Raw genomic sequence first — 57,671 nt, 5'->3', positions numbered from 1 at the left:
CCGGATGTATTAAACCATAATGTGGAAATGGCTGCCCGTCTGTATCCGAAGATCAGGCCACAGGCTAAGTACCAGAGATCTCTTCAGATCCTGGCTGACAGCAAAGCCATCGCACCTCATATTCTGACGAAAACCGGTTTTATGATTGGTCTGGGTGAAACCGATCTGGAAATCAGCGAACTGATGAAGGATGTCCGTTCAACCGGCTGTGATATTCTGACAATCAGTCAATACCTTCAGCCTTCCGCGGAGCACTGGCCGCTGGATCGCTTTGTCGAACCCGCCGGATTTGACCGGTTGAAAGCGGAAGCGACGGCGATGGGCTTCCGGTATGTCGCTTCCAGCCCGCTGGTTCGATCCTCCTATCGGGCTCAGGAAGCCCTGGTTTGCGCAAAGCAGGAAAGCAGGATCAGCGAATGATATATGTGGAAACCGGCTCGACCGATGTATACTTTAATTTTGCGACAGAATATTACTTTGCCAGTGAAAAAAAACTGGAGGATACTGTCTTTCTGTTCTGGCGGACGGAGCCAACCCTGATGATCGGGAAATACCAGAATACTTTCGAAGAGATCGATCTGGAGTATGCCAGAGAGAAGGAGATCCAGGTAGTGAGACGCCTGAGCGGCGGCGGAACCATCTATACCGATCTGGGGGGATGGCAGTTCAGCTTTATTGATTATAGCCAGGGGAATGACATCCAGTTTCAGGATTATATCAAACCGGTAATTGAAGCGCTGCACGAACTGAATGTTCCTTGTGAATTCAACGGGCGCAATGACCTTGTAATCAAAGGACGTAAATTTTCAGGCAATGCCCAGTTCAAGTTGAATGGATGTACCGTTCACCATGGTTCCACGCTGTTTTCGACAAATATTGAGGAAATGGTTCGGAGTACGCAGGTTGACCCTCACAAGATTCTGTCAAAGAGCATCAAATCGGTTCGTGACCGGGTCACCAACATTCAGGATCACCTGGACTTTGCTATGGAACCGGAAGCGTTTAAACAGCATATGGTGAAGTACATGATGAACGGGAGTACCAGTACCTACGAACTTTCCGGGGAGGAACGCCGGCAGATCCAGCAGCTGGCTGATGAGAAATTTCGCTCGGACGTTTTTCGTTTCGGAGCCAATCCCAAGTTTACTTTGACCAGGACAGGGCGGTTCGCCGGCGGTAAAATTACCATTCAGTTGGAATTTGAAAAAAGCCGGATCAGGCATGCAAAGCTCTGCGGTGATTTTTTTGGAAATGAACAAGTGGAACGGCTGGAACAGGTAATGACAGGGATGCCGCTGGAGCGAGAAGCTCTGCTGGATGCCATGCGAACTAATGCACTGGAAGGATCAATATACGGCATTACGGTGGAGGAAATTGTCGAGACAATATTGTCATAGTCAAGGACTGAGGGCGATCGGCGAAAGTCAGTACAGGCCACGATCTCTCCATGATGGATTGTACGATGAAAGATTTAATAGTCATTGGATCATTTAATGAGAGTATATGAATAAAGAAGATCCGGCATCGCCGAATCTTCTTTATTTTTACCTGAATCCTGAAAGATCGACTATAATGAAGAAAAGATCGTATCAAATACAAGGAGTGGACACGATGGATCGTAAAATCACTGTCAAAGGAACAGGCCAGGTTAGCAGAAAACCGGATCAGGTGATTCTTGATCTCATGCTCGAATCTTTGGATCTAAGTTATCAGGAAGCCATGAACCAGGCAGCTGTTTCTGTGGATCAACTGAAAAATACACTGAAAAATGCGGGGTTCGAACCGGATCAGCTAAAGACTACTACGTTCGATGTCACCACCCAATACCGGTCCGAACGGGACAGCAGGGATAATTATATTCAGATTTTTGAAGGTTACCGGATCTCACATGGCTTGCAGCTTGAATTTGACTGGGAACAGGAACGCCTTACCACTGTTTTGAGCGCAGTGGCACAAAGCAGAACAAATCCCCATCTGGATATCCGGTTTTCCATCAAAGACCGCAATGCCGTCATTGATGAAGTTTTAATCCAGGCAGCCCAGAATGCCAGATCCAAGGCTCTGGTACTGGCTCGAGCGTCCGGTGTGGAATTGGGAGAACTGATAGAAATTGACTATACCTGGAGTGATATCCACTTCTATTCCAATACAACCTACATGGCCAAGCAAGAAATGCTTATGGACCGGGCTATGGCTCCTTCCATCGAACCTCAGGACATCTCGGTTTCGGATTCTGCCGAGTTTATCTGGGAAATCAAAGGGTAGGCTCAGGACCCCATCCAGGACTCAAGCAGGGTTCAACCAGTAGTTCAATCAAACGTGAAGTCAGGAATCAGTATGATTAGGGACTGAGACTGACTACTCGTATTCCCGCTGAAAAGGCAGAAGCATCCGGGTTCAAGAATGTAACATGGTGTCCATCCGGACAGTTCCAGGCACATTTGGAACGAAACATCTATTTAACAGGGAATTTTCAATAGGGAATCTTCAATAAGAAAGTTTAAATAGTGAAGTTGAATTAGAAAATCATCAATAGTTACTCTAGGAGGACGTATGGAAATCACCTACTATGTGGCAGATCCTGCAGGGAATATGACAGGGTTGGTTCAGACCGTTCTGCCCAGGTCAATGTATCGCGACATCTCAACATTTCTACTGGAAAACAATGATCATCAGCTGGAACAGATCGGTTTCATGGAAGAGTGTGCCGATTGCGCCGGTCATTTGGAAATGATGGGGGGCGAATTTTGTGGGAATGCCGCTCGAAGCTTTGGCTTGTTTACAGTCTCCCGGACAGACTCCGGAGCGGAAAAGAATGGCGCGAAGAAAGTCGGGATCCGAATCTCGGGAGCAGCCGATGTGCTGGAGGTAATGGCTGATCCGACTGAGCAGACTGCACAGATTCAGATGCCGGCCATTCGATCCATGGACTTGGTGGAGACCAGCAGCTACGGTCGGATTCCTCTGGTAATGATGGAGGGAATCTCTCATGCACTGGTCATTGACAAAGCCATCGATAAACCGGCGGCCGAAGCTCTGATTCGGGAACTGGCACAGCACTGCGACAGTGATGCCATTGGCATCATGTACTATGATTCCGCGGAAAACTTCATGACCCCACTGGTATGGGTAAAATCCACAGATACCTATATCTGGGAGTCATCCTGCGGCTCAGGCAGCTGTGCATTGGCTTCCTGGCTGAAACAAGCTGATCCTGGGGAGTGGAGGATCCAATTCAACGAACCCGGTGGAATTCTGGCTGTTTCAGGGACGGCGGATAATAAACTGTTTCTGGGCGGACCGGTAAAGCTGACAGGACCATTCCGGGCGGAGCTGCCAAAGGAGTTTGAAGTTTAAAGAAGGAATCACATCATTGGGAGCCTGCTTCAGGAAATTCGTGAAACCAAACAGTTTTGTAAATAGTTGAGCAAACATCTGCTCTCACGGAACAGGAGTCAGGCTCATTCCATACACATCGGCCATCTGACCAAGGCACGCGGGGATTCGGAAGTGTCTTCTGATCCAGCGAATGAAAGGAGTATAAAAAATGAAAATGCCAGTTTTGTTTGTCGGACACGGATCTCCGATGAACGCGGTCAATGATAATCCCTTCAAGGAGGAATGGATTCGCCTGGGAAGCCAACTGAAGCCGAAAGCGATCCTGTGTGTGTCTGCCCACTGGTATACCAAAGGCACAAGAATCAATCCAAAAGAAACTCCGGAGCAAATCTATGATATGTACGGCTTTCCACCCGAACTGTATCAAGTCAGATATCCAGCACCGGGATCTCCGGTGCTGGCTGAGCGGGTGAAAGAACTGTTGGGCGACACGGTCAGTTTCAACGAGGACTGGGGAATCGATCATGGAACCTGGTCGGTGCTGAAATGGATGTTCCCCCATGCGGATATCCCCATTGTGCAGTTATCCATTGACGGAACGCAGACGGGATCATTCCATCTTGGCCTTGGTCATGAACTGGCACCGCTGAGAGATGAAGGGATACTCATCATCGGCAGCGGAAACATCGTTCACAATCTGCGCCGCATTGACTGGAACTCCACAGGCGGGTACGATTGGGCGTACGAATTTGACGGCACAATCAAGGCAATGATCCAGGCAGGGCAGTTTGAACAGATCGCTGATTATAAAGCACTGGGTCCCTCCGCGGTGCTGGCCGTTCCGACGCCGGATCATTTTTATCCCCTGCTCTATGTTTTGGGGGCTGCCGATCACTCCGACGCAGTCCAATGCTTCAACGAGTCCTGTGAACTGGGCTCGATCTCAATGACTGGATATCTGATCGGATAACAGGGAGCCGCTCAAGACAACGGCTTCCCTTGAATTGAACCAGACCGGAGAGACAATCTTTACGGGGACAATAAAAAAAGTCATCCTGATCTCACCGTCCGCCGGACGGGAAGCATTCACTGCTTGGTTCAGGATGACTTTTTATTTTGACTCATGACCTATAATCCGATGGGGATCTTTTTGGATTTTTCGAATCTACTCGGCCGCTGGGAGAACCGTCAGGTCCTTGCTGATTTCGTTGAGCACCTCGCAGCCGTGCTCCGTGATCAGTACGAGATCCTCAATTCGTACACCGAATTTTCCAGGAATATAGATTCCGGGTTCAATGGAGAAAATCATCCCAGGTTTGAGAAGATGATCGTTGATCCCGGAGACATCCTCCGGCTCATGAACATCAATACCGATGCCGTGACCGGTGCGGTGCGTGAAGTAGGGGCCGTAGCCTTGAGCTGTAATAAAATCTCGGGCTGCCCGATCCACATCGGAAAATCGATTGCCGGGTCTGGCCTGGGCAATGGCACGTTCATTCGCCTGCCGGACAATTTCATAAACTCGGCTGGCTTCTTCGGGAACTTCCCGGAAGAAATAGGTTCTGGTCATATCAGAGCTGTAGGAATCTTTTTTACAGCCAATATCGAAAATGACAGTATCTCCGGGCTGAATCACCGAGTCATCCGTTTCGTGGTGAGGATCTGCTCCGTTTGCCCCGAAGGCGACAATCGGAGTGAAAGAGGGGCCGTCGCACCCAAGCTCCGCATAAATCTCCATGAGTCTTCTGGCAAGCTGCTTTTCCGTTACGCCATCTGTGACTTCCTCGGCCAGCAGATGCATGGCACTGTCGTTCAGATTGGAGGCGGCGTGCATGGCTACCTGCTCGGAAGGGTCTTTTAACAGCCGGGCACCATCGGCGATGGGCGAGGCAACAATGTATCGGGCAGCCGGATATAGTGACATCAGAGGAAGCAGGAAACGAGCCGGCCAGGTTTTGTCCACGGCAATGACTTCTCCGTCCAGTGCGCCAGCCAGGCGGGACAGATAATCATCCGTATCCTTATACCATACAACCGGAAGGCCAACATCTTCGGGCAAAGGGAACAGTTCGTTGTTGAACAGCATAGTATCGCCCCTGCGCGAGATCAGCAGAACCAGCAGACGTTCGCCGGGTGAGAACCATCTGCCCGTAAGATAAAAGATCGTGGATGGATCCGATATGATCAGCTGATCGGCACCATACTCTTCCATTAAATGACAAATGGCATCAAATCTAGTTGGATGATTCATAGAAGTCTCCTTTATGTGAATGAATGAAAATCATATTCATTATAACAGGAACTTGGATTCCCAAGCACCTCCTTCCATTGGTGATAGGCAAAATCGAAGCATTGGTGTAAGATAAAAATGAAAAATGACGATAGGGGGAGACATATGCAAGTAGATGTCAATTTCCTCGGTGAGCCCAGGCTTTGGGTGGAACAGAAGGAAAAAACATTGGGAAAGAACAAGTTGGAGGCACTACTGTTCTATCTTCTGTTTCAGGAGGAGGTCGACCGCGATGAAGTAGCGTCAGTTTTTTGGCCGATGCATGATTCGAATAAAGGGAAATCTTCTCTTCGAAACAGTCTCTATGAAATTCGTCAGATTCTGGGATTCGATCTGTTCAGCGCTTCAACACGGGATAAGATCCTGCTGGACAGGAATATTCTGCTGTTCAAGGACGTGGATGAACTGGTGGAAGCCCATGCGAAAGGTGAATATAGAGATTATCCATCCCAAATCTTCATGCAGAACAAAGACCTGAAAAACAACCCGGTGTATGAATCCTGGTTGCTTTCCATCCGGAACGCTTATCAGAATATTTTGCTGAACAATCTCCGGGCTCAGCTGCTGCGGGTCCAGCAGTCGGGACGCGGTCCGGAGATTGTAGCCATCGCCCGCCAGATTTTGGAAACGGAACCGTATGATGAGGACACGCTGCGGATCTTAATGCAGTACTATGCGGATAATCAGCAGTATAATGACGCAATGGCTGTGTTTAAGCGGATGAAGGATCTCCTGAAGGATGAACTGGTGGTCGAGCCCGAGCCTGAAACTTTGAAGCTGGCGGATTTCATTCAATTCCGCAAGGTTCAGACAGAAGTGAATCCGGTGACCGGCTTTCAGAGCTCCCGTCTTTTAATGAATTTAACTCAGGAATACCAAAGCTTTCTGAATGGATCCAGTCTGAGACATGTCGTCATCTTCGGCGAGCCAGGCTCCGGACGGACCGATTTGATTCAGTCCTTCCTGGGCCCGTTAAATCTAAAGACTGTTTCGATCCGACTGGACAGCCCGAATCAGAAAATCCCAGAGGGGTTTCTGCTTAAATGGGCGAGAGAATTCCAAGGGAAAGCGCAGGAAGACTTTCGCAAGCTTCTGCTCCATCTGCCGGAGAAACCACTGATCTGCGTGATTGAGAATCTAGAATATATCGATAATAAGAGCCTGATCTATCTGACGGATTTTTTATCATCCAGTCAGAATCGGGTCTTTTTCATTCTGGAAGCCACTCGCGAATTTCTCCGACGAAATGACAGCATAGCCCTGCTGGTTCAAAACGACAATTTGAGTCAGATCGAAGTTCCGTTATTGTCACGGGCGGAACTGCATCATTATCTTCAAAGCTGCGTGGAGAAGGATAATCGCGTCTGGAGTGAAGATCGCTTTGAAGAGGTTTATGAACACAGTCAGGGAAACCTGCTGCTGGCCAGAGAATATTTGAACCCCACCGGCCAGGCGGAGCGACTGTTTCTGCGGCTTACTGCCGGACTTTCCGAAGAGGAGAAGAGCCTGTTGGAGGCTTGCTCCATTTACACCACAGGTTTTACTCCGCAGATGCTAAGAATCCATACCCAGGAACCGGGCTCCCTGATGAAAATATTGCGCAGTCTTTTAATGCGAGGCTTGCTGTCAGAAGAAAACGAACTGCTTCGAATTAAGTACCCCCCACTGCAAAAGTGGCTGTATGATCAGCTTCCAGGCTTTTATCGAACACATCTTCATGAACTGGCTGCGGGAAATACGGCCGGACTGAATCTGTCGCGCCGACAGGAATCGCAGTATCAGGCTATGCATTGGAAAATGGCCCGGCATACGGGAAAATTTCTGTATCACCATCTGCGCGAAGTCGAGCAAACCTTGAACCTGTTCGATCAGATGTACCCCACCGACATTGAACCGGATGATCTGCCGGAACATTTCCACCAAAACAGCCGTCAGTATGATGATCAGCTGAAAACGCTGGTGCAGCAGGTGAATGAATATTGCGAGTCTTCCAGCGGGCCCGATGCCGTTAAAATGGAATTGATTTCCAATTACCTGATGGGCCGGCACTTAATCGCCGGTGGAAAAAGGGAAGACGGAATTAAACTGATCCATGAGGTGATTCGCCGCTCCAAGTTTGCCAATGATCCGGAATACCTGTTGAAAGGGTACATCGAAGTGGTTCATTATGGCATTCAAAAAGATGATATGGACCTGATGGGGCGCTATATCAAACTGGCGGAAGAACTGAACGAGCGGATGGAATGGGGGACGGATCAGAGGAAGCGTGCAGAAGTTCTTCGCTTGTCCGGGCTGTATGAATACAATATCGGCAATCTGGAAGCGGGTCTGGAAAAATTGATCCAGGCAGATGATATTCTGAAACAGTCCTGGTATCGGAAAACCGGTTTCCTTGCCAGAGCCGGTACACTGAATTACATCGGACATATCCGCAAGACCCTGGGGGATCTGTCGGGAGCGGATGCCGCTTATCAGGAATCCATTGGTCTGGTGAACGGGAAACTCCATAAGTGTCTGGATATTCTCTACGCGGATTATGGACGATTCCTGTGGGAGAACGACCGAATTGATGAAGCCGCCGGGATTCTCGAAAAAGCACTGACTGAATACCAGATCCTGGGAACTCATTGGAAACGGCCGGCAACGGAAGCAATTCTCGGATTAATTGCCGTCTCATGCAAAGACAGCCGAAAGGCCAGAACCCATCTCGTCAACGCTCAGATTTATCACAGAGCAGATCATCGGAAGGGAGAAGAGGAACTGATTCGCCAATTGTCCCAGGCCGTGCGCGTTCGTCAGAAAAACTGACGATGTTAAGGAAATAACAATAAACTTGTTAAAAAATTATGGATTTTACGGTGTAAATGTTTAAGAAGCATCCTGAAAAATGACGCAAAAATGATGATAATCCTTTACAATGATGGTGAATGAACAAAATTCTCCCGGAACCGGGCAAAAAATGAAGGAGGAACCCATGAATCTGAGCAACGATCAAATCAAGAATGCGATGACCATTCGTCTGGATGATGCGTTACCGGAATATCCCGTATTCAAAGAAGGGATCCGGCGTGCACCCAAGCGGACTGTCAACCTGTCAAAAGCGGACAAGCTGCTGGCGGTGAAGAATGCGCTGCGCTACATTCCTGAACAGCATCATGAGGCAATGGCCAAGGAATTTTATCAGGAACTGGAAGAAAAGGGGAAAATCTACGGCTATCGCTACATGCCAAAGGAGGCTTTGTACGGAAAGTCCATCGATGAGTACAAATCCAACTGTATTGAAGGAAAAGCCTTCCAGGTCATGATTGACAATAACCTTGACTTTGAAGTGGCACTCTACCCGTATGAACTGGTAACCTACGGAGAAACAGGTTCTGTTTGCCAGAACTGGATGCAGTATCAGCTGATCAAGAAATATCTGGAACAGCTCGATGAAAATAAAACCCTGGTTCTCTACTCGGGACACCCGGTCGGACTGTTCCATAGCCGCCCGGAAGCACCCAGAGTCATTATTACCAACGGTCTCATGATCGGAATGTACGATGATCTGGAAAACTACAACCGGGCACAGGCGCTTGGCGTAGCGAACTATGGACAGATGACTGCCGGAGGCTGGATGTATATCGGACCTCAGGGAATCGTCCATGGAACCTACAACACGCTGCTTAACGCCGGACGTCTGGTGCTTGGCATTCCCAATGAAGGCAACCTTGCTGGCAAGCTGTTCATCACCTCCGGTCTGGGAGGAATGAGTGGTGCTCAGGGAAAAGCCGTCGAGATCGCCGGTGGAGTAGGTATTATTGCAGAAGTTGATGCTTCCCGGATCACAACCCGTCATAGTCAGGGTTGGGTCGGACAGGTTGTGGAGACACCCGAAGAAGCCTTCCGGGTCGCCTATGCCGCGATGGAAGCCAAAGAACCCAAATCCATCGCTTTCCATGGAAACATTGTAGATCTGCTGTATTATGCCATTGATAAGAACATCGGCATTGACCTGCTCAGTGACCAGACTTCCTGCCATGAACCCTACACCGGAGGTTACTGCCCGTCAGGAATAACTTTTGAAGAACGCACCAGACTGTTGGCTGAGGATCCTGAGAAATTCCATGGGCTGGTAGATGAGACGCTGAAGAAACATTATGAGGCAATCAAAACTCTGACTGCCCGCGGAACGTATTTCTTCGACTATGGCAACTCCTTCATGAAAGCAATCTACGATGCAGGCGTCATGGAAATTTCAAAGAATGGAATTGACGACAAAGACGGCTTTATCTGGCCATCCTATGTGGAAGATATTCTTGGACCTCGACTGTTTGACTTTGGATATGGCCCCTTCCGCTGGGTGTGTCTCTCCGGCAAGCCGGAAGATCTCAGAAAAACGGATATGGCCGCCATGGAAGTCATTGATCCGGATCGCCGCTATCAGGATCGTGACAACTGGGTCTGGATCCGCGATGCGGAGAAGAACAAGCTGGTTGTCGGCACCCAGGCTCGGATTCTCTACTCCGATGCTCTTGGCCGCCGGGATATCGCCTTGAAGTTCAACGAAATGGTACGCAATGGTGAAATCGGACCGGTTATGCTCGGCCGCGACCACCACGATACCGGCGGAACGGATTCGCCATTCCGCGAAACATCCAATATCAAGGATGGATCGAACATCATGGCTGACCAGGCAACACAGATCTTTGCCGGAAACGCTGCGCGCGGCATGAGCCTGATCGCATTGCATAACGGGGGAGGAGTCGGAATCGGAAAATCAATCAACGGCGGCTTTGGCTGCGTACTGGATGGTTCAGCCCGAATCGACGAAGTATTGAAATCGGCTATGCCATGGGACGTAATGGGTGGTGTGGCAAGACGTGCATGGGCACGCAATGAAAACGCCATGACCACGTCCATGGAATACAATGAGATCATGGCAGGCCACGACCACATCACGCTGCCTTACCTTGTCAATGAAAAGGTTGAGCAGCAGATTCAGGACCTGATCCAGGAATAAGCAGACCTCCGAATGAAGAGCGCCGGCCCGTTACACCCGGTGCTCTCCATCCGGCTATCAGAACCTGCATTGCAGCAAGATCCAAATGACATCCGGTTTTACATCAAAAGAAAAAAACGACCACAGACCTTATTGTTCAAGCATCACCAAAATATTTATTTATGGGGGAAACTCACATGCTAACAAATCCTGTGCTCATATCAGTTATAGTCATGATTGTATTGTGTCTGGTCAAAGTCAACGTTCTTATCGCAATTCTGCTTTCCGCACTCGTTGCCGGTCTTCTTGCCGGCATGCCGATTCCAGATATCATGAAAAATCTGATCGGCGGAATGGGCGGATCTTCTGAAACTGCTCTATCCTATATTCTGCTGGGAGCCATGGCCATGGCCATTGCCCACACCGGCGTTGCGGATCTTTTAGTACGAAAACTGTCTAAAATTGAGTTTAAGCGCAAGTGGATTTTCCTGCTTCTGCTGGCCGGTGTTTCCTCGCTGTCCCAGAACCTGATTCCGGTGCACATTGCCTTTATTCCGATCCTGATTCCACCGCTGCTGCTGTTCTTCAATAAAATGAAGCTGGACCGTCGCGCCGCTGCCTGCGCCCTGACGTTTGGTCTGAAAGCCCCTTATGTTATGCTGCCGGTTGGGTTCGGCCTGATCTTCCATGGCATCGTCTCCAAGGCGATGACAGAAGCCGGAGTACCTTTCAACCAGATGGATGTCTGGAAGGCGACTCTGGTTCCTGGACTGGGTATGGTATTGGGTCTTCTGATTGCCGTTTTCTTCAGCTACCGCGGAGATCGCAATTATGCCGATGTCCAAATCACAGAAGTTAAGGAAGAGGATCTTTCCAAGAGTGGACTGACCATGGGACAGTGGGGTGCCATTGTCGGCGCTGTCGCGGCCTTCGCGATTCAGCTGCTGGGCGGCGGACTTCCGCTGGGTGCTCTGGCTGCTCTGTTTGTCATGATGCTGTTCGGTTCCTTCAAGCTCAGCGAACTGGATAAGATCATGAACTCCGGTATCGGACTCATGGGCTTCATTGCTTTCGTTATGCTGGTAGCTGCCGGATATGCCAATGTCCTGCGTGAGACAGGCGGCATACCCTCACTGGTTAACGCTTCTGTTGCGATCATGGGCGGCAGCAAAGTCATCTCGGCATTCATCATCCTGCTCATTGGACTTGTCGTCACTATGGGAATTGGAACTTCCTTCGGAACGATTCCGATCGTCGCTGCCATCTTCGTTCCCCTGGCCGCTCAGCTCGGTTTCTCCCCCCTCGCCATTGCCAGCCTGATTGCTGTTGCCGGCGCGCTGGGTGATGCCGGATCACCGGCTTCTGACTCGACGCTGGGACCCACATCAGGACTCAATGCCGATGGACAGCACGACCACATTTGGGATACCTGCGTTCCGACTTTCCTTCACTACAATATCCCGCTGATCGTATTTGGAACCTTTGCGGCAGCCTTCCTTCTGTAACAGAACAAAATATCTTGGCCACTGGCCTTTCGAATTTGAAAAGAGGTAAATTACAATGGAAAAATTACTCCTGGATGGCAGCTCGCTGACCATCGAAGATTTCATCAGTGTGACCAGAGGCATGCGGAAAGTTGGTCTGACCGACGCATCCAAGCAGGCCGTACTGAAAGCAAGAGAACTGGTGGACCGGTTTGTCAGTGAACACCGCGTTGTATACGGACTCACTACCGGATTTGGTAAATTCAGTGATGTCAGCATTGATCAGGATGAAACCGAAGCACTCCAGAGAAATCTGATTACCAGCCATTGCTGTGGCGTGGGTGAACCATTCCCGGCGGACATTGTCCGCGGCATCATCCTGCTGCGCGTCAATGCACTGTCCAAGGGCTTCTCCGGAATCCGTCTGGAAACTCTGGAATCTCTCATTGGCATGCTGAATGAAAATGTGGTTCCGTATGTACCGGAAAAAGGCTCCCTGGGAGCATCCGGTGACCTGGCTCCCTTGTCTCATGTCGCGCTGACCCTGATCGGTCAGGGACAGGCTTACTATCAGGGAGAACTGATGGATGGCGCTGAGGCGATGAAAAAAGCCGGAGTGCCCATCATTACACTTTCTTCCAAAGAAGGCCTCGCACTGAATAACGGAACTCAGGTTATGACCAGCGTCGGTACCCACACGATCTGGGATGCGTTCAACCTGATTCGTCAGGCCAACGGAATTGCCATGCTGAGCTTTGAAGCTCTTACCGGTATTACCGATGCATACTTTGAAGGAACCCACAAAATCCGTAATCAGGCCGGACAGGTCAGCTGCGCCAAGAACTTCCTGGAACTGGTTGAAGGCTCTGCCAACACCACCAAGCAGGGGGAACTGAGAGTGCAGGATGCTTACTCCCTGCGCTGCCTGCCCCAGATCCACGGTGCATCACTGGACTGCTTCAACTACGTTCGGTCCAAGGTAGAAAATGAAATTAACGCTGTTACCGACAACCCGATCATCTTTGTGGATGAAGAGCGCGTTGTTTCCGGAGGAAACTTCCATGGACAGCCGATGGCTCTCCCATTTGATTTCCTGAAGATTGGTCTGGCAGAACTGGCCAACGTTTCAGAACGCAGAGTGGAACGTCTGGTTAACCCGACTTTATCCAATGGATTGCCGGCATTCCTGACCGAGCGCGGCGGAGTCAACTCCGGTTTCATGATCGTTCAGTATTCGGCGGCTTCCCTGGTTTCTGAAAACAAAGTCCTGGCGCATCCGGCTTCTGTGGATTCCATTCCGTCTTCCGCCAATCAGGAAGACCATGTATCCATGGGTACCATCGCTGCCAGACAGGCCAGAGAAATCCTGGGCAATACCCGGAAAGTTCTCGCCATGGAACTGCTGACCGCGTGCCAGGCACTGGATCTGCGCGGCAACAAGGGACTTGGCAAGGGAACCCAGGCATTCTATGACAAGGCACGTTCTGTGGTGGACACACTTGGTGAAGACCGCGTAATGTACTATGACATTGATAAAATGGAAAAACTCATTGAATCCAATGAGCTGGTCAAGGCGCTGGACGAACTCCAGATCACACTGAATTAATTAGCTCCGGCTCTTTACCCAAAGTGCTGGTAAGCGATACTGTAAAATAAGTGGAAATCGGTCGTAATTCTAATGGGTTGCGACTGATTTCTTTTTCAGAGGAATATCATTCCCCCGATAGCCTTTCGGCTATCAGACGAAGAATTAGCCGTGAACGCAGATGATCGGGTTGAACTCCTTGATGGATAATATTCAAAATAAAGGGGTATTTGATCGAGCAGCTTAGGATGTCTTGTTCTTGAAGTAATTTTGGTTGGGGATCATTTCGACTCCAATGGGATTCAATACAAAAACGGCTTATGGAAGACCATAAGCCGTTTTTGTATGTGGATCATCGTTCAGTGGCCTGCAGCCATCTTTTCGTTCATATTCTGGTTCGGATTCGAGCAGATTCAAGGATCGGATCAGTGGTTGAATCCGTTCATCATCGAGATTATCCCGGGCAACTATTCATTTCCTGCCGGCTGGTAGGGGACAGCTTCTTTCTGAATCTTATCAGGAAGTTCGATCTCGGGAGCGCTGTTGTATTTGCTGTAATCATAGGTTGTTACCGTATGGGTGCTTACTCCCGCTGTGGTGGTGACCTGTTCATAGGACACTTTTTTATAACGATATTCCTGATCCAGTATAAACTCGACCATCGTCTCCATGGTCTGTCCCTGAGCTTCCATCTGGGCCAGGGTATCCTTTTCCTTGATCTCTATACCGGTCAGGGAGTAGAATTCCAATGCGCTCAAGGGATGGGTTGACACAAGGATTATATCATCACCGCTGCGAGTCACATCGATGTAGTCGTTGACCCGGGCATGGATTCGGATGGTGGAGGTTTTATCCACGGGCATATCCAGATAGACCCAGGAACCGGTAGAAGGATCTTCCATGTACATCCGGTGATTCAACAGGTAGGTGGTATCGAGTATATCCGCCTGCTTGGTCATAATTTTACCGTTCCCAAGCAGTGGATGAATGGTGGCCTTAGTGGTTGTAACAACTTCCGTATCACCAAATTCGGCTACACTGGAAGAAGTATAGTCATAGCTTTGTACTCGCATCATTGCATCGGCTGACTTTTGCAGGATAAATCGTGCCGTTGGTTCGGCCGGCCTGGTATCGGGAACTGAAGTCTGCGTTGACGTCGCGACGGGGACTGTCCCGGGTGAAGGGATGGACGCCGGCGTCTTTGTTGCCACTGATCCGGCGGGCCTGGATTGGGTTGTTGGTGATGCGACTTCCAGCTGGCAGCCGGTCAGTGGAAATGACAGGGCCAGGCAGGCAGCTATAATAACTTTTGCTTTCATGGAGTCCTCCCAAGGAATAATGAAAATAAAAAACTCAGTCCGTGGTATCAGCTACACGCGGACTGATGTGAGATGAATAAAGCTTTCCATTGAAAGCCGGTTCATGTTAATTGATACTGAAAATGTCTGGGATATCTTTTTTTGCGTTTATGGTATATCCAGAACCTGACTCTTCAGCGTTAGCAGTTACTCCACTTTGCAGGGTAATTGCAAAAGCCGCAGAAAGTGCGAGCAGCAGTGCTATGATTCGTCTTTTCAACAAAACATCACTCCCTTGTAGTTAATTTTTGATTCTGAGAATCCTGAGAATGGCTGATTTTGTGGTACATTTTCATTCTTATCCTTATTATAACAATGATTTAAAGAAAATTACTTTAAAATTGTGAAATATTTGTAAAATATGTATATGACAATACAAGAACCTGTAAATGAAAAACTCATGGATTGGTAAGAAAAATTGGCTCAATCATAAATTCTGTGGGATGGTGGATTCCTTACGTACGTTTTACGACTCATATCGAATAACTTGAGGAAGAAGTATTCATCATCTGGATAGCCATACCCTTGTCGACGTAATGTCTTAATCTTGTTGTTGATCCCCTCGATTTGACCATTCGAAATACGGTAGGTCGCATAAGCTATAATCCCTTCAAAATGTCTGTCCATCAGGCGCCCAAACCACTGCAGGTGCTCATTCTCCGAGGCATAGCATACTTCCATGACCTCCGTGATCAGACTAGCCATTTCCGGCTCACTGGCGGCCTTGTACGCCTCCGAGAGCATCTCTTTGACGAGGTCAACTGTGAACAGAAGCTGGTTCTCCTGGATGAGCTGGTCGTACTTCTCCTCACTGCCAGGACGACGCGTGATCTCTGCCCTTTGGAAGAGCGTACCGCCCTTGGACAAGGGTTTGCCCTCCGCGGCCTCCCGGTCTTTGCGCTGCAGCGTCTCCCGAGAAGACATCAGGATATAGCGGGTCCTCTTGAGGGACTCAGCAGCTTTGTACTCACCCATCGCCTGAAGACGCCTCTGTTCGTCTTTGCGCACTTCAGCGACCACTTTGTCATTGAAATTCTTGATGATGTGGAAATGGTCGAAGACCGGCTGGATGTGGGGGCACTTTTCCTCAAAGGCTTCTTGGAAGTCTGAGTTCATGTCCGAGGCGACTGCTTCAACACCGTCCATCCACTCGAGACCGACGTGCTCAATGAAGTCATAGACGACCTGCTTGCGCTTGCCATGGGCGATCCAGAGGATATGGCCAGTCTCTATGTCGATGATATGAGTGGCGTACTGGTGGCCCCGGTGAAGCTTGAACTCGTCGATGCTGAGGCACTTTGCCTGCCGCTGGGGCTTGATGAGCTTGCCATCAAGGGTGTACATTTCCTCCAGGCGTTTCAAGTCGATCGCTTTGACCGTGTTCTTGCCTAGACCAGTAATCTCAGCGACCTGTTTGAGATTGTAGGTTCCGATGGCGAGAAGGTCCCTGGTGTACTGCAGGAGGGCTTGTGTGATCCGATGGCCTTGTGCCTGGAAAGACACCTGTTGGACCTTGGTGATCCCGCAGGTTGGGCACAGTAACTGATTCTTGCCGAACTCCAGGGACGTATAAGTGTGCCCGAAGTTCAGGTGCCAGAGACTGCATGGGGACGTATTGTTGATGTGCATGAAGCCCCCGCAGTTGGGGCAGGCGCGATCGGTGTCATCTAGCTTGAGGACTCCATGCAACTGAACAACACTCTTACCGGAAACGGCGGTATGCTGCGAACTATGCGTATTAGTAAACCCAACAAGAGATGAAGGGATGTGCAGAAAATTTTGGGAATCATTGATTGTGTTAGCCTGTCCATTCTGTGTATAATTCATTCAGAGCCTCCGCTGTGCTTGGATTTGTACATCCGTCCAGATGCATTTCCATCATAGCGCGGGGCTCGTTCTATTATCAAATGTTATGCCGGTTTGGGGAATGGATCTAGTCGGTCAATCCCACAGAATTTGTGATTGACCCGAAAAATTCGCCGTATAAATGTGATATTATTAGTGACAAGGAGGGGAGAAGATGAAAGTATTATTGATACGACACGGAGTTGCACAGGATCCAATCTCCGGGCAATCGGATGAAACAAGACAGCTTACCCGGGATGGACGTCAGGCTCTTCTGGATCAGGCAGTCTATTTGGCGATCTACCTGTTTCAGGATGATGTCCGGCTTATTTCTTCTCCTCTGATCCGGGCGGTTCAAACGGCGGAAATTCTTGCCGCTGCCGGGCTGGGTCCCATTGAGATCCAGGATTATGTCCAATCGGGAGATTTTGAAACGTTCAGGCAGGAGGTACTGGGTTCGCCGGACCGGACTCTGGTAATTGTTGGCCACTCGCCTCATCTGGAAGACTGGATTCAGAGGGTTACCGATCAATCATTTCAGTTGAGGAAAGGATCCTGTGTCCAGCTTGAGATCCAGGATGAGCTTGAGTTTAAAGGATATGTGGAGTGGTGCCTCAGACTGAAGGAGTTCAGAAAGCTGATGCGCCTGGAACGCTCCGGAGAAGCTCTCAGCTGCTTTGAGCATGACATAGGGCTTGTGATTCGCCGTTCAGTCCGAACGATTCTGGAGCACCGTGAAGCCTTTCTGAAGGATCCTGCGGAAATTGAATCGGTCCATAAACTGAGAGTCAAGATACGGCAGTTCCGCTCGCTGATCAGCTTTTTCAAGCCACTGATGTCAAAGAAAAACCAAAGGCGTATTCAGGAGCTGCTTCGACAGATGGCTGGAGAATGCGCCTACCTGAGAGAGCTGGATGTGCTGATGATCGAGTGGCGAAAGCATAGGGAGTCATTTGATCTGGCCGGGGAGAGCGGGGACGAGTTTTTTGAGATTTTGAAATCGGAACGAGCAGCAGAACAGCATCGGCTGTTTCAATCCCTGGAAAAGCCAGGCTTTGTAGAAGACCTGAACCGAGTCGAAGAACAGCTGAAGGGGGCTGTTCGAATTAAGCGCGCAGCCCACTCCTCACTGGATTTTATGGTCCGGGAGACCCTGGACCGATGGATCCGGGAAATTCAGGGGATCTACGAATCCATCAATCAGAATGATCTGGCAGCCATCCATGCACTGCGCATTAAAGCTAAAAAAATTCGGTATCTCATGGAGATTTTCGGGCTAAGTGAAGTTCAGCCGATCAAGGATCATTATAAGGACATTAAGCGCTGGCAGGAAACATTGGGCGAACTGACCGACGCCAACCGCAACAGTGAAGCGGTCCGGGAGATTTCAGCGAAATTTCCCGGACGGCCGATTGTGCAGGAAATTGAGATTTTCACCAGGATTCAGGAAAAGCGAGCAGAAGAGCTGTTCCAGGAGTTTTTTCAGTCCCGTCTCTGGTCCCTGTCATCTGCCGCTGAACCGGACAGACTCGTAAAATAAAGACAATCAATCTTCAGCCCTCTGTAATGAATCGACTGATGTTATTTCAATAGAGGAAACTAGGCATAACAAGACCATAAGAGGCACCATCGAACGCTTTGAACGTTCGGTGATGCCTCTTTTAAACTTACTTAAACTCGCTTATCTGACAGAACGGCGAGAACTGACTGACCTGCCAATTGAAGGAATCGCTCAGTTATCACACGACCAGCGGGTATATGCACTCAAGCAATCAGCATTGTGCCGGGTCAGTTTCAGCGGGGCAGGCGTTTTGGCCGGACTAAACGGCGAGTTCAAACTGACTGTTGTACAGGTCCGCGTAGAAGCCGTTTCTGTCAAGCAGTTCTTTATGATTGCCGCTTTCGATGATATCTCCGTCCTTCATGACCAGAATCAAATCAGCATTCTTGATGGTAGAAAGGCGATGGGCAATGACAAAGGATGTCCTGCCTACTGTCAGGCCGTCCATGGCAGTCTGAACAATCCGTTCGGTTCTGGTGTCAACCGAACTGGTGGCTTCATCCAGAATCAGCAGGGGTGCGTTCTGGATCATGGCACGGGCGATGGTGATCAGCTGTTTTTGGCCTTCGGACAAGCTCGCCTTTTCATTGAGAATGGTGTCATACCCATCAGGCAGTGTCTTGATGAAGTGGTGCAGACCCACTGTTTTGCAGGCTGAAATGACATCTTCATCTGCCACGCCTTCCTTGCTGTAAATGATGTTTTCTTTGATGGAACCTTCAAACAGCCATGAATCTTGTAAGACCATGCAGAATTGCTCATGGACATTTTCTCTGGGAACACTGTCGATGGGAATTTTATCCAGCAATATTTCACCGCCGTCTAGATCATAAAATCTCATCAGCAGATTGACCATGGTCGTTTTGCCCGCTCCGGTGGGACCCACGATGGCTACTTTCTGGCCTGCGGAGATGCTTGCGGAAAAGTCATGGATGATCGTCTTGTCCGGGTCATAGCCGAAACGGACATGCCTGAATTCGACGTCTCCCCGGATCCCCTGGAGTGCTTTGACCTTCTCGCTTTCATCGGCCAGTTCCGGTTCACCCAGGAACTCAAAAACTCGCTCCCCGGCAGCAGCGGTGCGCTGCAGATTGTTTGCCGCCTGAGCCATTTGTGAGAGGGGCTGAGTGAATAGCCGGATATACAGCATGAATGCCACGATAACGCCAAAACTGATTTTGCCGTCCAGCGCCAGGGCTGCTCCAACGACACAGACAGCCACATAACCCAGGTTGCCGATAAACTGCATGAGGGGCATCATCAGTCCGGAGAAAAACTGAGATTTCCAGGCACTGGTATACAGGTTGGTGTTGATTGCCTCAAAGGTCTGCTTGGCAGCATTCCCTCCATTGTAAACTTTAACGACATTGTGGTTGGAATAGATTTCTTCAATGTGCCCATTAATGCTGCCCAGTTCCTTTTGCTGCGCACTGAAAAAACTCTGTGATTTCTTCATAATCAGGATCATGAGGGCAAAACCGATCACACTGGCTGCCACAGCTGTCAATGCCAGGATCCAGTTCGTGTAGAACATCATGATCAAAGCTCCGATAAACATGGTGACGGAGGTAACCAGGGTGCCAATACTCTGGTTCATTGTCTGACCAATGGCGTCCACGTCATTGGTTACGCGGCTCAGGACATCGCCATAGCTGACTTTGTCAAAATAGCGCAGGGGAAGACGGTTGATTTTCTGTGCGATGTCAGTACGCAGTGCTTTTGAAATTTTCTGGGTCACAGTGGCCATAATGAAACTCTGGGCAAACCCAAGCAAAGCGGCGCCTGCATAGAAGAAAACAAGCAACATCACCAGGTTCTGAATTGCGCTCATGTCCATCTTTCCCAGAACTGGCTTGCCATTGATCAGGGCAGGCAGTCCTTTGGCGATCTCATTGGTAATGTCCTTCAGCACGTCCGGACCAACAATCTGCAGAACAGTGCCAATGGCAGCAGCGAGCAATGAAATGATGATAACCGGGACATACGATTTCATGTAGTGGATCAGCTTTTTCCAGGTGCCCTTAAAGTCTCTGGCTTTTTCAACGGAGCCGCCCATTCCTGGCCCCATTCCGAAGCGGCCGTTGGAGCCGGGGCGTTTTTCTGTATTTTTACTCATGAAACAAGCTCCTCTTCACTAAGTTGGGACATGGCGATTTCTCGATAGACCTGGCATTTCTCCAGTAGTTCCTTATGGGTGCCAGAACCCACGACGCGACCTTCATCCAGGACGATAATCCGGTCCGCATCCATGATGGTGCCAATCCGCTGAGCCACGATGAGACTGGTGACACCGGCGGTTTCTTTCTGCAGAGCTGTTCGCAGAACACGGTCAGTCTTGTAGTCCAGGGCTGAAAAACTGTCATCGAAGATATAGATTTCCGGTTTTCGGCAGATCGCCCGTGCGATGGCAAGACGCTGTTTCTGACCGCCCGAGAGATTGCTGCCGCTCTGAGCGATGGATGCCTCATATTGTCCATCCATCGTTTCCACAAAATCCGTTCCCTGGGCAATGGCAACCGCTTTTTTTACCTCTTCTTCGCTTGCTGGCATCTTGCCGTTCTCACCGTAATTCACATTGAAGGAAACCGATCCCATAAACAGAGCTGCCTTTTGCGGCACATAACCGATTTTGTTGTATAACGCATTCAGGGCATAGTCTTTGACATTGACACCGTCAATCCGGACTTCACCTTCTGTGGCATCAAAAAAGCGTGGAATCAGATTAATCAGGGTACTTTTGCCGCTTCCGGTAGATCCGATAAAGGCCACAGTTTCTCCCTGCTTCGCGGTAAAGCTGACATCCTGGAGAACGTACTCGGCAGCTCCGGGATATTGAAAACTGACGTGACTGAATTCTACCGTACCAGTCTCACCGGGCAAACCTTCCGTGTGACGGCCACTCACGATGGCAGGTTCAGTATCCAGGACTTCGTTGATCCGACGGGCTGAAACAGCGGCCCGGGGCAGCAGTATGAACATCATAGCAAGCATCATGAAAGACATGATGACCTGCATGGCATACGCTGAGAAGACAACCATATTGGAGAAAATGGTCAGTTTGTCCATGGCCTGTGCCGCGTCAATCAGGTTTGCACCGATCCAGTAGATTGCCAGAGTCAGTCCGCTCATAACGATGTTCATCATTGGCATCATAATTGCCATGCTCCGACTGGTAAACAGCTGCGTTTCTGTCAGTTCAGCATTGGCCTTCTCGAATTTCGCTTCCTGAAAATCTTCAGCGTTATATGCTCGGACTACGCGCAGACCGGTCAGGTTCTCACGGGTAACTTTGTTCAAATTATCCGTCAGGGTCTGCATTCTTCGGAATTTTGGTATGACAAAGATCATGACGAAGGCGATCATCAGAACCATGACGAGTACCGCCACGCCGGTCGCCATCGACCATTCAAAACCCTTACCAGCTATTTTTGTGATGGCCCACACGGTCATGATGGGCGCCTTAATGATCATTTGCAAGCCCATGGTGATCAGCATCTGAATCTGAGTGACATCATTGGTTGATCGAGTGATCAGGCTGCTGGTAGAAAACCGGTTGATTTCCTCCATGGAGAAAGATTCCACCTGGTGAAACAAGTCACTGCGAAGCCTTTGGGAAAAGGAAGCGGCGATCCGGGCGGCAAAAAAACCTACAACGACGGCTGACGCGACGCTGCCCAGTGCGCACAGCATCATGTAGCCGCCCTGTGTCCAGATTTCGCTCATATCACTGCCGGGCGTTTGGACCAGGCGGGTGATTCCTGACATGTAATCCGGCAGTTTCAGGTCCAGCCAGACCTGGGCTACGATGAACACCAGACTGACCGCAAATTGTACCCACTCGTGGGACTTAAGATGTTTAAATAACTTCAACATGTAATATTTAGCTCCTGTCTTTGATTGATCCGTTTTTCAGTTGACTTGGTATTTTCGTGATTCTTCCGTCCGGAAAGACAGTTAGTCTTCCTTCGGGTTGTCAGGTTCCAGTACCGCGAGACGGTTCATAATCCGAACCAGCTCTCTGGCGTCCTGCTCTCCCAGCTTCTCGAGCATTCTGGTTACGACACCAAGAGCTAACTCCTGATGATTTCTGGCGATTTCTTTGCCTTCCTCGGTAATATTTACCAGGATTTTCCGACGGTCGGAAGGGTCGATCTGTCTCGTGATCAGGTTCTTGCCTTCCAAACTGTTCAGAACAGCCGCAACCCGGGCTGACGTGATATTCATGGCATCGCTGATTTCACTGGGTAAAACACTGCCTCCCCGCTTCATAACGTAAAGGATCAGGAACGTTTCGCCGCGTAATGTTTCATCGACTTTCTTCTGATGATTGTTTTTTCTGAATTGATGGGATGCTTCCAGAAACTGCTGCGCTAGTTTCTCAAAATTCATAAGTTGTCCTCCTTGGAATTACTAACACTGTTAGTATATTTACACTGTTAGCTTAATGTGTCAATATATTTTTTGCGAAAATCTGGTTTTCTCTGCATCTCCATGTTCGACCGCAGGATCCATTCTGGTAAAGATGCAAAAAAATCCAATCAGCGGGACCATGTGGATCACAAGGGTGAATAATTTATTAAATTCATGCCTCAGCGAGGCAGCGAATAGTCTTTTAGATTCAGTGGGCGTACAATGACAGTAGTCCTGTCATTGCAATATTACTGGAGGTGAAGTTATGACACTGATACAATGGTTTGAACGATTTGATCCTGTTCTGCAGGCATTATTCGCTACCTTATTTACCTGGGGAGTCACCGCGTTAGGTGCGTCTTTGGTTTTTTTCTTTAAATCCATCAACAAAACGGTTTTGAACGGCATGCTTGGCTTTGCGGCAGGCGTGATGATTGCAGCCAGCTTCTGGTCTTTGCTGGCACCTGGTATCGAACTGGCAGCCGAGTTAGGGCAAAAACCCTATGTAACAGCAGCCACCGGGTTTCTTCTGGGCGGCGGTTTCCTGTACCTGGTCGACAAGATTTTACCCCATCTGCACATGGGATTGGAGACCAACGAAGCGGAGGGCATTAAAACGCACTGGCAGCGAAGCATCCTGCTGGTGATGGCCATTACTCTGCACAATATTCCGGAGGGACTGGCCGTTGGTGTAGCCTTTGGCGCAGTTGCCGGAGGGATCGGCAGTTCAGCGACTCTGGCAGGAGCCATCGCTTTGGCTGTCGGTATTGGGCTGCAGAATTTTCCGGAAGGGGCCGCTGTATCCATTCCGCTGCGGCGGGAAGGCATGAGTCGATCGAGGGCCTTCTGGCTGGGTCAGGCTTCAGGGATCGTCGAGCCGATTGCCGGTGTACTGGGTGCCTGGGCTGTCTTAAGGATTCAGCCGTTGCTGCCCTATGCGCTGTCTTTTGCCGCAGGTGCCATGATTTATGTAGTAGTGGAAGAACTGATTCCAGAAGCTCAGAGAGAAGAGGGCGGATCAAAAACGGATATTGCATCGCTGGGAGCAATGCTTGGCTTTGCCGTGATGATGGTCCTGGATGTTGCTTTAGGTTAGCAGTCGGAAAGGGCATGATCCTGGGTACTGGTCTTAAGTGACTGCAAAGCAGAGAGCGACGGAACCTTCGATCTTCATCGAGAGTTGCGTCGCTCTGTGCAATTAAGTGATTCAGTTCATCAATGGGAATACATCAAGGATAGAAGCAATGACTAAGAGGAGGCTGCTTTGCTGACAGGCCATTTGTCAAACTGGTCGGATATGATATAGCGTGGAAGGAATCCGGTCTGTTTTAACATCAGATAAATGGGGATGGAGATTACAGTACAGATCATAATCTCTGAAACGGCTACATAAAGCCAGGTTTCAATCACCGGAGTATTTAATACGAGTTTCAGTTCAACGGCAATAATCAGGGATAATACAGCCGGCCAAAGGGAAGCGGTGATCAAATGACGGGTTTTCCATATTAGAATCAAGGAGAGGAACGTGTGAAGCGTTCCGAACACTACATCAAACAGTCCAAAGGGTGAAAACAGATTGCTGATGAAGCAGCCTAAGGTTACAGCAGCGATGTACATCGGATTGAAAAACGCCAGCAGATTTAAAATTTCGGAAACGCGAAATTGAATGGGGCCATAACTGATGGGGGCGATGCCCAGGGTCAGAATGACATAAATAGCGGCGACGACTGCACTGACGGTTAGATTACGGATTCGATTATTATTCATAGATACTCCTTATGTCTTTCCCCCTCAACGCCAAAAAAAGATGGTTATCCCATCCCTTAGCGCCTGTTATTTTTGCATTGGGCAGTACCCGATACAAAAAAATATTGAAAGACTCCTGATTTTTTAAGTGGGTGCCGAGGGAACACTGTTCATGAGAACTTAATCAGTATAGCAAAAACCACTCATGGTTTTCAATGATTTTGGAACAGTTGATAGTGTCAACTTACTTTCGGTTCAAAAACTGAATAAGCCTGCCGTGCGGATTCCAAGTAGCCCGGGTTTTACGATTTATACCACCCAAAATGAGGCGTTGCATAGCTGATTGAACCTTGTTTTACCGGGTAGACCCGGCTCTTCTTCACGATCCGTTTTTCCAGCCTCAAAAGTCGGGCTTCCTTCTTCTTTTCTTTCTCTTTGGCAGCGAAGTAGCCCATGAGATCCCCGCCATTGAGGACGAAAACTCGCATGCGCGCTATATTCTCAGCACCTACTGTGCTCCACCCCATCGGGCGTGAAGATAACCGTGAGGAAAGCACATGACTGACATGCCCTTCCGCACTGCAGCCCTGATAGCCCGACTTGGCCGCGTTCTGGATCGATTCCCAGTTGGACAAAAGATAGGTTTTCATCTCGCCTAACTTCTTTTCCTGGGTCTTTTTAAGCGGCAATCCCGCTGCTGATTCGAAGAATGTGTTGATGTCCTCAAGGGAGTCCATGCTGATGGCGTCTTTGAGGTACCAGTAATATTCATCCTTTGTCCCTTTGTAGGAATCAATCGGCGTTGCCGCCTGGCGCAGGGCCTTTTCCAGGTGGAACTTATCCAGATAGAGCTTGCATCGAGGCAGAATCTGGGCACCCATCTTGATCCAGGACGCCCCATCCCCTGATAAGGAGATTTCCTCGATCTTATCCACTTCATAAGCCGAGTTCAGGTAATCGAACACTTCGTACCACAGTTCATCCGAGTTGCCCTTGTAGAAGCCTGCAAATCGACGTACACCCATTAAGGCCTTGCGTCTCTTCCCGACACTCTGCTGCCCCTCATGGACGTAGATCAGCCGCATCTGCTGATTGGAACCGTCCTGCATAGCTACATGATCCTCATCGGCCTCAATATAGATCCGAGATACCACTTTTTTCTGAGGCAGGGGTCCCTCAGAAGACTCAATGTTCCCCAGTCGATGGACCAGATTCATTACCGTAGTGCGGCTGGTAATTCCGCTGCTTGCATAGCGCTCCACCGTCCCCTGGTAAGAAATATCTTTAGCACTGGAGAGAAGACACGAGGCTAGTTCCCGGCTGATTCTCTGATGGGGCTCAAGGCCCAGAAGACGATCCACCAGACACACATGGTGATTGGTCTTTTTATCCCGAAAGTACGTCCGGCCAAAGACCACAGGTCCGGCTGTAGTAGCGATGGTTTTTGTTTGATAGCGCCGTTCGATGGTGTAGTCTTTTTTCCGTAACTGTGAGTTCCTCAGGCGCTCATCGAGTACCTGAACATAATCCTGGATCTGCTCACGGGCAATCCGATCCGTCAGCTCGTGAGTCTCCTGTACCACTTGATCCATGGTGAGAGTACCGCTTGCCATTCTTGAATCAAAACCTTGTCTGAGAGTGGTGAACATTGAGTTGAAATCTGTTAAGATAGGCATGAGAATAAGTCCTTTCGTGTAGTTTGTTTTTGGTTGTTACTAACTTTCTAGCACTTGGGCTTATTCTCTTTCATTTTCGACCTACAGTAACTTTACACTAACGGAACAGTTTTTCATCTACCAGCGGAAAGAAAGCATGGATCCCCCTGATTGGACTCGTGCAATTAGATCGTGTAAAATATGATTTAAGAGGTGATTATTGCTGATGAAAAAGATAACTTATATAAAGGCCAGCTGGTGACCGTATTGTACTTTGGCTGACAGGCTGTTGGCGAAGTTGATTGACCAGAATGAAGCTTATCGGAAGTTGGAAATCGATGTAATCGATGAAGATGAAAGACCGGATGCTGCCTCGGCATACCAATATCGGCTCGTTCCTAACTTCTGGGTAGACGACGAAAAGGTTCTGGAAGGGATTCCCAACCGCGGGAAAATTAAGGATGTCTTAGAGAAAGCTCTGGATCAAAAGGTTTGACAGGATCGATGGATAACAGGGATTGACGGTCCAACAATAGAAATAAGGAGAAGCTGAAGGGCTTCTTCTTTTTATGCTGAAGAACTAAAAAAAGCAAGATATTCAGATTGAGGACAATTCTGTTCCCCTTTGCGGTTTATCTGTCATGGCTTACCAGATCTGCGGGACATGGCAGCATTCGAAAGTGCTATACTTTTTAAATGAGAAAAAATGAGAGGCCGCATACATAAACTACTTGGTCCCTTGTTCAGGAAAGAGGTATTCATGGCAGAAGAAGCACAAACATTAAGTTTATCCAGTGAAGTTAAGCAGAGCCGGCAAAAAGTGATGCAGATTGCATGGCCTGTGTTAGTTGAACTATTCTTAGGTTCTCTGTTTGGCATGGTTGATATGATGATGCTGGGAAATATTCAGCCGACTTCGTTATCGGCTGCCTCCATAGCATCGGTGGGAATTGCCAATCAGCCGCTGTTTATCGGATTGTCCCTGGTTCAAAGTTTCAATGTGGGCGGAACGGCTATTATTGCCCGGTATTACGGAATGGGCCGGATGAAGAAACTCGGCAATATTTTTAAGCATGTCCTGATTCTGAGCATCCTTATCATTATCATCCCATTGTTTGTCCTGGCAATGACGAAAACCGCCGCGATCATGCGACTGTTGGGAGCCGGGGAAGATGTCATAACGGTCGGGACGCTGTATTTTCAGATTGTCCATTTTGGATTTATATTTCAGGCACTGACAATGTGCGGAGCTTCTGCTCTTCGCGGAGTTGGTGAAACGAAAATTCCAATGAAAATCAATCTGCTGTGCAATGGATTGAATGTATTCGGGAATGCGGTACTGATTTACGGTTTGTTCGGAGTCCCCGCACTTGGGGTCGTCGGGGCAGGTATATCCACCGCTGCTTCACAGGTTCTCGCGGCGATTCTGGTTTATACATACCTGATTCGAGGCAAAAGCAAGATTTCGGTTCGGGACAAATTTGTTTTTGAAGGCAGTACAGTAAAGAATCTTGTCCGGATCGGCCTGCCGGCATCCTTTGAACAGCTGGCCCTGCGACTGGGAATCTTCTTCTTCGTCCGAATTGTCGCATCCCTGGGTACCGTGGTCTATGCAGCACATCAAATCGCGCTGTCCATTCTGGGATTGTCATTTAATCCCGGCCAGGCATTTGGAATTGCAGCCTCAACGCTGGTTGGCCGCTCGCTGGGGGAAGGCAAGCCGAACGATGCGGAAAACTACTCACGCAGCGCCCGTCAAATCGGATCGGTCATATCCAGCATCATTGCTGTTGCGTTCTTTGCCTTTGCCAGACAGCTGGTAGGGCTTTATACCGCAGATGAACAGATCATTCGCAATGCATCGGGCGCGCTGATGATTATTGCTCTGGTTCAACCGTTCCAATCCTCCCAGCTGATTCTGTCAGGAGCACTGCGCGGTGCCGGCGACACCGTCTGGCCCTTGATTGCCACAGTGGTTGGGGTTTTGCTGATACGAATTCAGGTGGCTTCCTTATTAGTCAATCAGATGAATCTGGGACTGTCCGGAGCCTGGATCGCCGTTCTGATTGATCAGTTTATCCGGTGGGCTCTGGTATTTTTCCGTTTCCGAACCGGAAAGTGGAAAGCGATCAAGATTCGATAACAATTGGAACAAGTCTGCTTTCCAGGTGGTTTGATCAACCCTCGATCATTTCATAAACAATTTGAGGGAATGACAGGAACGGGATTGGAAGCGATTCAAAAAAATATGCGGCCCGATTTGGGCCGCATATTTTATATATCAGTCATTGCTGACAAAGTTTGAATCGGAGATCTCGACGTCAACAATTTCACCCTGAGAGTTGATCCGGTGCAGAATGATGTTGACCGGACCGGCATCAATTTTTTCTCCGCTGTGGAGCGGTTCCTTACTGGTCCGAATTTTATGGATGAACTCTTCCAGTGTCTGGTCACCCTCCACCGGGATTTCAACGCCGAGCTTTGATTTTATATCCCGAATCTTCATGGACCCTGGGTAAATCGGATTGCAGGACCCTTTATCCCAGGTTGGCAGGAGATATTTTATGGTGGCGAAGGCGATGGCCAGGGCGATGGTACCGAGGAAAATGTCCATCATGGAGTCCGTATAGATCAGCAGTTTCCGGGCAATGACGAAGATGATCAGCTCCAGCGTGGCCCGGGTTGTATGGGTGATAAGCATGCGGATTAACTCAACTCCGACAATGAGGAGCAATGCGTTGCCCAAAAAATTCTTGAAGCTGTTATAGAACTGCTCTCTGGTGGTGGTGAGAATATGTGGGATCTGCAGGACGGAAGAAACCAGACCGGCCAGCACACCGAACAAAATCATGACCGCCAGGATCATCTCCACGATAAAAATCAATTCTTTCAATTTATTGATTAATTCGACCTTTTTCATCAAACATTCCCCCATGTTCGTTATTGGATTTTCATTCAAATCCCTGTTTGATTATTCATTAACTATACTTTAACACAGATCATGCGCCGTCGTAATAAAAACATGGTATCAACGGATATTGCAGAGTGTGAATTCTGCTGAATCACTGGACTTTGCGACATTAGTGGAAAAGAGTGGGGTTTCGGGTTTCATTCAATGTTATAATCAAATCATATTGAAATCATAGGGGAGATCATTTAAATGGAAACAAGAAAATTACTTGAATACTTTTATAATTTCATCCTGTACCGACCAGAGTATCCAGCGCCCAAGAAAAGTGATCACATCGTCACCGATCAGCGCACTTATGTTCCCTATGAAAGCATTTTTGGCGGAGAATCCAACAATGGCTATAATATTTACCTTGGTGTCACGGACACAGAACTTCTGGTCGAAGCCATGGGTGAAGAGGCTCAGGAAATTCAAAGCAAGACTTATTTGTGCATGATTCGAAGTGATAAGCGGGGGTACTACATCCGCAACAGCTTCTTTATCTCCCCGGTGCTGTTTGCACTGGCTAAAATGCTGAAGGAACGAAATTCTGCTACACAGCTTGATTTAAGTCTTCTGAACCGCGCGAATGATGACATGGATGAATTCATGGTGACGTTTGATCGAAAACTGGAATACCGTGAGTTGAAGGAAATATTTAATTATGTCGTCAACAAATTGAATCTCTCAGAGTATCTGCCGGAATTCCACTGCCTGATTCAGGAGAGGGATATCCTCAGCCATCATGTATCAGACGGACATCTGATGAATCTGGAAGAGATGATCAAGGATCAGACGGCAGCGCCAAGAGTGGAGCTGATGGCTCAGAACATCTCGAAAGTACTCAAGATGGCCAGCCCGCTGGAAGAAGATTATACACCTGAACGGGTCAAGGAAATGACTTCACCGGAAAAGAATCCATTGAGTATGTGGCCCGGACACGACGGGATCAGTCTCAGGGAGCAGCTAGTTCTGAATCAGGCTGTCAACGGACGGGAAAAGCCGTTCAGCTTCTACCGCATGATTCGCGATCAAAGCCTGGGAATTCGCCTGATGACAGAGATCATGTCAGCCAGTCTGATTGAACGGGCGGCGGCGATGACCCGCTACTCAAAGCCGGATGACGCGTTTCATGAAGTAAGTTTCAAGGACAATAAAGAATTTGCGACCGCCTATCATATGCCGGAAGAGCGCCTCCTCAATCAGACGGTCTTGATGTTTGGAAAAGATACCGCCTTTATTCGGGAGCTGGAGAAATCCATCGGCCAGGTAATGACCGCTGTTCAGCCAACTCCTTATTTCACGGCATACGACAAACCCTATATGGTTCAGAAATTCACTTCAAATCGAGATCTGATCCGCTTTTTGAAGGATGTATACAAAGGAACCGGGAATGGGCTGGCACGCCAGTTGAATGATGCATCTCATGACTGGGAGAATACCAGAAAGGAATTTCGGCAGGTTCTGGATGAGGTTTTAGCCAAGCGGGAAGAGATCATGCAAGAGTATCGAACGACCTTTGGCTATCAGGAACTATTGGAAAAAGGTTCCGCCGCGTCCATGAGACTTGAGGAGCTGAAAGGAAGAATTGAGTCGAGTGAAGCTTCCCGGGATTTCAAGGAAAATGAAATGCAGAAGCGCCAGAGTCTGCTGGAAGAGCATGATGTTTCAATGAAAGAGCTCGAGATCGATATGGGATTTTTCCGTCGCTTCTTCCGTTTCCTGTTCCGCAATGACGCGAAAGTCATTCAGTATGAGTCCATGAAAGAGGAACAGAAGAAGATCGTGAACTCCATCGACGAGGAAAAGCGCGAGTTGAATCTGGTACTGGGTGAATATCATAACCTGAAAAGTGAGTTTGATTCAGTAACAGAGGATTACAAAGCCAGACAGAGCCAGTTGGAAGAATCAGCCCGCAGCATTGCCCAGTACCGGGGCAAATACGGCAAAGCATTTACTGATGAAGAAATCCTGCATCGGCTGGTTCGGGAGAACTTGCGTCAGGATCAGGGAGTGTGGCTGAGCGAGGAATATAACGATCTGCGCAAGAGGCTTCTCCTGGAAGCATTAAAAGTTCATCGTGCCTTCATGACGAATTGCCGGTCCTTTAAGACAGACATGACACTGTTTGCGATGATTCTGGAAGGGAAAGTCCAGGATCGGGATTTAAACCGGGCTTATGTCGATCTGCTGAAAGTTTTCAGCATGATGACCCCAATCCTCTATATCGCTACAGACTACGAGCCGTACTTCCTGTCAGTGGCCGGGCCGGATGACTTTAAGAATGCTTTCATTCCGGAAGCGGTGCGGATCCCATTAGCCGAAACAGTAGGGATATTGAGCAAATCAAGTCGTATTACAGCATTTAATATCGGGAAGGACCATTGGAATTTCCCGGAAACACCAGATATTATTGCCAAAAACCTGGCATCGCGCATCGTTGGGATAAAGGATCCGCAAACCTTGGATCGGTCTCTGGCAGATTTGCTAAATATCCTGTAAAAAACTGCGCCCAATGCAAATGTTTGTAAATTATATAACGATTTCAGTTATCCTGAGTTATAATAGAATTTAATAGTATTAATCACGGAGGAATTCATCATGAAAAAATGGAAATGTGAAATCTGCGGTTATATCGCAGAAGGGGAAACTGCACCTGAAGTATGCGCCGTATGCGGTGCCGGAGCGGAAGTCTTTGCTGAATCAGACGGTTCGCTGGATGAAAACACCAAGAGCTGGCTGTGCCTTTACTGTGGATTTATTTATGAATCGGAAACGCAGCCTGAAACCTGCCCTGAGTGCCAGGCCAAAGGACATAACATCTTTGTTGAGTATGATCCCGATGCAGAGCAGATGAATGATGCAGGTAACATGTACCGCTGCAATTCCTGCCGGCTGGTAACTTTTGCTGACCAGGCTCCGGAAGAATGTCCAGCCTGCGGCGCGATGACTTTCATTTCCAGAGAGGAATGGTTCAAGAAAAGAGGATAACATATGGAAGCTCAGCTGTGAGGCTGGGTTTCTTTTTTTGGCTAAATGTCATTTTATTGTTCACTGATATTTCATAGTTGTCATTGAACCTAGTCACTGCTTGCGTTTTAGGGTTCTATTTCTGGTATTTGAAAACAACATGATATTTTCGAACGGGTAAATTGATGTATTTTGTTGAAAATGTTATCATTGTTTTGTGTTAAGTTATTAAACAGTCAATAAACCCCTGTTAAACCATTCACAACAGATAACAGGGGAAGGGGGAAAAATGAAGGAATTATTAACCGGTAATGAAGCCCTGGCGAGGGGCGCATTCGAGGCCGGAGTCCGATTTGCTTCGGCTTATCCAGGGACTCCAAGTACTGAAATCTTGGAAAATACCGCGCTCTACAAGGATGCCATCGTTGCGGAATGGGCCAACAACGAGAAAGTAGCCCTGGAGGCAGCTGCCGGTGCAGCTGTGGCAGGTGCCAGATCGTTTGCCGCAATGAAACATGTTGGGGTCAATGTAGCTGCCGATCCGCTCTTCACCTTCGCCTATACAGGCGTTAACGGGGGCTTTGTACTCATCACAGCCGATGAACCTGGACAGCATTCTTCACAGAATGAACAGGATAACCGGCATTATGCCAAGTTTGCCAAAATCCCATGCATCGAACCAAAGGATTCACCGGAGTGCAAGGATTATATGATCCGTGCATTCGAGATTTCCGAACAATTTGATACTCCGGTACTTCTGCGAGTAACAACCAGAGTCTGCCATTCCAAGGGAATTGTTGAACTGGGAGAGCGCAGAGAAGTACCGATCAAGGACTATGTCAAGGATGTCCGTAAGTACATCACTGTCCCGGCACATGCCAAGCAGCTGCGTGCCAAGGTCGAAGACCGGATCAACAGCATGAGAGAATTCTCCAACCAGACCGCCATGAACCGGATTGAGTGGAACGATAAGAAGATCGGAATCATCGCTTCCGGCGGATGCATTGATTACGCCCATGAAGTATTCGGCGATTCGGCATCCTATCTGATGATCGGCTTTTCCTATCCGCTGCCGGATGAACAAATTCGCGAATTCTGCAGTAAGATTGAAACAGTATATGTAATTGAAGAAAATGATCCGATCATTGAAGAAGAAGCGCAGCGCTTAGGATTCACGGTTCATGGCAAGGATACCTTCCCACCATTTGGTGAGATGACACCTGATGTGATCAGACAGTCAGTCTTTGGCAAAATGCTGGATTCGGTAGATGGAACCACGGATAAGGTCGTTCCAAGACCTCCGTCACTGTGTGCCGGCTGCCCTCACAGAGGATTCTTCTATGAAGTAGGAAAACTCAAGAACACCATGATCTCAGGCGATATCGGATGCTATACGCTCGGTTTTGCTGAGCCATACAATGCCATGGATATCAATCTGTGCATGGGGGCCTCAGTATCAGTCGGTCACGGAGCTCAGCGCGTCTTTGACATGAAGCAGGACAACAAAATGAGAGTTGTCACCGTTCTGGGAGATTCAACTTTCTTCCATACCGGCATCAATTCGTTGATTAATACTGCCTACAATGGCAGCAATACCATCAATATTATCCTTGACAACCGCATCACCGGCATGACCGGACATCAGGAAAATCCTGGTTCAGGCTATACTCTGCATGGCAAAGAGGTTCAGGAACTGGATCTGGAAGCTTTAGTCAGAGCCTGTGGCATCAAGCAGGTCGTAACGATTGATCCCAATGACCTGACAGCCGTCAAAAATGCTCTTAAATGGGCACATTCCCTGGAAGAGCCCTCGGTGATCATTACCAGATGGCCCTGTGTCCTGAAAAAACTTCAGGAAAAAGACAAAATTGAATTCGTCAATGTCTTCAAGTCGAAATGCTACGTCGATCAGGATATGTGCATCGGCTGCCGTGCTTGTACGAGAACGGGATGTCCGGCCATTGAATTCGACTTTGAACGTAAAAAATCATACATCAATCGCAACGCCTGTGTTGGCTGTACGGTCTGTCTGCAGGTATGTCCAGTGAAAGCAATCAAGAAGGAGGGGGAATAAAATGACCAAATCAATCCTGTTAGTAGGAGTGGGCGGTCAGGGAACCATCCTTGCATCGAAACTGCTCACTTTGGGCCTGATGGAAGCAGGCTATGATGTTAAAATGTCAGAAATCCACGGCATGAGCCAACGCGGAGGATCAGTCTCCAGCCAGGTACGCTATGGTAAAAAGGTGGCGGCCCCCGTGATTGAAAAGGGCGGTGCAGATATTCTGGTTTCTTTCGAAAAGATGGAAGCGTTGCGTTGGCTGGAATATCTGAAGCCTAATGGCAAGGTTGTTGTCAATAATTTTGAAATCAGCCCAATGCCCGTACTTTCCGGTAAGATGCCCTATGCCAAAGATATTCTGGAAACCATTCAGTCAAAGACTGATACTACAGTAATCAATGCAGCCGAAGAAGCTGAAAAACTCGGCAACCCGAAAGTAATGAACATTATTCTTCTGGGAACCATTGTAAAAGCCATGGGACTGGAAGACATCAACTGGAATGAACTCATTGCCAAGAATGTTAAGCCAGCTTTCATTGATCTTAATCAGAAAGCGCTTTCTGTTGGTATGAACCTGATTTAAGCCCTAAGGAACCCATTCAGTCTGTCTGAATGGGTTCCTTGATTTATAATATATTTTTTTTGAGTGTGAAATATCAGGTATCAGAAGGGCATCCAGTGACCTCATTGGGAATACCGTCATTTCGGGAATAAATCAAGAGGGATATCACTGTGTACGATCAATTGGTAGCCGGACAAATAAGTCCGATCATCGAAATAACTGGATTCAGGGAATTTGATATTTTGTGCCACTATGCCGAGCTTGTATCTTCAATATTTCGTTAATGAAGTGTTAATTAACTCGCCTGCAACAGGCGTAAATCTTCAGATGGGAATTATTATGGCATAATAGAGGAGATAATATAACTGGAGGGTATCAATTGATTCGTAAAAATATTAATTACCCATTCTACGATGGGTCCAAGCGAAAAATTCGGGTTTTGCTTCCGGATGGAGCGAATAAGTCGGCAACCTATCCTGCATTATACCTGTTCGATGGTCAGAATGTGTTTGATCCGGAGGATTCCTATGTCGGTGTGACCTGGGAGGTCAGGGAAGCGATAGAGCTGCTTACAGATCAGGGGAAACTGGCACCAATGGTTATTATTGCGATTGACCACGCCGAAGAACGGCGCCTGAATGAATATGGTCCGTTCTCCATGAAATATAAACGGAGAAAAATCAAGGGGGAAGGAATTCGATTTGCCCAATTCCTGGTAGAGGAACTGATTCCATATCTGGAGAAAAAACTTCCGCTGATCCCCAAGGCTTCTTCCCGCTATTTGGCTGGGTCGTCGATGGGAGGATTGATGACGGCTTATACGGTACTGGCTTATCCGGACTTTTTCGCCAAGGCGGGAATATTTTCCCTTTGTTCATGGATCAGCAAAGATGAATTTTCGTCCTTCATGGATCAGCACCAAGTTGACTCGGATCTGGATTTTTATATTCAGGTGGGAGGACGGGAAGGGCTTGATATCAGTACTGGAAAAGAGCAAAAGAAGACCTCCCGTACCTATCTTCAGGACACTCTTGATTTTACTGAAAAACTGAAAGAAATCGGAACGAAGGAAGACCAGATTCTGCTGCGGATCGGTTCTGATGACTGGCACAGTGAGTCCTGCTGGAAGAACTATATGCCTGAGTTTCTCCAATGGCTTCAAGGGACTGAAAGAAAATAACAGGTATTGGTAGTCATCGGGCGGCAGGTTAAAGATAAACTAAGAATAAGGTTTCATAAGAATAAATATGTAAACAAAAAGACTGGTTTGGCTGTTTTCTTGAGGAATAGTATCAGTCACTCACTTTATGATTGGAGAAATGAATGGGTAAATATAAAGTAACAACATCACTCAGTTCAAAACGGGTGTATGAGAATCAAACCGGCTCTTTTCAGTCGGACCTTGATTTCGACGAAGTCCAGGCCCCTGGCGCGGCTCAGTATTTCCTGTCCAGCCTTGGATCGTGCAAACTGGTTTCTCTTCTGGAATTAAGAACCAGATTCCAGATAGACATAGAAGAAGCTTACCTGGAGGTCAGCGGAGAAACCGGTCGGGCTGGAACGATCGAAAATACCAGATTTCCCATCTTTCGTTTTCAGCGGATTGAATATGAATTTCATATCCGGAGCCCACATACAGATGACGAACTGATGGAATATCTCAAATATGTCAACGCAGCTTGCACTATGGGTAATTCAATTTCCGAAAAAATCGAACAAATCTATCGGATTATCCGGATTTAAATCAGCCAAGAGGGGACCTCTTTTGGTATAATATAATGCAAGATGAGGTACGACTATGGAATTATTGGATATCTATGACCGGGATGGCAAGAAAAAGGGTATCACTGTGTTCCGAGGTGAATATATCAGACCGGATGATTATATCCTGGTGGTTCATGTATATATTTATAACGAAAACAGAGATTTCCTGATTCAGAGAAGATCCCGAAAGAAAAAAGTCAACTCCGGCAAATGGGACATCACAGGCGGTGCTGTTCAGGCAGGAGAAGATTCCCGCTCAGCAGCCCTGCGGGAAACGAAAGAGGAGATTGGGCTTGAACTTGATCCGGATCGCATGCGCTTTGTAGGCCGCAGTGTTTCGATCAAGCATCTTGTCGACGTTTACTTTGTGGAAACTGAAGTGGATCCAGCCAACTGCTGCCTCCAGGAAGAGGAAGTATCCGAAGTGAAGCTGATACCTCCCATGAAGCTGCTGGAGGCCCTAAAGATCTCTGATTTTCAGGATCGCAGCTACGCTGAAATTGTGAAGGCTGAGGTACTGCGACTTCTGGCCGCAGAGGGAACAACTGAATAAACAAAGGAGGGACATTCGAACCAGACGTAAGCTGCCGCAGTAAGACAGGCTATTTACGCGGACGAAGCCCTCCTTTGTTATTCTTCGCCTCTTATGACGTATCTGATCCGCCAGTTAAGACTGTGTCTCTTGGAACAAGAACCATTACCAGTGCAACCTATGATGTTTCCTGGATATTCACTGGATATTTCGCGGAAATGCTTCGCTATCATAGGGTTGGATCATAATAAGTTGTGATCTGCTGGAAGGGGGAATGATTATGAAATTTTTACAGCGAATGTTTTTAGCCGTTCTGACGATCCTGTTGGTCTCGTCATTACTGGTGGCAACCACCTTTTTACTCATTGACCAGAAAGCCGATGCCAAAGAAAAAAAATACCAGGTGCCTCAAGCCCAAACGGCAAAAGCGACCGGAAGTACCCGGCGAGTAAATCCTGTAACGGGAGTGGACACCATAACGGTCCGTACCAGTCAGGTTACTGATTTGGGTACACTGCGGCTGATCAATAGTGAGCATCAGACAAAATCGGCAGTTATGAGCCAACTTTCCAAGGCACCGGGCGGATCGTTTCAGGTTCGAAAAGACATTCTGAAGCATCTTAATCAATTTCTGGCAGAAGCGGATAAGCAAATCGGGGGAATGTATCTTTCAAGCGCATTTCGTACAGAAAGAGACCAACAGAAGATTTACCAGGAAACCGCAAACAAGAAACTGGTTCAAAAACCAGGATATTCAGAGCATCAGACAGGTCTGGCAGTTGATTTGCAGCCGGTCAAAGCATTGAAGGGATTCTACGGCGAAGACTTGAGGAAAGAAAAGGCCTTCATGGCGGCTAATTCCTGGCGCTTCGGCTTTATTCTCCGCTATCCCGAAAATAAGGTAAACATTACGGGAATTGATCATGAATACTGGCATTTCCGTTATGTGGGTCTTCCGCATGCCCAATATATGCATGAGCATGATCTGGCGCTGGAGGAATATCATGAACTTCTGAAATACAAAGGCCAGCTGGAAATCAGGGAGGGAGGTCAGGATTACACAGTTTACTGGCGTGAGGCCCGTGACGGGGTCATTCACTATCCCGGTGGAGTCGAAGCAGAGGTTTCTTCCACCAACACCGGCGCCTACATCATTACGGTGAAAAGGAAATGACAACAATGCCAAAAATTTTAATTTGCGACGACGATCCAGATATTCTTCGTTCCATCGAACTAGTTCTCAAAGGGGAAGGCTATTCCGTGGTACAGGCCCAGGATGGGCTGGAGGCGCTGGAACAGATGAACCGGCATCAGCCGGATTTGCTGATCCTGGATGTGATGATGCCAAAACTGGATGGAATCCATGCTTTAATGAAACTCCGGGAAAAAAACCATATTCCTGTCATCCTGGTAAGCGCAAAAAGCGAGATTGAGGATAAAGTGCTCGGATTAAATGCCGGCGCCGATGATTATCTGACCAAGCCCTTCCATTCATTCGAATTGATTGCGCGGGTTAAGAGTCAGCTCAGGCGCGCACAAAGCTTCGGCAGTCCTTCGCAGCAGCCTGAATCTGGTATCTACCGGACTGGCGGCATTCGAATGGATGACCAGCGGAAAATTGTGGAAGCAGACGGTCAGGTGGTCAGTCTGACCCCGAATGAATACGGAATACTCCTGTTTCTGATCAGGAACAAGGGACTGGTGTTTACTTCCCGTCAGATCTATGAGGCAGTCTGGCAGGAGGAAGCCTACGACATCAAGAAAATTATCTCTCTGCATATATCCCACATCCGGGAGAAAATTGAGATCAACCCCAGAGATCCGGATTATTTATTCAGTATTTATGGGATGGGATATAAACTGGAGGATCGGTCATGAAGCAGGACAGCTTTAAGCGGGAACAACCGGCGCAGGGGAAATCATTAACGGGACTGCGCCAGACGGCAGAACAGATTGGCTCGAAAGCCAGAGAATGGATTGCGCGCTATCTTGACCTGTTTCAGGAATTATATGTGGAAGAATTTCTAATCTGGTTTGCAGCTGAATTTCTATTCTTTTTGATTGCAATGGAAGTGATCCGCGGCACGCTGGCCATGCTGCTTATGGTGGTGCTACTGGGCGCATGGCTTCTCCCCATCTCCAAGTATGCCCGGGATCTGAGTCATCGCTCATTGCTCATGCTGATACCCGGTACGGCAATCCCAGCTTACGGGATTTGGCTGTTTGGAGTAATCCTGATTCAATCAGCAACGCATACCATCGCGAGTTCCTTTTTCTACCTGCTGATTGCGACCATGAGCTATGGACTGACCACCGCTTTTATATCAGGGAGGCGTGAAAACTGGATTATGCGACAGACCCTGGCCGGCAACCCGCTGACGGACCGCTCACCTCGAAGTGCGACTCGAAAGGCTATGCTGGAGGCAGTCAAAACCAAGGATCTGGTGGAGCAGGAGGTAGCAAACCGACTGAAGGCAGAACGACTGCGCACCGAGCTGATAACAAATGTCAGCCATGATATTCGAACCCCTTTGACCTCCATTCTGAATTTTTCTCAGCTCCTGGGGCAGGAGGAACTCGGTGAGGTTGGAAGGGATTACCTACAGGTTGTCGAGAAAAGCGCACGGAGAATGAAGGTGATGGTGGATGATCTTTTTACCGCCACCCGGACGGCTTCGGGGAATCTTCAGCTGACGATCGAAACCGTTGACTTAACAGAGGTACTGATGCAGACCTACGCACCCCTTCATGCTGATTTTATGGAAAAGGGGATGGAACTGGTCTGCAGCTGGGGTGACACCGTCGTACCTGTCCGGGCGGACGGAACGCAGTTGTCCCGGGTGATTCAGAATTTGCTGGTGAATGCGCTGAAATACAGTGTGCGCGATACCAGAGTCTATGTCCGGCTGACCCGGACCCAGGACAGCTGTATCATGACAGTGATTAATATATCCCGCAATAAACTGGATCAGTCTCCCGAGGAGCTGATGGAGCAGTTTGTTCGGGGGGATCAGTCCCGTCATACCGAGGGTTCGGGACTGGGGCTCTACATTGCGACGAATCTGGCTCGGGCCATGGCGGGTCAACTGGAACTGGCGATTGAAGGAGACGTCTTCGAAGCCAGACTGCAGCTGCCCCCAGCACAGTCCGCTTCCATCGGACCGGAAGATCCGACGGCGGATCGTCCGAATTGAAAAACACAGCAGGATGCAAGAAGGTGCTTCCTGCTGTGCTTTTCAATTTCCGGCAAAGGGCTTGCTGCTAAGTTTTTAGCGCCCCAGGCACGAATGGGTTATAATGGTTCTTAGAAAGAGATTGAAAGGAACCGCAGGGATATGTATCGAATCGTATTTCCTATTCTGCTGCTCATATACATCGCCGTGAAATATCGTTTAATCAGGGGGGCTGAACTTGAACCGACCGAGGGGAAAGTGCTGTATCCCAGACAGGATGCCCGCCTTGTTCACGGGGCTATGAGCATCCTGGAATCCATTTTTGTTTTGGAATTCATTTCCCATGCCACCAGGGATTCGGCCGCGTTTGGAAGGCTTGGACTGGCGATGGCATTCTTTCTGGCCGTTGATGGATGGTACTGGCTCAAGCTGAAAAATTTTGCCATTACCTATGATCAATCCGGACTGAACATTCGCAACATGTGGGGCAAGGAAAAAGTTTTTGCCTGGAATGAGATTCAGCAGGTGCACACCAGCGGTACAGGCGTCAAGCATGCCCGCCATATTACGCTCAGAACCAGTCGAGGCCGGTTCCGGATCAATGAAAAAAGCGGAGGGCTGCAGCGGTTTCGGCGGTTCATGGAGGAACAGTTATGAAATCGGGAGGCAGAGCTGTTGCGATCCTCTTGTGCCTGGCGCTGACCACAGGCTGCGCGCCGGTATATCGTCTGATTAAAGGAAGCGACCCAGTCCGAACCATTCCGGAGGAGCTGGTTCGATTGGAACGAAATGATTATATTTCAGCCATTGACCTGGCCAGAATGAACGGACATCTCTCCGTCCTGGCAGCCCGTGATGATGCCCGGCTGGCTGGAAGTACCGGTGAGGAAGAAGCAGCCGACTATGTCCGCAACGCCCTGAGTGGATCCGGTCTTTCGATGCGACTGCTGGAATTTCCCGGTGCCTGGAAGAAAAGCGCGTCGATCGGACTCATCGATCCAGAAGGGCTGGCCCGCGAGTCCTACCTGGCTTCCGGATCCCCTATGGCGAATGCCGAAGGAACATATCAGCTCCGCCGGATCAACAAAGGAACGCCCGGTGAAATTGAAGCGGGGAATCTGGAAGGGGCGGTGGCACTGATCAAAGCCAATTACTTTGATTTGAACCAGTCAATCCCGCTCTATGAAGCTCAGGGAGCGAAAGCGGTGCTGGTGTATTCCGAAAAAAGTCTATTGCCTCCTCGAATTGTTTTGAATCGCCCAGCATCGATTCCGGTGCTCGGGATTTCACAGATTCAGGGAAAGGAGTGGGATCGCAGGCTGCGTGAGAAAGAGACGGTAGAGATTCGGCTGACCAATTCAGCATATGTCATACGCGGGATCAGCCGAAATCTGGAAATTAACGCTACGCCAGACGCCACCCCAACCAGTCCGCTCCTGCTAGTCAGCGCAAGACTTGATTCACAGGATAATCCGGGAGCGGCTGAGGCAGCGTCGGCAGCAGTTCTTCTGAAAACCGCAGAGCTGATTCAGACGCTGGAAACCGACTGGGAGATTCGAATGGTACTGCTGGGGTCCAGTTACGATGGACAGGGGCCTAAAGCCTACCTTGATCAGTTGAAATCCGAAGATCTTGATCGAGAGATTCTTCTCATTCATCTGGATGGGATTGGCAGCACCAACATCAATATTGAGGCCTCATCGCAGGTGTGGGATCTAGCCAACCTGGTTCGTGACAGTTTGATTTCCGGAGGCTATCAGGTCAGTTCACAAGAAAAGCAGCCAGAGCATCCGCTGAAAGATTCCGGACTGCCTTCCATTCTGATCTCCAGTGAGCCACAGTCCCCGGATCCGCTTTCAGCTCCAGGGTCGGAGCGAATGGAAGATATGGCCAATCTTCTGATGAATCTCGTGGAGCATCTCGGCACAAATTCATCACCTTAAAATCCTTGCCCCAGTCCTCCAATGACATCACCGTCTTTTAGGGAGCGGCTTCCTGGCCAGGAGATAAGGGGCAATGGAAATGCGGAGGCTCTTCCTGTTGAGACAACAGATCAGATTTACCGCTGAATGAGCCAGGAGTCACCGCCGGAATCCGAACGAAACGGATTCTCGGCAAGCGATCAGAAAAGACGGATCCCTTTGGGAGCCGAGAATGATAAACGGCATAGCGAAAGGAGTATCATATGGGATTTAATTATCGCAAAAGCATCAGTCTGGGAAAGGGGATCCGAGTGAATTTCTCAAAGGCAGGACCTAGCATCAGCTTTGGCAAGACCGGCATGCGGTTTTCTGTCAACAGCAAGGGTCAGGCCAAGGGGACGGTAGGGATCCCCGGGAGCGGGATGTATTACAACAAGCAGGTAAATCTGTTCACGGCGATTAAACGGTTCTTTGGTTCAGATGAAAATCAGAAAAAAGCAGAGCTGGAAGAAAAGCTCCAGGATCCTCAGCTGGGCCAGGCAGATAAAAATCAGGTTCAGGAAGATCTCTTTGATAATTATCTGGAACGGATCAGAAATGTACATAAAGAGGTTGACGAAGCGATTGACTGGAACGATGTTCTGAAGAATCAGGACGGACAGACCCAGGAAAGCATAAATTTGAAAATGCTGGCCCAGCAGGTGCTGGAGGGGGATGACGAGGCCTACCTGACCGTTGTTCAGGAGATGGAACCCTTTGAGGACCTGATGGAGTTTGGCTCAGACTTTGAAGTCGGAATCATTCAGGATGATGTCCTGGGAGTTACGTTCAATGTACACAGCGAGAAAGTTGTGCCGACGGAAGTGGTGAAGATCCTCAAGTCAGGCAAGGAATCTGTAAAGCCAATGAGCAAGACCATGCGCAATGCTCTTGTCCGGGATTATGTGACCTCCACCTCTTTCCGGGTTGCCCGGGATCTGTTTGCGCTCCTGCCAGTTCAGGAGATCGTGGTGAATGCGGAAGAAGCGCTGCTGAATCCATCAACCGGCCATCAGGAAGACATGACGCTTCTGTCTGTGATTTTCCCGCGTCCGGCCTTTGAACAACTGAATTTCGAAGGCGTCGTTCCGTATGAAGCATTGAAGAACTTCCAGCACGCCATCGATTTTAAAACAACCAAAGGATTATCCCCGGTTCTGCCCCTGAAATAGAAGGGTTAATAACAACCGGCTCCCTGTTCAGGGAGCCGGTTCAGGCATTCAAAAAGAAAAAAAAGTGCTGGTTCGGTTGAATCGGCACTCCAGGTAAGTTATTAATCTTGGGGAAGATTATACTGTAACTTGTATTACAGTTCTTATTATACCGCAAAGGTATGCGGAATAATAGTAAAAATTGTATAAATATACATATCAAAAAATACGAAACAATTAAAATCTGAAGATGGCGATATCAAGGCGAGGAGTAAATTGCAGAGATTCATCGTCCTTCTTCATTTTGCTGCTTTTCACATGTCTGTAACTTAAATGTAAAGTATTTTGAAGTTGGCAGTTTATAATGGACTGTAAGCAATTAAACTTTTTAAAGATACCATAGAGATAGATAAATGGGTACGAAAGAGGGTATATGAAAAAGTTTCTCAGTCTGATCTTCGTGATTTTTATCATCACGGGATGTTCTTCTGCCAGACCAGTGATCCGTGTGAATGAAATGACCCCGGAGAAACTTGAAAGCAGTTCAACGTCCAGTGAGAGCAAGCTTCAATCGACAGGATCATCATCGGTAGTTCAGAGCATTCCAGAGAGTCAACTAAAAGGCAATGAAACAACGAAGGCGGATCAGATGATTTCGGCTTCTGATAATAACGTAACAAATCTGGTCCCAGACTCTACCAGAGATCAGGGTTCTTCAACCCGTTCGAATAATGCAAGCAAAGGAACATCCGGTGGATCCGGAGGACAGTTATCCGGAGGCAAGGATTCCTCCAAGAAGCCTGAACCTGATGAAAAAGATCAGATTCTTGAAGATCAGGTGCTTCCAAAGGTGTCCAGGTACAATCTGTTTGATTATTATCCTCTGATCCCCAATCGCCTGATCAATTACCGCAGCGATGGCATGGGCTCTTCTTCCACCATTCTTCAATATCTGCATGAAGAACCCGGCAAGGCGACTGCTCAGATCAAGCAGTCATCCGACTCAGGTTCACGCCTGAATGTCATTCGAATTACACAGGAAAAAATTAATGACCTGTACTATACCCTGGAGGTTCCATTTCGGGGAAATGTCATCGGGTGGAGAGACTATGAAGAACGAACAATCCTGATGGCTCCGATTCAGGAGGGGAATCAGTGGGTCTCCACAGGCCTCTCTTTTGAGATCGTCGCGGTGGACGAACCCCGGGAGATCAACGGAGAAATGATGACTGTCATGGATGTCAGAGTCAGCAATCAGACGGAAACGGTTCTGTTTACGTATGCGGTTGGAATCGGCCTGGTCTCCAATGACTTTATTAATCCCGACGGCACTTTGACCAATATTGTGAGTTTTGACGGACTGAAGGAAAATGTCCGGGACACCTACTACTTCCCGCTTTATTTTCCGAAAACCGGCGGGGGCTATGAACTGGTTTCCACGAAAGTGGATTATATGACCAATGATGCCACCAAAGACCTGATGACGCTGGCCTATCTTGAACAAGCGAAAGCGAAGGGACTCATTCCGGTCTTAGAAGATAAAACAAAGATACAATTTCTCTATCTGAACCAGGATATCGTACAGGTTGACCTGAATGATTCCTTCATCACTCAGCAAAATGATTCCCCGGAACTTGAAAACGCAAGGATTCAAAGCCTGGTAAACACATTATGTCAGTACTATCAGGCAAAGGGCGTCCAGCTGACCATCAATGATCAGCGCTATGAATCAAATCAGAGAAAAATCGAACCGACTGAAGTATTAACACCGGTTTACTAAAAAAACAGACAGCGTAACAGCTGTCTGTTTTTTATGTTCAAGCTATAACCTTAAGTCCTTCAGTTAAGTGCTCAAGCTATAGCCTCAGGTTTAATGCCCCGGTTAGGGCCTTTTCTAAATAAACTCTGGTGTAATCCCTGGAATAAGCTCCTGTTTATGCTCTTGTTGGATGATCTTTTTTTGTCCGGATCAAAAGTAAAGGATTCACATTATTCTCCCAAGACCTGCGGAGCAATACTCAGACTATGGTTCCGATCAATTTAATTTCACTCTGCAAGAATAATACAGAAGAAATGAATGCTTTTCCTGATCTCTGGCAGCAGGATCTCATTGGAATGGAGCGAGTTTCCAGAAGGGGAGGGGGCTTGGTTTAGCGGTCATGTTTCTGATGGTACAGCTTGATGTATAATAAATCTAATAATGAAAACTGAGGTTACAAAATATGAATGAGAGTGTTCGGTTCAGTCTGGACTATTTACAGCATGTCAATTATGCCATGTATGTCAATTCAGCCAGAATCATTCGGCGTCTTCACATTGAGAATCATGGAGAAGAAGAAATTGCGAATGCGGAACTTCGTGTTGCTTTTTTGCCAGCAATTATGGAACCGGTGACCATACCGATTCCACGGCTGCCTGCCCGAAAAAGTGTCGATCTGGGAGATTTTAAACAGGAGCTGGGAGCTCAGCATATCCTGGATCTGACGGAGCCGGTCAAGGTGGAAATGACCCTTCAGCTGAATGCTTCCGGGCTGGAACATCAGGAAGTTTATTCCCTGACCCTTCATCCCTATGAGGACTGGTCAGGCTTTGAAACTCTGCCGGAAATCCTGGCAGCATATTCCATGCCGAATCATCCGCTGATCAAAAACCTGCTTACTCGGATGGGAGACCACCTGAAAGCGATGACCGGAGATGGAACACTGTCCGGCTACAACACCATGGATCCCAACGTGGTGCTAAAGCAGCTGTCTGCTTTGTTTACTGCGATTCGAGAGATGGGCATACGCTACATCGCACCTGGTCCTGATTTTATTCGCGCCGGGAAGCGCATTCGCCTCGTCGATGAGATCACAGAAAAAGGTTATGCCGACGGAATGGATCTGACACTCCTGTTTGCGTCTGTTCTGGAGGCAGCCGGACTGAACCCGCTGATCATCCTGCAGGAGGACTCCTGCCTGATCGGGGTTTGGCTGGAACCATCTGTTTTTCCTGAATCGGTCAATTATGACTTGTCATCGCTTACCAAACGCATCGCCCGGGGCATGAACCAGATTGCAGTACTGGACCCTGTGGCAGCTACAGAGACGGGAGGGGATTTCAATCAGGCGCTTTCGGCCGCTCAGGTTCGTCTGGAGGAAACCGACCGATTCGTTTTATCCCTGGATCTGAAGCGATCCAGGTTGGTTGGAATTCATCCGCTTCCCGTTCGTATTCTGGAAGCGGGCAAATACGTTCTGGCCCCGAGACCTCAGGCGGATTCGACGGCGGTCATCCTGCCAGAGGAGCTAAGCATGCCAGGACCTGATACGGGAGTGTCCAGCGCGAAGCTGCCGCGACAGAAAGTCTGGGAGCGTAAACTGCTGGATTTATCCCTGCGGAATCAGCTGATCAATTTTAAAGAGGATCGCGGACTCCGACTCCTCGTGCCTGACCTGGAGCAGTTTTCGCTGGACTTAATGTCCGAGAAGGACTTCAACATCATGCACTATCCCCAGGACTGGAACCTGGCTTCCGCCGACGAACAGACTTCGCCGCTGCCCGCCCAGGATGCCGCGCTCGCCGTTGAGACTCATTGGAAGAAACTGGCTTTCGAAGAATACCGAACCGGCCGAATTCGTACCATGCTGGATGATGAGACACTGGATGAACGGGGAGTGAAGCTCACCAAAGGTGCCAGGGCCAGTCTGGAAGAAACCGGCGCCAGTTCGCTGTATGTCGGACTGGGCGAACTCTGCTGGTACTCCAGGCAGGATCCGGACACGCTTCGGAAAGCACCACTGATTCTGCTGCCCGTCGACTGCGAGACGAAAGGACATTTATCCGGACTCCTTTTGAGACCACGGGAAGAAGAAGGGCACTTCAATGTCACACTGACTGAAATGCTCAAAAATGACTTCGGCATTCTGCTTCAGGGACTGGATCCCCTGCCCATGAAGGGCGATGCCATTGATGTTCTGAAGGTCTTCAGCAAAGTCAGAAGTGCCATCATGAGAGAAAAGAAGTGGGATGTGAAAGAAAGCGCCGTCCTGGGTCTCTTCTCCTTCTCGAAATTCATCATGTGGAGTGATCTGACGCAAAACATGGAGGAATTCAAAAAGAGCAGCATGGTCAGCTCACTGCTTTCCGGGAAACTGGAATTCCCCTTTGAACCCATCCAACGAACCGAGGAATTTATCGAAGAGGAACGAGGCAGTGAAACCGTGATATATCCGGTCAGCTCTGATTCCAGCCAGTCTCTGGCCGTACTGGCCGCCAAGGCCGGAAAAACCTTCGTTCTGCATGGCCCTCCGGGTACCGGCAAAAGTCAGACGATAACCAACATTATTGCCAATGCACTGATGCAGGATCAGCGGGTTCTGTTCGTTGCGCAGAAAATGGCGGCGCTGGAGGTCGTTGAAAAGCGGCTGAATCAGATTGGAATCGGTTCATTCTGTCTGGAGCTGCATTCCAATAAAGCCCGGAAAAAAGCTGTGCTGGATCAGCTGGAGCAGTCAATGAAAATTCAGCGGATTCCTAAGAACGGCTCGTTTGAAGCGGAAAAAACGAAAGTCCGCAATCGCAAAAATGACCTGAATGAAATCGTAAAAAAAATGTATCGCAAGGATGAATCCGGCTATTCCATCTACGATCTTATCTGTGACCATTCCAAATTGAGGGATTTTTCCAAGACCGTGGACTTGCAGGGAATCGTTCCGCCGGGAAGCCGGAAGGACCATGAAACCGCTTTGACCAGTCTGGCCCGATTCGGCGTCCATGCCGGAGGCCCCTATGGACACCCGCTACGCGGAATTGGTGCGATTGACTATACGCCGCTTTTGAAGGAAACCATTCGCCAGGCCGGCACCATCGAGCTGACGGACCTGCAGATGACTCTGGGCGAACTGATCCTGGCGAATGCCGACCTGGCACCGACTGACATGCTTCAGGCAGAACAGCTGCTGCCGGCTTTGCAGGCTCTGGTGGATCTGAATGACCAGAATCCTCATTTAATGGAATCAGACCCTTCCGAACTGAGGGACGCCCTGATTCAACTGAGGGATAAGCAAAGCCGGCTGACGGATTCCACGCAGCGCCTGATGCAGAAATTCAGCGAGTCCTTCCTCAATGCGGATCCCAACCGGCTGGAACGGGATTACACCCAGTACGAACAAAAGACGATTCTGGGCAAGCTGTTCCGCAAGAATCCGGTGGAAAAGGAAATGACACTTTATGCAAACCAGGGACAAATTGCCCCCGGAGAGATTCTCCCGGTACTGTCTCAGTTAAAAGAATACCAGGCACTGCGCGACCAGGTCCGACAGGATCAGGGACAGTTGGAAACCCGGGTGAAAGGGGACCTGTCTGCCGCCTCCCTGGGCGAAATCATTCCCAAACTGGAGCGATGTCTGACCACTAAAGACACCTCCATTCAGCGCAGCGCGCTGCTTAATGCCGCGCAGCAGCCTGGTATGAAAGAAAAACTTCAGCGCTATGAACTGGCCCTCGATCAGAACCGCCAGACCATCCGGTCTTTCCTTGAACTGACAGCTTTCGAGGAATCTGAACTGGCAAGCTACCAGGGAAATTACTTCGAACGCCTCTCGCGCAAACTGACCGAACTGCTGCCTGCCCTGGATGGGCTGAGAGACTGGCTGATGTACCGGCAGGCGAAAAAGCAGGCGGATGAAGCAGGCCTGCAGCCGTTTGCTGCCAGCTATGACCAGGGACGAGTCAGTGAGTCGGAACTGATTTCGATGTACCGGAAATCCATGGTGACCACTCTGCTGACCCAACGGTTGAAAAATGAACCTGTCTTATTAAACACCACCGGATACGGTCTGGATGAACAGGCAGCCCTGCTGCAGAACCAGATGGCGGAACTGGAACGGCTCGAGCGTAAAGAACTCTATTTCCATCTGGCCGGGCAGGTTCCCAATCTGGTGCTGGAATCCGTTGCCAGCAAGGAAATAGCCGTGCTTCAGCGGGCACTGCGGTCCGGAGCGCGCAATCTTTCCATACGCAATCTGTTCGCTGAAACCGATACGCTGCTTCGCCGCATTGCTCCCTGCATGCTGATGAGCCCGATGAGCGTTGCGCAATACCTCAAACCTCAGGCGGATCTGTTTGACCTGGTGGTATTCGATGAGGCGTCTCAGATCCCAACCCCGGAGGCCATCGGCGCTTTGGGCCGCGCTAAGGCGGCTATCATTGTGGGTGACCCGAAGCAGCTGCCCCCTACCAGCTTTTTCCTGACTCAGTCCAACGGTTCTGCTGAACCGGAAGAATTCCAGGATCTGGATAACATCCTGGAAGACGCCCTGGCCCTTTCCATGCCGGAAAGCTACCTGCTGTGGCATTACCGGTCACGCCATGAGAGCCTGATTGCCTTCTCAAACCGGAATTTTTACGACGGCCGCCTCTATACTTATCCTTCACCGGATGACATGGTCTCCAAGGTCAGTCTGAGAACCAATGACGGCATCTATGAGCGGGGAGGGGAGAGAGTCAATCGCAAGGAAGCAGTGGAAATTGTGGATGAAGTGATCCGACGCGTCAATGATCCATCTCAAGCCCGGCGTTCCATCGGAATTGTCACGTTCTCTGCCGTTCAGCAGAATCTGATTGAAAAAACACTGAACGATCGGACGCGGGCGGATGAATCCCTGGAACAGGCTCTACAGAACCTCCCCGAGCCCCTCTTCATCAAGAATCTGGAAAATGTTCAGGGAGATGAACGAGATGTCATTTTGTTTTCTGTCGGTTACGGACCGGATGAGGACGGTCGCCTGACGATGAATTTCGGCCCGCTGAATCAGGAGGGTGGCTGGCGCCGCCTCAATGTCGCGGTATCGCGCTCCCGGCAGGAAATGATTATATTTACGAATATTGATCCCGCTGGTTTCCAGGTTTCAGATACCACCGCCCGTGGTGTCCGTGAACTGAAAGCATTTCTGGAATTTGCCCAGAAGGGCAGTCGAACGCTCAGCCTGTCGGATCTGAAGCATCAAAGCGAAATCGAAAATCTGAACGATCAGATCGCCGAACGGCTGCGGGAGCGCGGGTGGAAAGTGGAAACTTCCATCGGAACCTCCCGGTTTAAAGTCGATCTTGGCCTGGTGGATCCCCGGGATTCCGGCCGGTTCCTGCTGGGTATTATGTGCGGCGGAGAATCCTTCCGGGAAGCCGATGCGGCCTATGATCGGGAAATTCTGCAAAATTCTGTATTAAAGGGACTGGGCTGGCAGATCCGGCGGGTTTATGCCATGGACTGGCTGGATAACGAAGTGAAAGTAATTGATGACCTTGTAAAAACTGCTCAGGATCTTCTGGCAGCAGAGCCGCAGGAGTCTCATGTTTCGCCTGAACCGAAGAATCTGGCTCCTGTCACCCGTCAGACCCCCTATGTTCCTCATGATCTGAAACAGCGCAAACTGATGATGGATGACTTCCTGAATGTGAACAACGCATCGACAATCGCGGCTGAACTAAAACTGATGATAGACACCGAGGGGCCCATTCCGCGATCATTACTGGCCAAACGAGCCCGTGCTCTGTATGACTTGAGCCGGGTTACTCCTAAAATGGAAAAGCAGGTTGAGCTGATCCTCAATACCATTCGACCGGTCACGACAAGATCCGGAGATATGCCGGTGTACTGGCCGCAGAACATCAGCCCTGCCGAATTCGACCAGTACCGCAGGACTCTGCCCGATGACACGGACCGGCAGCTGGCGGATATCGCCCCGGAGGAAATCCTGGCCGCCCTCAAGGATGGCTTGCCGGAACCTCATTCTGAGCGGTCACTGATCCGCCAGACGGCCGAACGGCTGGGACATCCCCAGCTCAATGTTGACAATGAGCATCTTCTCGAAGCTGTCATTAACTTCGGGATTCTGACCGATGTGCTGGAAAAAACCAGTGAGGGCCTGATTCGTCAGATTATGCCCAGGATTTCTAATCCCGTTTCGGAAATACCGTCCGAGCGGATGAATCCGGACAGACAATGATTTTTTGTCAGGCGGGAAGGTGAGCTTCCCGCCTGCTTTTTCTCAAATATAAACAGTCTCATCGATAATTTCAAAATAGTTCAATTTTCTTGTAACATTTTCAGCGTAAGATGGGTATAAGGATGATCCCCGCACAGGCCTCCGGGCAGGCGAGAGATCCATAGTTCTAATGTTAGGAGAAGATGATCAGTATGAAATCTAAAATAATGGAAATAACTCTGGGTACAGCGCTTGCATTGTCAGTTCTGTCAGGCTGCGCGGTGACACAAGGTCCCGTCCAGCAAACCAGTACGCTGAATATTCAGACCATGCCGCAGATTCAGACAACTCAGTCTGTTGTGACAGCTCCCGGTAATGTGGCTCAGGGAAATACGGTGCCTGGCACACAGGCCCAGACCAAAGAAAGTGAAATCAACATTGACCGGTCACTTTCGATTCCTGATCTGGTGGAAGCCAACGCACCCGCTGTGGTTACAGTGGCTGTTAGAAAAATTACGGACGGCGGTTTGTTCGGTTCCGGCTATCAGGAAGGGGTCGGCACAGGATTTTTCATCGACGCCAACGGCATTATTGCGACCAACAATCACGTTGTGGAAGGCGCGAAAAATGTCACAATCATCCTGCACAACAGTCAGGAAGTCCCGGGCGAAGTTTTGTGGCGGGATGCCCGAAACGACCTGGCCATTGTCAAAGTCAGCGGCATTCGCGTGCCTGGGGTCGTCACCATCGGCAATTCTGACAACATTCGAGTGGGCGAGGGCGTCATTGCCATCGGAAATCCGATGAGTGCCGAATTTGCCGGAACCGTCACTCATGGCATTATTTCTGCCAAAAACCGAAAGGTACAGGTGAGTGGAGGGGTATTTGAATACATTCAGATCGATGCTGCCATCAATGGTGGAAATTCGGGCGGTCCTCTTTTCAACATGAAGGGGGAGGTCATTGGGATTAATTCCGCAAAGATCGCCCAAACCGGGATTGAAGGAATTGCCTTCTCCATCCCCATTAATGTGCTCATGGAAAAAATCGGAACGAGTTCAGAAACGAAGAATCAGACCAATGAACCGGTCAGCATCGGAGTGGCCGTCCAGGATATACCAGAGGATTTGAGAATCCAGTACGGCGTTCCGCAGGGCATCATGGTGATGGAAGTCATGGCAGGATCACCGGCTGAGGCTGCCGGCATATTGCCGGGAGACATTCTGATCAGCTTCGGCGGAGAAAAAGTGACATCCACGGTCCAGCTGAACACCATCAAGTCCCGCTACAAACCGGGCGACCGGGTTAAATTCACGATCTACCGCGACAGTGACAAGCAAACGTATGAGGGAACCATACAACTGGTCTCCGCCATGCGAAATTAGTTCGGGTTCAGAAAAAAGACAGGCTGCAGTGTGCTGCAGCCTGTCTTATCGTTTCATGAGGCTTGAAGATGAAAATATTTTTTGCCAGGTCATTCGAATGAAGCAGAGAGTTCGCCTACTGATGTTTCTGCAGGGAGTAGATCATGAAGTCAAATGTTACGGCGTCGATGACTGCAGCGATCTGCGCGATGCGTAGGTCATTTGGGGAGATCCATTGCCGGAGCAGGATTTCTTTTTGTGGGACCGTGGGCTGAAAGCTTTTCCGAAAGCGCTGTGCCCTCACCATGCCGCCTTCTTCCTGCAGTTGGTACAGTTCCCGAATTAATGCCGGTTTTTCTCTTAGACCAAGCCGGCGGCCGGTAAACAGATGACGGCGCAGTTCCAGAAGATGACCCGGTCCCGGGATAATCCGGAACATCCGATGCCCACTGGCCAGAATTCGAAGACTTTCTTCGATTCCGGACTGATCATCCAGCCGGATGACCCGGTCCATGGAACCAGTCGGAAGAGGCAGTCGATCAGCCAGAGCAGTAAAAATCAGCCGGTCCGGATTTTCTTTCAGCTGTAGGTCGACCGAAGGTTGGGCTGCTTCAAAGCCAATTCCGCTGCTTCCCAGAAACGGAGACAGAGAGGAACCGGTCAGGCAAAAGGGTTCCGTAGTTTGATCTGTCACACTTTCCAACAATTCCCGAAAGGGCGGCAATTGATGGAGCGCGAGTTCATTGGCGTAATAGGCTCGATCGCGGGCGTGGATTTTCACGGGGATAAAATTGATCGATCCTGATTTGGAGACATTGAAACTATGATTCGAGGTGCAGCGAACCTCATGGGAGATCATTTCCAGCGGATTGTGGCAGATCGGGCATACCATCATTCCGTTCAATCGGGCAAGTTTTTCATTGAGTTGGTTTAATTCCATTTTGCATCACCAATCTGAGTATATCATGCGTTATAATAGGGTTGATTTAATTTTGAAAGGACACGATTGCATGCGTTTGGTCAATTTGTTGAATGAAACTGAAGTGCTGGAGGAGTTTCGGCCTCTGGATAACCTTGATATTGAACGGATCACCAACGATTCCCGCCAGATCCATGCCAAAGCCCTGTATATAGCTATCCCCGGTACCCACGTGGACGGCCATCGATTTCTGAGTGATGTCAAAGCACGCGGTGGGGAAGCGGCTATAGTTGAACGGATTGACCCATCCGTTCCCATCGCACAGTATCGGGTGGTTAATTCGCGACAGGCCTGGAGCAGCCTGTCGGCGGCCTATTACGGGCATCCCACGCGAGATCTCTTTGTTTACGGCATCACGGCTACGAATGGTAAAACCACCATTTCCTTTATGCTCGATGAGATTATTCGGGCGGCCGGCATCACTTCCGGACTCATTGGTACGGTAAAGATCCGGATCGGCAGAGAGGTGATTCCGGCCGCGATGACAACTCCGGAAAGCTTTGAACTTCAGGGTTATTTTGCCCGGATGAAAGAGGAGGGAGTCAACACGGTGACCATGGAAGTGTCCTCCTCTGCCCTGGAACAGTTCCGCTGCGCGGATGTTCACTTTGATGTCGTTTCATTCAACAACTTTTCCAGGGAACATATAGACCAGCATGGATCGCTGGAAGCCTACTGGGAGGCCAAAGCTTCTCTGATTACCGGGGCCCGGGCCGAAACAGCAACAATCATTAATCTGTCTGATCCGGCGATTGCCCGTCTGGAGGGGAAGAGCAGCGGACAGGAAGTGACCTATTCTCTGACACAGGGGGTTGGCGATATCTATCCGGAAGCAGTCGATTTGTCGGGTGATTCGCCCCGCTTTACGCTGGTTATTTCCCGGGCGATTGTACTGCGGGGATCTCAACCGCTCACAATAGAACCGCAAAAGATACCAATAGAACTTTCTACACCAGGTCAGCACACGGTCGCCAACGCGGTAGCCTGCTGTGCCATGGCGCTGTGTCAGGGAATCGACCGTGCCGCCATTCAAATGGGTCTGAAGAATTTCAAGGGACTGGAACGCCGGTTTGAACTGATTTATGATGATCAGTTCAAGATCATCGATGATCACTTTGCCAATATGAACAATATTGAGACTTCGCTGAAAAGCCTCTCCAGCCTGCATTACCGGAAACTGCGCATGGTCTACGCCATTCGGGGCAACCGCGGTGTTACGGTGAACCGGGAAAATGTTCAGACGCTGGCTCGATGGCTGCCGCTGCTGAATCTGGATGAAATCATCGTGACGGAAACTCTGGGGGAAGTGACTGATAAAGATCGGGTCCTGCCGGCGGAAAAGGCGGTATTTTTTGAGGAGATTGAAAAGACTCCGTTGAAAGTGACCTTTCGGGCTGCTATGGATGAGGCCCTGCAGTATGCTTTAAGCGTAGTGGAGCCGGGCGATATCATTTTCCTGGCCGGCACGCAGGGCATGGATCTGGGAGGACGAAAAATTCTGACGATGCTGGCTCACCGGCATCCCGAGCGGGCGGAAGAAATTCTTCGCCCCATGACGGGAAGAGTTTGCGGTTAAGAAATAACACCCATTGAGCCTCCGACCGGTCGGATCCACGGGGGATAGCAGATGAACTGTCTAAAAATCAGACTTATTCAAATGATTTTCATTTCGAGAACAAGAAGAGGAAGGAACCAAAGATTATGACGAAAGTGGTACTCACCGGTGGCGGAACAGCCGGGCATGTAATGGGCAATCTGGCGATCCTGCCGGGACTTCGGACCAGGGGCTATGAGCTGTTATACATCGGATCTCATAACGGAATTGAACGGGATTTGATCCAGAAGGAAGGAATCCCTTACCATCCGATTTCTTCGGGCAAACTGCGCCGCTACAAATCGCTGAAAAACCTGACCGACATCTTCCGCGTAGCGAAAGGTCTCACCGATGCCCTGCGGATTCTGAAACGGGAAAAACCGGATCTGATCTTCAGCAAAGGGGGATATGTTACAGTTCCAGTCGCTATGGCGGCCGCTGCTCTGAAGATCCCCTTCATTGGCCATGAATCCGATCTGACACCTGGTCTGGCCAATCGGATCGCCGCCCGCTATGCTACGAAAATGCTTGTGACGTTTCCTGAAACCAGGGACTCCTTTGGAGAAAAGGGCGTCGTAGTTGGCTCGCCGGTTCGTGATGAACTGTTCCAGGGCGATGCCGGCAGTGGACGGGAATTCATGGGCTTTACTCCGGATAAGCCGGTGCTGCTGGTTATGGGCGGATCTTTGGGCGCAAATCTTCTTAATCAGCTGGTTTGGGCAAATCTGGAACGACTGCTGCAGGATTTTCAAGTGGTCCATCTGGTGGGAAAAGGAAATGTGAATTCACAGCTGGAGCGGACTTCGGGTTATGCCCAGTATGACTATATTGGATCCCGCATGAAGGATGTACTGGCTGCTGCGGGCTATATTGTATCAAGGGCCGGATCCAATTCTATCTTCGAGTTTCTGGCGCTGAAAAAGCCGAATCTGCTGATCCCGCTGGATCTGAACCAGAGTCGGGGGGATCAGATCCACAATGCCGAATCGTTTCAGAAAGCTGGCTATTCGTTGCTGCTTCGCGAGAAAGACCTTACGGCAGAAAGCCTGTTTCAGGCACTGCAGGAGCTGAAGGCCAGGACGGAGGAATTCCGGGACAATATGGACCGGGCGATAGTGAAAGGTGGGGCAGAAAAAATACTTGCTGTCATCGAAGATACTCTCGCCAGTCGTCACCAGGATGGGAAACGGCCGGAACCCTCGGAAAACCCCCCTCTGTTCGAAAAGAACATTGTCAGAAGCAATTTGCAGAAACCTGAAGCTCAGTAACATGCGGTTAATTTTTATTGAACGATGGCCTGCCGGCGAGATTCCGGCAGGCCATTCGTCTATAATGAAAGCAGAGTTGGCAATATCTTACTGAGATAATTTATTTAAAAGACTTAGACCCATTTCGATGCTAAGACCAAATACGATGCATTACTGGAGGTAGGAATGAAATTAAAATTTTCTGGTGCAGCCGGTTCAGTGACCGGTTCGTCCCATCTGCTGGAAGTGAACGGACATCAGGTTCTTCTGGATTGTGGTTTATATCAGGGGGCGGATGCAAAGATCCGTGGAAATGACGTATTCCCGTTTGATCCGGCGAAGATTGAATACCTGATTCTGTCTCATGCCCATATTGATCACTCGGGTCGAATTCCGATGCTTTATAAAAAAGGTTTTCGCGGACGAATTATTTCTACCCCGCCGACGTACGATCTTTGCGGGATCATGCTTCGCGACTCCGCTTTCATCCAGGAACAGGATGCTGAACGAGAAAACCGCCATCGCAAGAGAGGCCGGAAACCGCTGGAAGAACCGATTTACACCATCGAGCACGCCGAAGCCGTGCTGAAACTGTTTGAGACCCTGGATTACAATGAGCAGCTTGTCCTTTTCCCAGGCTTCCGGCTGCGCTTCCAGGATTCAGGTCATATGCTCGGTTCGTCGTTTGTAGAGATGTGGATTCAGGAAGAAGGCAGCGACGAGATCAAGGTCGTCTTCTCCGGAGATATCGGCAACCACAACATTCCCCTGATGCGGGAACCTCGCTACATTGACGAAGCGGATGTTCTAATCATGGAATCCACTTATGGAGATCGATTCCATGAACCACAGGTAAATGAAAATCAGAAGCTGCTGGGTATCATCAATTCTACGATTCGAAATGGCGGAAATGTGATTATTCCATCCTTCGCAGTGGGGCGTACGCAGGAAATCCTCTACGTTCTGAATGAATTCGCCGAGAACGGTCAGCTGGATAAGCGTACCCGCGTGTTTGTTGACTCCCCGCTGGCAAGCAAGGCAACAGCCGTTTTTGAAAAGCATAAGGCATATTTTGACCGGCATGCTCAGGAGCGAATGGAGCATGGCGATAATGTGCTGAGTTTTCCACAGCTTCATTTCA

42 protein-coding genes and 1 pseudogene (2 of these 43 cut by a window edge) are annotated in these 57,671 nt (G+C 49.1%); 32 read left to right on the top strand and 11 right to left on the bottom strand.

Annotated features, from left to right (window positions below):
• The 5 genes from lipA to ygiD form a co-directional block, all read left to right on the top strand.
• Positions 1-420 carry the 3' end of a lipoyl synthase gene (lipA, locus tag NQU17_06995; GenBank protein UUM13297.1) on the top strand. It extends 456 nt beyond the left edge of the window, so only the last 420 of its 876 coding nucleotides appear in the window; its start codon lies off the left edge, out of view; the stop codon is at positions 418-420.
• Positions 417-1,397 carry a lipoate--protein ligase gene (locus NQU17_06990; protein ID UUM13296.1) on the top strand — a complete coding sequence of 327 codons (981 nt, stop codon included), beginning with the start codon at positions 417-419 and terminating at the stop codon, positions 1,395-1,397. Before lipA ends, NQU17_06990 begins: the two co-directional genes overlap by 4 nt.
• Positions 1,398-1,611: 214 nt before the next feature.
• The gene (locus NQU17_06985; GenBank protein UUM13295.1) at positions 1,612-2,265 is read left to right on the top strand and encodes an SIMPL domain-containing protein; all 654 of its coding nucleotides are present in this window, start codon (positions 1,612-1,614) and stop codon (positions 2,263-2,265) included.
• 288 nt (positions 2,266-2,553) lie between these two features.
• Positions 2,554-3,357 carry a hypothetical protein gene (locus NQU17_06980; GenBank protein ID UUM13294.1) on the top strand — a complete coding sequence of 268 codons (804 nt, stop codon included), beginning with the start codon at positions 2,554-2,556 and terminating at the stop codon, positions 3,355-3,357.
• Between the two features lie 190 nt (positions 3,358-3,547).
• Complete coding sequence (ygiD, locus tag NQU17_06975; GenBank protein ID UUM13293.1) at positions 3,548-4,309, top strand: 4,5-DOPA dioxygenase extradiol; 762 nt, start codon at positions 3,548-3,550, stop codon at positions 4,307-4,309.
• A gap of 195 nt (positions 4,310-4,504) precedes the next feature.
• Here the strand turns inward: ygiD and NQU17_06970 are convergent, their stop codons facing one another.
• Positions 4,505-5,590, bottom strand: a complete 1,086-nt coding sequence (locus tag NQU17_06970) for a Xaa-Pro peptidase family protein (protein UUM13292.1) — start codon at positions 5,588-5,590, stop codon at positions 4,505-4,507.
• Between the two features lie 144 nt (positions 5,591-5,734).
• On the opposite strand from NQU17_06970, the gene NQU17_06965 reads away from it, so the two are divergent.
• The 4 genes from NQU17_06965 to hutH all read left to right on the top strand — a co-directional run bounded on the left by NQU17_06965 (position 5,735) and on the right by hutH (position 13,700).
• The gene (locus tag NQU17_06965) at positions 5,735-8,437 is read left to right on the top strand and encodes a hypothetical protein (protein ID UUM13291.1); all 2,703 of its coding nucleotides are present in this window, start codon (positions 5,735-5,737) and stop codon (positions 8,435-8,437) included.
• A 166-nt stretch (positions 8,438-8,603) separates the two neighbouring features.
• Positions 8,604-10,631, top strand: coding sequence for a urocanate hydratase (locus NQU17_06960; GenBank protein UUM13290.1), 2,028 nt, complete (start codon positions 8,604-8,606; stop codon positions 10,629-10,631).
• A 176-nt stretch (positions 10,632-10,807) separates the two neighbouring features.
• A complete protein-coding gene (locus NQU17_06955; GenBank protein ID UUM13289.1) occupies positions 10,808-12,115 on the top strand; it encodes a sodium:proton antiporter in 1,308 nt (435 codons plus the stop codon).
• A gap of 55 nt (positions 12,116-12,170) precedes the next feature.
• Positions 12,171-13,700: a histidine ammonia-lyase gene (gene hutH, locus NQU17_06950; protein ID UUM13288.1), complete on the top strand. Its 1,530-nt coding sequence runs from the start codon at positions 12,171-12,173 to the stop codon at positions 13,698-13,700.
• Positions 13,701-14,146: 446 nt separating this feature from the next.
• On the opposite strand, the gene NQU17_06945 is transcribed toward hutH, so the two are convergent.
• From NQU17_06945 to NQU17_06935, 3 genes are all read right to left on the bottom strand, one after another.
• Positions 14,147-14,998, bottom strand: a complete 852-nt coding sequence (locus NQU17_06945; GenBank protein ID UUM13287.1) for a hypothetical protein — start codon at positions 14,996-14,998, stop codon at positions 14,147-14,149.
• A gap of 106 nt (positions 14,999-15,104) precedes the next feature.
• On the bottom strand, positions 15,105-15,257 hold the full coding sequence (locus NQU17_06940) for a hypothetical protein (GenBank protein ID UUM13286.1): 153 nt from the start codon (positions 15,255-15,257) through the stop codon (positions 15,105-15,107).
• A gap of 203 nt (positions 15,258-15,460) precedes the next feature.
• Positions 15,461-16,864, bottom strand: a complete 1,404-nt coding sequence (locus tag NQU17_06935) for an ISL3 family transposase (GenBank protein ID UUM13285.1) — start codon at positions 16,862-16,864, stop codon at positions 15,461-15,463.
• 193 nt (positions 16,865-17,057) lie between these two features.
• On the opposite strand from NQU17_06935, the gene NQU17_06930 reads away from it, so the two are divergent.
• A complete protein-coding gene (locus NQU17_06930; GenBank protein UUM13284.1) occupies positions 17,058-18,422 on the top strand; it encodes a CHAD domain-containing protein in 1,365 nt (454 codons plus the stop codon).
• A gap of 280 nt (positions 18,423-18,702) precedes the next feature.
• Here NQU17_06930 and NQU17_06925 read toward each other — a convergent pair whose 3' ends face one another.
• The 3 genes from NQU17_06925 to NQU17_06915 form a co-directional block, all read right to left on the bottom strand.
• Positions 18,703-20,559: an ABC transporter ATP-binding protein/permease gene (locus NQU17_06925; protein ID UUM13283.1), complete on the bottom strand. Its 1,857-nt coding sequence runs from the start codon at positions 20,557-20,559 to the stop codon at positions 18,703-18,705.
• Positions 20,556-22,316, bottom strand: coding sequence for an ABC transporter ATP-binding protein/permease (locus tag NQU17_06920; GenBank protein UUM13282.1), 1,761 nt, complete (start codon positions 22,314-22,316; stop codon positions 20,556-20,558). The genes NQU17_06925 and NQU17_06920 overlap by 4 nt, the downstream gene beginning before the upstream one ends.
• An 81-nt stretch (positions 22,317-22,397) precedes the next feature.
• Positions 22,398-22,832: a MarR family transcriptional regulator gene (locus NQU17_06915; GenBank protein UUM13281.1), complete on the bottom strand. Its 435-nt coding sequence runs from the start codon at positions 22,830-22,832 to the stop codon at positions 22,398-22,400.
• A 286-nt stretch (positions 22,833-23,118) separates the two neighbouring features.
• Between NQU17_06915 and NQU17_06910 the strand changes: the two genes are divergently transcribed.
• Positions 23,119-23,949 (top strand): ZIP family metal transporter, encoded by an 831-nt coding sequence (locus NQU17_06910; protein UUM13280.1) that lies wholly within the window; start codon positions 23,119-23,121, stop codon positions 23,947-23,949.
• Positions 23,950-24,101: 152 nt separating this feature from the next.
• On the opposite strand, the gene NQU17_06905 is transcribed toward NQU17_06910, so the two are convergent.
• Complete coding sequence (locus NQU17_06905; GenBank protein UUM13279.1) at positions 24,102-24,620, bottom strand: QueT transporter family protein; 519 nt, start codon at positions 24,618-24,620, stop codon at positions 24,102-24,104.
• 281 nt (positions 24,621-24,901) lie between these two features.
• Positions 24,902-26,275 (bottom strand): ISLre2 family transposase, encoded by a 1,374-nt coding sequence (locus NQU17_06900; protein UUM13278.1) that lies wholly within the window; start codon positions 26,273-26,275, stop codon positions 24,902-24,904.
• 307 nt (positions 26,276-26,582) lie between these two features.
• Here NQU17_06900 and NQU17_06895 point away from each other — a divergent pair, with 307 nt between their 5' ends.
• Together NQU17_06895 and NQU17_06890 are read left to right on the top strand one after the other, a co-directional pair.
• Positions 26,583-26,750, top strand: a complete 168-nt coding sequence (locus tag NQU17_06895) for a hypothetical protein (protein ID UUM13277.1) — start codon at positions 26,583-26,585, stop codon at positions 26,748-26,750.
• Positions 26,751-27,014: 264 nt separating this feature from the next.
• Complete coding sequence (locus NQU17_06890) at positions 27,015-28,397, top strand: MATE family efflux transporter (GenBank protein ID UUM13276.1); 1,383 nt, start codon at positions 27,015-27,017, stop codon at positions 28,395-28,397.
• A 138-nt stretch (positions 28,398-28,535) separates the two neighbouring features.
• Here NQU17_06890 and NQU17_06885 read toward each other — a convergent pair whose 3' ends face one another.
• Positions 28,536-29,174, bottom strand: a complete 639-nt coding sequence (locus NQU17_06885) for a phosphate-starvation-inducible PsiE family protein (protein UUM13275.1) — start codon at positions 29,172-29,174, stop codon at positions 28,536-28,538.
• Positions 29,175-29,414: 240 nt separating this feature from the next.
• On the opposite strand from NQU17_06885, the gene NQU17_06880 reads away from it, so the two are divergent.
• The 16 genes and pseudogenes from NQU17_06880 to NQU17_06805 all read left to right on the top strand — a co-directional run bounded on the left by NQU17_06880 (position 29,415) and on the right by NQU17_06805 (position 52,731).
• The gene (locus tag NQU17_06880; GenBank protein UUM13274.1) at positions 29,415-31,706 is read left to right on the top strand and encodes a hypothetical protein; all 2,292 of its coding nucleotides are present in this window, start codon (positions 29,415-29,417) and stop codon (positions 31,704-31,706) included.
• Between the two features lie 99 nt (positions 31,707-31,805).
• Positions 31,806-31,907, top strand: a pseudogene (locus NQU17_06875) (NADH peroxidase).
• 556 nt (positions 31,908-32,463) lie between these two features.
• Positions 32,464-34,248, top strand: coding sequence for an indolepyruvate ferredoxin oxidoreductase subunit alpha (iorA, locus tag NQU17_06870; GenBank protein ID UUM13273.1), 1,785 nt, complete (start codon positions 32,464-32,466; stop codon positions 34,246-34,248).
• Position 34,249: 1 nt separating this feature from the next.
• Positions 34,250-34,819: an indolepyruvate oxidoreductase subunit beta gene (locus tag NQU17_06865; GenBank protein ID UUM13272.1), complete on the top strand. Its 570-nt coding sequence runs from the start codon at positions 34,250-34,252 to the stop codon at positions 34,817-34,819.
• A 358-nt stretch (positions 34,820-35,177) separates the two neighbouring features.
• Positions 35,178-35,978, top strand: a complete 801-nt coding sequence (locus tag NQU17_06860) for an alpha/beta hydrolase-fold protein (protein ID UUM13271.1) — start codon at positions 35,178-35,180, stop codon at positions 35,976-35,978.
• A 143-nt stretch (positions 35,979-36,121) separates the two neighbouring features.
• Positions 36,122-36,541, top strand: a complete 420-nt coding sequence (locus tag NQU17_06855; protein UUM13270.1) for an OsmC family protein — start codon at positions 36,122-36,124, stop codon at positions 36,539-36,541.
• A 55-nt stretch (positions 36,542-36,596) separates the two neighbouring features.
• Positions 36,597-37,115 (top strand): NUDIX domain-containing protein, encoded by a 519-nt coding sequence (locus NQU17_06850; protein UUM13269.1) that lies wholly within the window; start codon positions 36,597-36,599, stop codon positions 37,113-37,115.
• Positions 37,116-37,374: 259 nt separating this feature from the next.
• Positions 37,375-38,268, top strand: coding sequence for a M15 family metallopeptidase (locus tag NQU17_06845; protein UUM13268.1), 894 nt, complete (start codon positions 37,375-37,377; stop codon positions 38,266-38,268).
• A gap of 5 nt (positions 38,269-38,273) precedes the next feature.
• Positions 38,274-38,972 carry a response regulator transcription factor gene (locus NQU17_06840; GenBank protein UUM13267.1) on the top strand — a complete coding sequence of 233 codons (699 nt, stop codon included), beginning with the start codon at positions 38,274-38,276 and terminating at the stop codon, positions 38,970-38,972.
• Entirely contained in the window at positions 38,969-40,288 is a 1,320-nt protein-coding gene (locus tag NQU17_06835; protein ID UUM13266.1) for a HAMP domain-containing histidine kinase, read from the top strand. Before NQU17_06840 ends, NQU17_06835 begins: the two co-directional genes overlap by 4 nt.
• A 141-nt stretch (positions 40,289-40,429) precedes the next feature.
• Entirely contained in the window at positions 40,430-40,924 is a 495-nt protein-coding gene (locus NQU17_06830) for a hypothetical protein (GenBank protein UUM13265.1), read from the top strand.
• Positions 40,921-42,210 carry a hypothetical protein gene (locus NQU17_06825; GenBank protein ID UUM13264.1) on the top strand — a complete coding sequence of 430 codons (1,290 nt, stop codon included), beginning with the start codon at positions 40,921-40,923 and terminating at the stop codon, positions 42,208-42,210. The genes NQU17_06830 and NQU17_06825 overlap by 4 nt, the downstream gene beginning before the upstream one ends.
• Before the next feature lie 242 nt (positions 42,211-42,452).
• Complete coding sequence (locus NQU17_06820; GenBank protein UUM13263.1) at positions 42,453-43,400, top strand: DUF4236 domain-containing protein; 948 nt, start codon at positions 42,453-42,455, stop codon at positions 43,398-43,400.
• A 412-nt stretch (positions 43,401-43,812) separates the two neighbouring features.
• A complete protein-coding gene (locus NQU17_06815; GenBank protein ID UUM13262.1) occupies positions 43,813-45,159 on the top strand; it encodes a GerMN domain-containing protein in 1,347 nt (448 codons plus the stop codon).
• A 442-nt stretch (positions 45,160-45,601) separates the two neighbouring features.
• Positions 45,602-51,367 carry a DUF4011 domain-containing protein gene (locus NQU17_06810; GenBank protein UUM13261.1) on the top strand — a complete coding sequence of 1,922 codons (5,766 nt, stop codon included), beginning with the start codon at positions 45,602-45,604 and terminating at the stop codon, positions 51,365-51,367.
• A 191-nt stretch (positions 51,368-51,558) separates the two neighbouring features.
• The gene (locus NQU17_06805; protein UUM13260.1) at positions 51,559-52,731 is read left to right on the top strand and encodes a trypsin-like peptidase domain-containing protein; all 1,173 of its coding nucleotides are present in this window, start codon (positions 51,559-51,561) and stop codon (positions 52,729-52,731) included.
• Between the two features lie 115 nt (positions 52,732-52,846).
• Here NQU17_06805 and NQU17_06800 read toward each other — a convergent pair whose 3' ends face one another.
• Positions 52,847-53,650: a hypothetical protein gene (locus NQU17_06800; protein ID UUM13259.1), complete on the bottom strand. Its 804-nt coding sequence runs from the start codon at positions 53,648-53,650 to the stop codon at positions 52,847-52,849.
• Between the two features lie 70 nt (positions 53,651-53,720).
• Between NQU17_06800 and NQU17_06795 the strand changes: the two genes are divergently transcribed.
• The 3 genes from NQU17_06795 to NQU17_06785 form a co-directional block, all read left to right on the top strand.
• Complete coding sequence (locus NQU17_06795) at positions 53,721-55,265, top strand: Mur ligase family protein (GenBank protein ID UUM13258.1); 1,545 nt, start codon at positions 53,721-53,723, stop codon at positions 55,263-55,265.
• 125 nt (positions 55,266-55,390) lie between these two features.
• A complete protein-coding gene (locus tag NQU17_06790) occupies positions 55,391-56,551 on the top strand; it encodes an undecaprenyldiphospho-muramoylpentapeptide beta-N-acetylglucosaminyltransferase (protein UUM13257.1) in 1,161 nt (386 codons plus the stop codon).
• 165 nt (positions 56,552-56,716) lie between these two features.
• Positions 56,717-57,671, top strand: partial view of an MBL fold metallo-hydrolase gene (locus NQU17_06785; protein ID UUM13256.1) — the 5' portion only. The gene runs 629 nt beyond the window's last position; 955 of the gene's 1,584 nt are visible here — the first part of the coding sequence; the start codon lies at positions 56,717-56,719; the stop codon falls past the right edge of the window.

It is taken from the genome of Clostridiaceae bacterium HFYG-1003 (assembly GCA_024579835.1).
Classification (GTDB): domain Bacteria; phylum Bacillota; class Clostridia; order Clostridiales; family Clostridiaceae; genus JG1575.
This window is presented reverse-complemented; position numbering and strand designations above follow the sequence as displayed.

Coding starts and splice junctions, on each gene's coding strand:
- NQU17_06990 (UUM13296.1), top strand. CDS start 417: ATGATATATGTGGAAACCGGCTCGACCGATGTATACTTTAATTTTGCG.
- NQU17_06985 (UUM13295.1), top strand. CDS start 1,612: ATGGATCGTAAAATCACTGTCAAAGGAACAGGCCAGGTTAGCAGAAAA.
- NQU17_06980 (UUM13294.1), top strand. CDS start 2,554: ATGGAAATCACCTACTATGTGGCAGATCCTGCAGGGAATATGACAGGG.
- ygiD (UUM13293.1), top strand. CDS start 3,548: ATGAAAATGCCAGTTTTGTTTGTCGGACACGGATCTCCGATGAACGCG.
- NQU17_06970 (UUM13292.1), bottom strand. CDS start 5,590: ATGAATCATCCAACTAGATTTGATGCCATTTGTCATTTAATGGAAGAG.
- NQU17_06965 (UUM13291.1), top strand. CDS start 5,735: ATGCAAGTAGATGTCAATTTCCTCGGTGAGCCCAGGCTTTGGGTGGAA.
- NQU17_06960 (UUM13290.1), top strand. CDS start 8,604: ATGAATCTGAGCAACGATCAAATCAAGAATGCGATGACCATTCGTCTG.
- NQU17_06955 (UUM13289.1), top strand. CDS start 10,808: ATGCTAACAAATCCTGTGCTCATATCAGTTATAGTCATGATTGTATTG.
- hutH (UUM13288.1), top strand. CDS start 12,171: ATGGAAAAATTACTCCTGGATGGCAGCTCGCTGACCATCGAAGATTTC.
- NQU17_06945 (UUM13287.1), bottom strand. CDS start 14,998: ATGAAAGCAAAAGTTATTATAGCTGCCTGCCTGGCCCTGTCATTTCCA.
- NQU17_06935 (UUM13285.1), bottom strand. CDS start 16,864: ATGAATTATACACAGAATGGACAGGCTAACACAATCAATGATTCCCAA.
- NQU17_06930 (UUM13284.1), top strand. CDS start 17,058: ATGAAAGTATTATTGATACGACACGGAGTTGCACAGGATCCAATCTCC.
- NQU17_06925 (UUM13283.1), bottom strand. CDS start 20,559: ATGAGTAAAAATACAGAAAAACGCCCCGGCTCCAACGGCCGCTTCGGA.
- NQU17_06920 (UUM13282.1), bottom strand. CDS start 22,316: ATGTTGAAGTTATTTAAACATCTTAAGTCCCACGAGTGGGTACAATTT.
- NQU17_06915 (UUM13281.1), bottom strand. CDS start 22,832: ATGAATTTTGAGAAACTAGCGCAGCAGTTTCTGGAAGCATCCCATCAA.
- NQU17_06910 (UUM13280.1), top strand. CDS start 23,119: ATGACACTGATACAATGGTTTGAACGATTTGATCCTGTTCTGCAGGCA.
- NQU17_06905 (UUM13279.1), bottom strand. CDS start 24,620: ATGAATAATAATCGAATCCGTAATCTAACCGTCAGTGCAGTCGTCGCC.
- NQU17_06900 (UUM13278.1), bottom strand. CDS start 26,275: ATGCCTATCTTAACAGATTTCAACTCAATGTTCACCACTCTCAGACAA.
- NQU17_06890 (UUM13276.1), top strand. CDS start 27,015: ATGGCAGAAGAAGCACAAACATTAAGTTTATCCAGTGAAGTTAAGCAG.
- NQU17_06885 (UUM13275.1), bottom strand. CDS start 29,174: ATGAAAAAGGTCGAATTAATCAATAAATTGAAAGAATTGATTTTTATC.
- NQU17_06880 (UUM13274.1), top strand. CDS start 29,415: ATGGAAACAAGAAAATTACTTGAATACTTTTATAATTTCATCCTGTAC.
- iorA (UUM13273.1), top strand. CDS start 32,464: ATGAAGGAATTATTAACCGGTAATGAAGCCCTGGCGAGGGGCGCATTC.
- NQU17_06865 (UUM13272.1), top strand. CDS start 34,250: ATGACCAAATCAATCCTGTTAGTAGGAGTGGGCGGTCAGGGAACCATC.
- NQU17_06855 (UUM13270.1), top strand. CDS start 36,122: ATGGGTAAATATAAAGTAACAACATCACTCAGTTCAAAACGGGTGTAT.
- NQU17_06850 (UUM13269.1), top strand. CDS start 36,597: ATGGAATTATTGGATATCTATGACCGGGATGGCAAGAAAAAGGGTATC.
- NQU17_06845 (UUM13268.1), top strand. CDS start 37,375: ATGAAATTTTTACAGCGAATGTTTTTAGCCGTTCTGACGATCCTGTTG.
- NQU17_06840 (UUM13267.1), top strand. CDS start 38,274: ATGCCAAAAATTTTAATTTGCGACGACGATCCAGATATTCTTCGTTCC.
- NQU17_06835 (UUM13266.1), top strand. CDS start 38,969: ATGAAGCAGGACAGCTTTAAGCGGGAACAACCGGCGCAGGGGAAATCA.
- NQU17_06830 (UUM13265.1), top strand. CDS start 40,430: ATGTATCGAATCGTATTTCCTATTCTGCTGCTCATATACATCGCCGTG.
- NQU17_06825 (UUM13264.1), top strand. CDS start 40,921: ATGAAATCGGGAGGCAGAGCTGTTGCGATCCTCTTGTGCCTGGCGCTG.
- NQU17_06820 (UUM13263.1), top strand. CDS start 42,453: ATGGGATTTAATTATCGCAAAAGCATCAGTCTGGGAAAGGGGATCCGA.
- NQU17_06815 (UUM13262.1), top strand. CDS start 43,813: ATGAAAAAGTTTCTCAGTCTGATCTTCGTGATTTTTATCATCACGGGA.
- NQU17_06810 (UUM13261.1), top strand. CDS start 45,602: ATGAATGAGAGTGTTCGGTTCAGTCTGGACTATTTACAGCATGTCAAT.
- NQU17_06805 (UUM13260.1), top strand. CDS start 51,559: ATGAAATCTAAAATAATGGAAATAACTCTGGGTACAGCGCTTGCATTG.
- NQU17_06800 (UUM13259.1), bottom strand. CDS start 53,650: ATGGAATTAAACCAACTCAATGAAAAACTTGCCCGATTGAACGGAATG.
- NQU17_06795 (UUM13258.1), top strand. CDS start 53,721: ATGCGTTTGGTCAATTTGTTGAATGAAACTGAAGTGCTGGAGGAGTTT.
- NQU17_06790 (UUM13257.1), top strand. CDS start 55,391: ATGACGAAAGTGGTACTCACCGGTGGCGGAACAGCCGGGCATGTAATG.